Annotated in this window: 50 protein-coding genes, 3 tRNA genes and 1 pseudogene (1 of these 54 running past the window's edge); 20 read left to right on the forward strand and 34 right to left on the reverse strand. The window is 49.1% G+C overall.

What is annotated here, in order from left to right:
• Positions 1–368: 368 nt before the first annotated feature.
• Positions 369–992: a hypothetical protein gene (locus tag X965_RS11570; RefSeq protein WP_036418162.1), complete on the forward strand. Its 624-nt coding sequence runs from the start codon at positions 369–371 to the stop codon at positions 990–992.
• A 454-nt stretch (positions 993–1,446) separates the two neighbouring features.
• Here X965_RS11570 and X965_RS11575 read toward each other — a convergent pair whose 3' ends face one another.
• The 6 genes and pseudogenes from X965_RS11575 to X965_RS11600 all read right to left on the reverse strand — a co-directional run bounded on the left by X965_RS11575 (position 1,447) and on the right by X965_RS11600 (position 8,738).
• The gene (locus tag X965_RS11575) at positions 1,447–3,051 is read right to left on the reverse strand and encodes an Eco57I restriction-modification methylase domain-containing protein (protein WP_036418164.1); all 1,605 of its coding nucleotides are present in this window, start codon (positions 3,049–3,051) and stop codon (positions 1,447–1,449) included.
• A 2-nt stretch (positions 3,052–3,053) separates the two neighbouring features.
• Positions 3,054–3,632 (reverse strand): HNH endonuclease, encoded by a 579-nt coding sequence (locus X965_RS19325; protein ID WP_152902687.1) that lies wholly within the window; start codon positions 3,630–3,632, stop codon positions 3,054–3,056.
• A gap of 1 nt (position 3,633) precedes the next feature.
• Positions 3,634–4,293 carry a hypothetical protein gene (locus X965_RS11585; RefSeq protein ID WP_036418168.1) on the reverse strand — a complete coding sequence of 220 codons (660 nt, stop codon included), beginning with the start codon at positions 4,291–4,293 and terminating at the stop codon, positions 3,634–3,636.
• On the reverse strand, positions 4,290–6,887 hold the full coding sequence (locus X965_RS11590) for an ATP-binding protein (protein WP_036418170.1): 2,598 nt from the start codon (positions 6,885–6,887) through the stop codon (positions 4,290–4,292). The genes X965_RS11585 and X965_RS11590 overlap by 4 nt, the downstream gene beginning before the upstream one ends.
• A 250-nt stretch (positions 6,888–7,137) precedes the next feature.
• Positions 7,138–8,071: pseudogene (locus tag X965_RS11595) on the reverse strand (tyrosine-type recombinase/integrase).
• 585 nt (positions 8,072–8,656) lie between these two features.
• Positions 8,657–8,738, reverse strand: a tRNA-Leu gene (locus tag X965_RS11600).
• 396 nt (positions 8,739–9,134) lie between these two features.
• On the opposite strand from X965_RS11600, the gene ampH reads away from it, so the two are divergent.
• Positions 9,135–10,358 carry a D-alanyl-D-alanine-carboxypeptidase/endopeptidase AmpH gene (gene ampH / locus X965_RS11605; protein ID WP_024474288.1) on the forward strand — a complete coding sequence of 408 codons (1,224 nt, stop codon included), beginning with the start codon at positions 9,135–9,137 and terminating at the stop codon, positions 10,356–10,358.
• Between the two features lie 60 nt (positions 10,359–10,418).
• Here the strand turns inward: ampH and X965_RS11610 are convergent, their stop codons facing one another.
• Complete coding sequence (locus tag X965_RS11610; protein WP_036413148.1) at positions 10,419–11,645, reverse strand: RtcB family protein; 1,227 nt, start codon at positions 11,643–11,645, stop codon at positions 10,419–10,421.
• 195 nt (positions 11,646–11,840) lie between these two features.
• Between X965_RS11610 and rtcR the strand changes: the two genes are divergently transcribed.
• Positions 11,841–13,427 (forward strand): RNA repair transcriptional activator RtcR, encoded by a 1,587-nt coding sequence (rtcR, locus tag X965_RS11615; protein ID WP_036418172.1) that lies wholly within the window; start codon positions 11,841–11,843, stop codon positions 13,425–13,427.
• Positions 13,428–13,485: 58 nt separating this feature from the next.
• Here rtcR and lptG read toward each other — a convergent pair whose 3' ends face one another.
• Complete coding sequence (lptG, locus tag X965_RS11620; protein ID WP_004234617.1) at positions 13,486–14,568, reverse strand: LPS export ABC transporter permease LptG; 1,083 nt, start codon at positions 14,566–14,568, stop codon at positions 13,486–13,488.
• Complete coding sequence (gene lptF / locus X965_RS11625) at positions 14,568–15,671, reverse strand: LPS export ABC transporter permease LptF (protein ID WP_015422306.1); 1,104 nt, start codon at positions 15,669–15,671, stop codon at positions 14,568–14,570. The genes lptG and lptF overlap by 1 nt, the downstream gene beginning before the upstream one ends.
• A gap of 283 nt (positions 15,672–15,954) precedes the next feature.
• Here lptF and pepA point away from each other — a divergent pair, with 283 nt between their 5' ends.
• From pepA to X965_RS11645, 4 genes are all read left to right on the forward strand, one after another.
• The gene (gene pepA / locus X965_RS11630; RefSeq protein ID WP_004234614.1) at positions 15,955–17,466 is read left to right on the forward strand and encodes a leucyl aminopeptidase; all 1,512 of its coding nucleotides are present in this window, start codon (positions 15,955–15,957) and stop codon (positions 17,464–17,466) included.
• A 96-nt stretch (positions 17,467–17,562) separates the two neighbouring features.
• Positions 17,563–18,012: a DNA polymerase III subunit chi gene (locus X965_RS11635; protein ID WP_004234612.1), complete on the forward strand. Its 450-nt coding sequence runs from the start codon at positions 17,563–17,565 to the stop codon at positions 18,010–18,012.
• Positions 18,013–18,070: 58 nt separating this feature from the next.
• Positions 18,071–20,926: a valine--tRNA ligase gene (locus tag X965_RS11640; RefSeq protein WP_151908749.1), complete on the forward strand. Its 2,856-nt coding sequence runs from the start codon at positions 18,071–18,073 to the stop codon at positions 20,924–20,926.
• 190 nt (positions 20,927–21,116) lie between these two features.
• Positions 21,117–21,626, forward strand: a complete 510-nt coding sequence (locus X965_RS11645; RefSeq protein ID WP_032098185.1) for a GNAT family N-acetyltransferase — start codon at positions 21,117–21,119, stop codon at positions 21,624–21,626.
• A gap of 61 nt (positions 21,627–21,687) precedes the next feature.
• On the opposite strand, the gene rraB is transcribed toward X965_RS11645, so the two are convergent.
• Positions 21,688–22,101, reverse strand: a complete 414-nt coding sequence (gene rraB, locus X965_RS11650; protein WP_004234609.1) for a ribonuclease E inhibitor RraB — start codon at positions 22,099–22,101, stop codon at positions 21,688–21,690.
• Between the two features lie 140 nt (positions 22,102–22,241).
• Here rraB and argF point away from each other — a divergent pair, with 140 nt between their 5' ends.
• From argF to ridA, 4 genes are all read left to right on the forward strand, one after another.
• Positions 22,242–23,255 (forward strand): ornithine carbamoyltransferase, encoded by a 1,014-nt coding sequence (gene argF / locus X965_RS11655; protein WP_036418225.1) that lies wholly within the window; start codon positions 22,242–22,244, stop codon positions 23,253–23,255.
• Between the two features lie 266 nt (positions 23,256–23,521).
• Complete coding sequence (pyrB, locus tag X965_RS11660) at positions 23,522–24,457, forward strand: aspartate carbamoyltransferase (RefSeq protein ID WP_004234607.1); 936 nt, start codon at positions 23,522–23,524, stop codon at positions 24,455–24,457.
• A 10-nt stretch (positions 24,458–24,467) separates the two neighbouring features.
• Complete coding sequence (gene pyrI, locus X965_RS11665) at positions 24,468–24,932, forward strand: aspartate carbamoyltransferase regulatory subunit (RefSeq protein ID WP_036418174.1); 465 nt, start codon at positions 24,468–24,470, stop codon at positions 24,930–24,932.
• Between the two features lie 95 nt (positions 24,933–25,027).
• A complete protein-coding gene (gene ridA / locus X965_RS11670; RefSeq protein ID WP_004234600.1) occupies positions 25,028–25,414 on the forward strand; it encodes a 2-iminobutanoate/2-iminopropanoate deaminase in 387 nt (128 codons plus the stop codon).
• Positions 25,415–25,467: 53 nt separating this feature from the next.
• On the opposite strand, the gene X965_RS11675 is transcribed toward ridA, so the two are convergent.
• On the reverse strand, positions 25,468–26,055 hold the full coding sequence (locus X965_RS11675; protein WP_004241409.1) for a TetR/AcrR family transcriptional regulator: 588 nt from the start codon (positions 26,053–26,055) through the stop codon (positions 25,468–25,470).
• Between the two features lie 178 nt (positions 26,056–26,233).
• On the opposite strand from X965_RS11675, the gene X965_RS11680 reads away from it, so the two are divergent.
• The 3 genes from X965_RS11680 to nrdG all read left to right on the forward strand — a co-directional run bounded on the left by X965_RS11680 (position 26,234) and on the right by nrdG (position 30,309).
• Entirely contained in the window at positions 26,234–27,433 is a 1,200-nt protein-coding gene (locus tag X965_RS11680) for an MFS transporter (RefSeq protein WP_036418227.1), read from the forward strand.
• A 217-nt stretch (positions 27,434–27,650) separates the two neighbouring features.
• Positions 27,651–29,837 carry an anaerobic ribonucleoside-triphosphate reductase gene (nrdD, locus tag X965_RS11685; RefSeq protein WP_051997336.1) on the forward strand — a complete coding sequence of 729 codons (2,187 nt, stop codon included), beginning with the start codon at positions 27,651–27,653 and terminating at the stop codon, positions 29,835–29,837.
• A 4-nt stretch (positions 29,838–29,841) separates the two neighbouring features.
• Positions 29,842–30,309: an anaerobic ribonucleoside-triphosphate reductase-activating protein gene (gene nrdG, locus X965_RS11690; RefSeq protein WP_004241407.1), complete on the forward strand. Its 468-nt coding sequence runs from the start codon at positions 29,842–29,844 to the stop codon at positions 30,307–30,309.
• Here nrdG and X965_RS11695 read toward each other — a convergent pair.
• Positions 30,290–30,745 carry a YhbP family protein gene (locus tag X965_RS11695; RefSeq protein WP_036418231.1) on the reverse strand — a complete coding sequence of 152 codons (456 nt, stop codon included), beginning with the start codon at positions 30,743–30,745 and terminating at the stop codon, positions 30,290–30,292. The genes nrdG and X965_RS11695 overlap by 20 nt on opposite strands.
• 103 nt (positions 30,746–30,848) lie before the next feature.
• A complete protein-coding gene (locus tag X965_RS11700) occupies positions 30,849–31,100 on the reverse strand; it encodes a YdgH/BhsA/McbA-like domain containing protein (RefSeq protein ID WP_004241405.1) in 252 nt (83 codons plus the stop codon).
• A 274-nt stretch (positions 31,101–31,374) separates the two neighbouring features.
• On the opposite strand from X965_RS11700, the gene X965_RS11705 reads away from it, so the two are divergent.
• Positions 31,375–31,695, forward strand: a complete 321-nt coding sequence (locus tag X965_RS11705) for a GIY-YIG nuclease family protein (RefSeq protein WP_036418177.1) — start codon at positions 31,375–31,377, stop codon at positions 31,693–31,695.
• Here X965_RS11705 and X965_RS11710 read toward each other — a convergent pair.
• Entirely contained in the window at positions 31,674–32,180 is a 507-nt protein-coding gene (locus X965_RS11710; RefSeq protein ID WP_004241403.1) for a GNAT family N-acetyltransferase, read from the reverse strand. The genes X965_RS11705 and X965_RS11710 overlap by 22 nt on opposite strands.
• Positions 32,174–32,695 (reverse strand): SCP2 domain-containing protein, encoded by a 522-nt coding sequence (locus X965_RS11715; RefSeq protein WP_004241402.1) that lies wholly within the window; start codon positions 32,693–32,695, stop codon positions 32,174–32,176. Before X965_RS11715 ends, X965_RS11710 begins: the two co-directional genes overlap by 7 nt.
• Positions 32,696–32,958: 263 nt before the next feature.
• On the opposite strand from X965_RS11715, the gene X965_RS11720 reads away from it, so the two are divergent.
• The 3 genes from X965_RS11720 to X965_RS11730 are packed head-to-tail and all read left to right on the forward strand — an operon-like array spanning position 32,959 to position 35,321.
• Positions 32,959–33,954: a peptidase U32 family protein gene (locus X965_RS11720; protein ID WP_004234583.1), complete on the forward strand. Its 996-nt coding sequence runs from the start codon at positions 32,959–32,961 to the stop codon at positions 33,952–33,954.
• 14 nt (positions 33,955–33,968) lie between these two features.
• Entirely contained in the window at positions 33,969–34,847 is an 879-nt protein-coding gene (locus X965_RS11725) for a U32 family peptidase (protein ID WP_036418179.1), read from the forward strand.
• Positions 34,848–34,862: 15 nt separating this feature from the next.
• Positions 34,863–35,321: a RidA family protein gene (locus X965_RS11730; protein ID WP_032098189.1), complete on the forward strand. Its 459-nt coding sequence runs from the start codon at positions 34,863–34,865 to the stop codon at positions 35,319–35,321.
• A 113-nt stretch (positions 35,322–35,434) separates the two neighbouring features.
• Here the strand turns inward: X965_RS11730 and X965_RS11735 are convergent, their stop codons facing one another.
• Genes X965_RS11735 through X965_RS11745 form a run of 3 tightly spaced genes read right to left on the reverse strand, consistent with a single transcriptional unit; the run spans position 35,435 to position 38,718 of the window.
• On the reverse strand, positions 35,435–36,598 hold the full coding sequence (locus X965_RS11735; protein WP_036418181.1) for an ABC transporter permease: 1,164 nt from the start codon (positions 36,596–36,598) through the stop codon (positions 35,435–35,437).
• Positions 36,595–37,737, reverse strand: a complete 1,143-nt coding sequence (locus X965_RS11740; RefSeq protein WP_036418183.1) for an ABC transporter permease — start codon at positions 37,735–37,737, stop codon at positions 36,595–36,597. The genes X965_RS11735 and X965_RS11740 overlap by 4 nt, the downstream gene beginning before the upstream one ends.
• A 9-nt stretch (positions 37,738–37,746) precedes the next feature.
• Positions 37,747–38,718 (reverse strand): HlyD family secretion protein, encoded by a 972-nt coding sequence (locus tag X965_RS11745; RefSeq protein ID WP_004234576.1) that lies wholly within the window; start codon positions 38,716–38,718, stop codon positions 37,747–37,749.
• A 262-nt stretch (positions 38,719–38,980) separates the two neighbouring features.
• Between X965_RS11745 and X965_RS11750 the strand changes: the two genes are divergently transcribed.
• Both X965_RS11750 and btsR read left to right on the forward strand, forming a co-directional pair.
• Positions 38,981–40,690 (forward strand): sensor histidine kinase, encoded by a 1,710-nt coding sequence (locus tag X965_RS11750; protein ID WP_004241396.1) that lies wholly within the window; start codon positions 38,981–38,983, stop codon positions 40,688–40,690.
• 18 nt (positions 40,691–40,708) lie between these two features.
• Positions 40,709–41,422 carry a two-component system response regulator BtsR gene (gene btsR / locus X965_RS11755; RefSeq protein ID WP_004234574.1) on the forward strand — a complete coding sequence of 238 codons (714 nt, stop codon included), beginning with the start codon at positions 40,709–40,711 and terminating at the stop codon, positions 41,420–41,422.
• Positions 41,423–41,497: 75 nt separating this feature from the next.
• Here the strand turns inward: btsR and X965_RS11760 are convergent, their stop codons facing one another.
• The 16 genes from X965_RS11760 to ftsH form a co-directional block, all read right to left on the reverse strand.
• Positions 41,498–43,405 carry a DEAD/DEAH family ATP-dependent RNA helicase gene (locus X965_RS11760; protein WP_004234573.1) on the reverse strand — a complete coding sequence of 636 codons (1,908 nt, stop codon included), beginning with the start codon at positions 43,403–43,405 and terminating at the stop codon, positions 41,498–41,500.
• Positions 43,395–43,475, reverse strand: a complete 81-nt coding sequence (gene yrbN / locus X965_RS19930) for a protein YrbN (protein ID WP_107680073.1) — start codon at positions 43,473–43,475, stop codon at positions 43,395–43,397. Before yrbN ends, X965_RS11760 begins: the two co-directional genes overlap by 11 nt.
• A gap of 103 nt (positions 43,476–43,578) precedes the next feature.
• Positions 43,579–44,466 carry a lipoprotein NlpI gene (nlpI, locus tag X965_RS11765; RefSeq protein WP_004234572.1) on the reverse strand — a complete coding sequence of 296 codons (888 nt, stop codon included), beginning with the start codon at positions 44,464–44,466 and terminating at the stop codon, positions 43,579–43,581.
• Positions 44,467–44,587: 121 nt separating this feature from the next.
• A complete protein-coding gene (gene pnp / locus X965_RS11770; protein ID WP_004234571.1) occupies positions 44,588–46,744 on the reverse strand; it encodes a polyribonucleotide nucleotidyltransferase in 2,157 nt (718 codons plus the stop codon).
• Between the two features lie 226 nt (positions 46,745–46,970).
• Entirely contained in the window at positions 46,971–47,240 is a 270-nt protein-coding gene (gene rpsO, locus X965_RS11775; RefSeq protein ID WP_004234569.1) for a 30S ribosomal protein S15, read from the reverse strand.
• A 121-nt stretch (positions 47,241–47,361) separates the two neighbouring features.
• Complete coding sequence (gene truB, locus X965_RS11780; RefSeq protein WP_036418185.1) at positions 47,362–48,306, reverse strand: tRNA pseudouridine(55) synthase TruB; 945 nt, start codon at positions 48,304–48,306, stop codon at positions 47,362–47,364.
• Positions 48,306–48,716 (reverse strand): 30S ribosome-binding factor RbfA, encoded by a 411-nt coding sequence (rbfA, locus tag X965_RS11785; protein WP_036418187.1) that lies wholly within the window; start codon positions 48,714–48,716, stop codon positions 48,306–48,308. Before rbfA ends, truB begins: the two co-directional genes overlap by 1 nt.
• Before the next feature lie 72 nt (positions 48,717–48,788).
• Positions 48,789–51,521, reverse strand: coding sequence for a translation initiation factor IF-2 (gene infB / locus X965_RS11790; protein WP_004234560.1), 2,733 nt, complete (start codon positions 51,519–51,521; stop codon positions 48,789–48,791).
• 21 nt (positions 51,522–51,542) lie between these two features.
• A complete protein-coding gene (nusA, locus tag X965_RS11795; protein WP_004234558.1) occupies positions 51,543–53,054 on the reverse strand; it encodes a transcription termination factor NusA in 1,512 nt (503 codons plus the stop codon).
• A 26-nt stretch (positions 53,055–53,080) separates the two neighbouring features.
• Positions 53,081–53,533, reverse strand: a complete 453-nt coding sequence (rimP, locus tag X965_RS11800; protein WP_004241392.1) for a ribosome maturation factor RimP — start codon at positions 53,531–53,533, stop codon at positions 53,081–53,083.
• A 196-nt stretch (positions 53,534–53,729) separates the two neighbouring features.
• A tRNA-Met gene (locus X965_RS11805) sits at positions 53,730–53,806 on the reverse strand.
• Between the two features lie 57 nt (positions 53,807–53,863).
• Positions 53,864–53,953: transfer RNA gene (locus tag X965_RS11810), tRNA-Leu, on the reverse strand.
• Positions 53,954–54,033: 80 nt separating this feature from the next.
• Positions 54,034–54,372 (reverse strand): preprotein translocase subunit SecG, encoded by a 339-nt coding sequence (gene secG, locus X965_RS11815; protein WP_015422312.1) that lies wholly within the window; start codon positions 54,370–54,372, stop codon positions 54,034–54,036.
• Positions 54,373–54,616: 244 nt separating this feature from the next.
• Entirely contained in the window at positions 54,617–55,951 is a 1,335-nt protein-coding gene (glmM, locus tag X965_RS11820; RefSeq protein WP_004234551.1) for a phosphoglucosamine mutase, read from the reverse strand.
• On the reverse strand, positions 55,944–56,792 hold the full coding sequence (gene folP / locus X965_RS11825; protein WP_004234549.1) for a dihydropteroate synthase: 849 nt from the start codon (positions 56,790–56,792) through the stop codon (positions 55,944–55,946). Before folP ends, glmM begins: the two co-directional genes overlap by 8 nt.
• A gap of 140 nt (positions 56,793–56,932) precedes the next feature.
• Positions 56,933–57,671, reverse strand: the end of a protein-coding gene (ftsH, locus tag X965_RS11830) for an ATP-dependent zinc metalloprotease FtsH (protein ID WP_004234548.1). 1,211 nt of this gene lie beyond the right edge of the window; the window shows 739 of its 1,950 coding nt (coding positions 1,212–1,950); its start codon lies off the right edge, out of view — the gene reads right to left on this strand; the stop codon is at positions 56,933–56,935.

Raw genomic sequence — 57,671 nt, forward strand, 5'->3', positions numbered from 1 at the left:
AAGAGATCAAAAGGTCCGGATCTCTGATTTAACCTGGCGCTGATTTTGGGAAGAGATCATGATGTTCTTATGATGCGAAGTCCGGAATAAAGAAATAAGACTAACAGTATGAAATTTAAATAATATATTTTTAGATTGTTTTTTATACTAAAATATATACCACATTGGAATTTATCTAAAATAAAGCATAAATATTTAATCCACAAGTTATCATCTATGATAAAATATATCTTACTAAGTATACCTTATTACAACTTATGGGTATTATTGCACTAGCCCAAAAACGATGTAATCTTAACATATTCATTAAAATATCATTACTAGTAACATTCTGATATATCAATCCACCAACACTAGGAGTTAAAAAAATGCTATCAGAAAATAAAAAAAATAATGCAGCCGCAAATAATAATTTCTACAAAATTATAAATTGGAATATACATGTTAAGCTCTTTAGGCTTTACTTTAAAAATATCTGTGAGCAAGCTAAAAAAGATGGATTTTTTGAAGCTCTTTATGTTTCACAAGATGATAATAATAGACAAATACAATTATTCTCAGGACAACATCCAATAAGAACACACACAAAAACTCATAATACCCCTAGTCAAAAAATAAACATAGAACATGGGGCTGCTTTAGTTCTATCACAATCAGATCTTGGTGATGTAGCAATTATACTCTATCCTTATACTTCTGAGAATTTAACTCGTATCCAACCAAATATTATTTGGAGTATATATTCAGATCCAACCAAGATTACAGATTCAGTCCTTAAAGCTGCAACTCAAGATTTCTTTCGTTATATTCGAGTATCTAGTGCTATTTTTTCAGAAAGTAAACTAGACCAATATCGTATACAATACTTAGAGCTAAAGAGTAAAAAATACACAGAAAACAAAAGCCTAGCTAAATTCATATATTCTGATTGGTTATGGAAATTGCTTGGCGGAATTAGCTCAATTATAACCATATATGCAATATTTAAGTAATCCTTACCGGTTACATATAAAAAATTACACTTTTTATTTCTAATTAATTTTAAATTTCTGTACATGCGGCTGTTTCAAAATAGTAGCTTCTAACAGATTCAATATGAAATATTGGTCTCAATTACTCGCACCACACAAAATAATCGCACACTTTTTCAGTCATTACCCACAGTGCCTTATTCAATTTGATATCGCCATCAATACCATTCACCGAGCGAATACAATCTCGCTTATATTTTTATCTGATAGTCTGTAAATATACCAATTTTAGCTCCACACATTTTTTATATTCCGTTATTTACAGCCAACAACCGGTATTTTTCTGGCATCAGATTATTCAGAGATACTTACAAAAGCGATATTAATTAATCTAAATTATTAAATATAATCTACACTTGTCACTAAAATTTATAATGTGATAATACATCCTCATCCATCATCAATAAATTGAAAGTCAACCACCTCCCCTTAACCTTCTATTTGACAATTTTTCTCTAATTTCCTTTATCTTACTTAGGTCAGCCTCAGTAATACCTTTAAAATATTTTGAAAATAATCTACGATCATTTTTTTCTAAAATCTCATTAATATCAACTCTATTTATAAATAAATTATTTAATTCATGCAGGTCATCGATACTATAATCTGAATAAGGGATTGGCAATGATTTAAACTCATTTGGAGTTAACTCTAAAACACCTCCACCATAATATCGCCCATATATTTCTGCCATAATCATAGTTATCGAATTATAAAAAGATCCAACTAAATTCGAAACAATAACATTATTATTAGGATAGACATAATAAGCGCTATCAGTTGCAGTTAAATTAGCATCATTCTTGATTAGCTTAGGAAATAAATGAGACCTTTTAAAAAAAAGTATAGGTGCTGGTGATTTTATATTATTAATATTAAACCAGATATCTCTTTTCAACATTTTATATCTAGTATGAAGATTTAAATTTTCTCCTTCAGAGATATACTCACATAGTTTCTTATAACCCTTGACATTAACACCATTTAAATTTAATAAATAACAAGGTGTACCTTCCAAAGAAACTTTGTCAAATAAATCTTTATCTATAATTATTCCTTTTTTAAGAATAGAAGATTTTTGGATTATAGGTAATGTATTATTATCTGGCAATAAAAATCTATCTTTCTCTACTTTATTAATAATAAAAAATTGATTAGCTGCCGTTACAACCCCTGGTTTTGACGTACATAATTCTGATAAAACTGGTAATCTATCAATTAATTTATTTATAAGACTAATTTCATCTTTATTTAATAAGTAACTAGTCCACTTTAGATTTAAATCAGGTTTGTAATTTAAGAATAACTCTTTTTTTATATATGGATTTTTTGAGTCAAGTATATTATAGAAAAAAAGCCCTTTCTCTTTATTTGTTTTCTTTTCCCCCCAAAAAACAATCGTATCTTGCCCTTTACAAGAATCAAAAACTAAATCTTTAAAAGTAAAAATCTCTATCCTATCAAACTCTTTAAGTAAAATATCCCTCAAGTTACTAGCATATTTCACTTGCATTAACTCTGCTGGCAATACAAATAGCATCATACCATCATCATTTAATAATTTAATACCAGATAAAATAAAAGATGGCCATATGTTTTTTGCCGAAACATTATTTATATTAAAACTCGCATTAATTTCAGATATTTTATCTAACTGAGGCTGATTTAATAGAGTTCTTTTTATATATGGAGGATTACCTATAATTAAATCAAATTTTTCATTTGTTACTTCTTGATAATTTAAAAAATCATCATTAATTATATCAATTGAAATATTTTTAAAAACATTAATATCATTTAACTTACATAATTCATTTTTATTAATGTCAACTGCAACTATTTTTTCTATTTTATTTTTAAAATTATCAAATTTAAAAAGTGATTTAATGAATTGACCATCACCAACACTTGGTTCTAGTATTCTTATATTTCTTTTAGTTATTTTTTTTTCTATATAAATACAAAAAAAATCAGAAATTACACCTGGCGTATAGAAAGAACCTGTTTTTTTGGAATTCATACTCAAAGCTCAATTTGTAAATATTTATAATACTTATGGTATAACTTATCTAATTCTGCTATTAATATCAAGATATCTTTGTCCACATGTTCATACCCACCTAAGCTCTCACATAATTCATGTAGTTTTTGCTTTTGATTAAATAATTTTTCTAGAATAAAAATTATTCCATATCTTTTCAAATAGAGAGAAAGTGATGAATATAACATAACTGATTCATTATTTTCAATATTCGGTTTTATATTACCGTAACTATCTCTATAAAAAATAAGATTCCAATCTATTAAACACGGATCAGGAATAATCATCTCTATATTGGATTTTTTTATATTCACATATGAACACACATATGCCAAATTAGTATAATCATTTATTAACTTAGGATACTTACTCTTTGGTTTAATATGATCTATGTGAAAACAACGTTTCCCACCAAAAAAATAATCTGGGCTATCCGTATATGCACATCTATAGTTAAAATCTGAAGCTATTTGAGATTTATATCTTCGATAGTCAGAGTATACAGCGGTGCATGTTCTATGTGGTGAACGCTCTCGAAACAAATATTTTTCATGAGTCACTTTATTTTACCTTACTTAATATTTCATCGGTCTTTTTTATTAAACTCATCAATAGTTCTATATTTTTATCATCCTTTAACATTACTGGTGTTTTACTTTTCATATTAGATGAACTCTCGAGTTTATCATCCAAATAAATAATTCTTTCCTCTTCCATAGCTGTTATTAATTCACCACTGTCTTTTTTATTTATAAGAGCGATAAGCTCATCTTCCCATTCCTTAATTTGGTTCCTGTACTTATTGATTTGTATCTCCATTTTTTTTATGATTGATAGGTCATAACCTTCTGGTTCTGTCATACTCATTGACTTGGGAAATACAATATTTACATCTTTGGTATAATCATCACTAATACCATCTGAAACTAATGCAGTATTAAGATATACCGGAAACTTTGGCTTAACTTTAAGAAATTCTTCAATTAATTTCGCACCTGTATATGGTACAGGATAATTAACATCTTCTTTAATAGCATTTAATTGCCAGTCACAAACTAATATGTCAGGTAAATTTGATAATATTTCATCAATAGTTTCCTCAATGCTATTTTTAGGAAATATGCAGCATACAGAAATTTCTTTTGTTCTTATAAGGTCTTTTAACCTTGATTTAAATTGACGATGTTGCTCTACTTCTTCATCTACATAAATAATGTTCATTGTTGTTTACCACTGTTTGATTTTCTCATTGGAAGTTCGAAACGAATACCAAAACCAGACTCACCTATATTTTTTAAAATGATAGATTTTCCTGCATATTCCTCAACGGTTTTTTTTATGATCCACATACCTAACCCTGTACCAACTATGTTTCCATATTCATCTTTTTTTGTGGTTACTTGTGGCTCAAATATATCATTTTGTTCATCTATTGCAGAAGATATTCCCGGACCTGTATCTTGATATGTTATTTGTAATATAGATGAAAATTCTTCAGCAGAAATAGTTATCCTTCTAACTAAGTTTTGATTTGGTAAGTCAAATGCCTCTATTGTATTTGTAAATAGATTTATAAATATACTATCAAAGTCTACCTCAAACGCTCTTATACTAAGATATTCTGGTATATTTATTATTAATTCAATACCCCTAGCATCAAGTGTAGTTTTCCAGTTTTTATATAATCGATCAAAGTAATCTACAATTGATAATTCCTTTCTCTTTCTTTTATCTTTTTTGATAAACTCTAACGAAAAACCAAGCCATGTAAATATTTTATCATTATCTTTTTTTAATTGCTGAATAGTTATATATGGATTAAAAATATCATCATCAAAATTTTGATTTTCATCAATAAATTCAGAAATATTCTCTTTTATATCATCAGCGTATTCAGCCAACCGCCCTCTTATTTTTTCAACATCATGGCTCAATGCTGCTGATACAATACCGCTACTAGCCATTGCTCTTAGCATTTTTTGCTCATCTTTTAATTGTTCTATTTCTTCTGTCTGATACTCAACTAGATTTGCCAAAATTGTAACATCTTTATTTTCTTCGTCTGACTGAGTCTCTTTAGCTTTTTCACTTTTATTTTTGTTTACTTCTTCTGCTAGCTTCCTAGCTTTTTCTAGATCCCTTTTAGGGCCATTAATTTCATTATCAAAATTTCTAAATTCTGAAGCGATAAAAGCTCTATCTTTTTCTAAAATAGATATTATTTCTATTAATAGATTTTGAAATATCATAAAACTTTCGCTTTCTTGTAACCCTTCCCGGCTAGATTTATCATCAAAATCAGGGTTTGTTAGCCTAGATATTTTAACAATACCTGATATATTATCAGGTTCTATTCTATACCCGCCCCCAGGTTTAGATATCCCCGCAGGACTCGCGGCTTTTCTTCTGCCGAGGCCTAGCCAATCATACGCAGGGCCAGCTATTTCACCATATGGCCTAACTCTAAATCCATCTCGGTAGATCTTTATCCCGCTAAAACTATCTAGCCACTCTTTACGTGCACTACTATTTATTTTTTTATTATAAAAAACATCTTTTAAGTCATTTGATACAGTTTTCTTTAAATAGTATAAAATAAACTCAAAATTCCCTAATTTCTTAATTAATTCATTGTCAACCCGGTCACCTAGCTCTTTTTGAACATCAATAACTTTTGTATATTTCTTTTCTAAAAAAACATTTTTATTATAGTATTTGGAATTCTTCAACTTAGGTCTATTGAAAAATGAATCTGGAATAATTTCAATATCATACTCCTCTCTATAAACTGTAACATTGACTTTTCCAAAATCATCACCCTCTGCAACTATTTTATAATCAAAATCTTCACAATAACTAGTTAAAACCTCACCAAAGTTATTGGTATTCAGTGCAGGTAATATATGAATACTAAAATCATTTATCTCTGCTGGAGGAACTAAAACGGCTAGTTTATTAAATAGTCCTTTTACAAATTTATCATTCCAGTTATCGTGCAAACCAGTTACTTTAATAATAGTACCATTTCTAAGGTAGTCCCTATTATTTATCCAAGCATATTTAGTTGATGTTAACTTTTCAATTTCGCCTAATATTTTATTTATATTTTTCCTAGACGACTGATTCCCATGTAAATAATCCAACCCATCATTTAAATTATCTAAATTTAAACTTTCTAAAGTTGCTTTAATTTGATCTATTGTTGCATTAGGATTTTCAAATTGAGACCAATCAACTGACCAATGCACTGCGCTACCTTTATTTTTTTTATCTATACTTATTAGGTCACATTTTTTACCTAGTTTATCTAATGCAAAACGTCCAATACCTTTAGCTCCTGATTTGACTCTTTTTTTATCCGATGTTATTGCTATATTTTTTTTATTTGCAGTGCCAATGGTCATCCAATTTTCACGAATTGTTTCTGCTGACATACCAGAACCATTATCAATAATATAAAGCGCTGATAAAGGTTTCAGCTCACTAATAAATCTTTGTTCTACTTCTTTCATTGAATTATCATATAAAGGCTTTTCACCTTTATAAATATATCCAGCATCACTATATTTATATAAATTTTCTATAACTTTAAAAAATTCTTGACTACATATTTTTTTTATTGAATTATAATCATCCAATAAGATTATTTCGGGGAGTGTTGTAAACTTGTTATCTATAAGGATAATAGAAAAATCGGAATCAGCATCATAACTATTTTTGACCAATTCTATTATTGCGCCCTCAGAGTTAGCGATGTTTTCCCTTCCAATTAAAATCGCAGCTCGAGCAGAGACATTAAACTGTAAAGCATCCATAACTCCCCCTTATCAAAAATTGATTAAACTTAAATTATATATCTATGTAAATGTATTTCAATGATTTATTTATAGTTTAGTTCAAAATTATTTACCTCATACCTCTTCTGTTTAACTATCTATCAATAATTAACATTTTATGATATGTGCTGTTATGGACACTATACATTAAGCAATTTTTCTTGCCATTTAAAGTTTATCTATTGATCTAACAAGCTAAACTTGTTGGATTTAGTGGCTCTAGATAAAACTAGCTTATTACCGAAAAATCAAAAGGTGAAACTCTCTGTACTCTATTCGCATCCAGATAATCCGCCCACCACTGCACCATCAGTCTCCTTTCCTCAATATGTTCAGCTCTATGAATATAAGCTGCTCTTACTGAATTGCGTTCTTGGTGGCTCATCTGCCTTTCTACTGCATCCTTAGACCACAACCCTGACTCAATCAACGAACTACACGCCATTGTTCTGAAACCATGCCCACACACTTCCGTCTTAGTATCATAGCCCATCACACGTAATGCGTTATTCACTGTGTTTTCACTCATTGGTTTTCTTGGATTATGATCACCAATAAAGATCAGTTCGTGGTTGCCGCTGAATTGATAAATCTGTTTTAAGATCTCAATGGCTTGTCTACTTAAAGGGACTAAATGTGTAGTACGCATTTTTGATCCGCGGTGTGAATATTTAACCCCTTCTATCGCTTCTCGTTCAGCGGGGCGCGTCCACATGGCATTTTCAAAATCGATTTCATCCCAACGAGCAAAATGCAGCTCACTGGAACGAATGAAAACTAACAAGGTGAGTTTGACTCCAAGTTTCCAGATCGCGCCAGCGCCGCCGTCTGAGCATCTGCTGTGACCATTCCCGCGCCATTTTCTCAAAGGTATTCAGCGCGTCCTCTTCGGCTTCCTTTTCCGCGATACGTTTCTGCTTCGGGTGAACACCGTCCAGTATCATCAGACGGGCTTCATCGCGTTTCTCACGGGCGCGTGACAGCGACACCAGCGGATACCCGCCGAAGGCAATCCGGCTCTGTTTGCCGTCAAATACGAAATTAAAATATCAGCGCTTTGTACCGGCCGGATTCACCTGAAGATACAGACCATATTCGTCGGTCAGTTTGTACATCTTTTTACCGGGTTTTGCGTTCCTTGCTGCTATGTCGCTTAATGCCATAAGTCCGGATCACTCCTTTGTCGAATTGGTTTATCGCATCGTGGCTTTTACGTATTTCAGAGACAACAAAGAAGTCTATTTGCGAAATCAAACATTTATTGTGCGGATGACAGAGAGGCGCAGAACAGCGTGGACAACCGAAAACAATGCAGGATAAATAAACCGGCTTCATAGTGGGTTAATACAGCCTGTAAGGTGAAATTTAATGCATTGTTTTTATTTGAAAAAATAAAAGTGATGCTTTTTTACCGGGATATATCGATACCGTTATTTATTCCATGAACGTATTTTCATTATTTATTGATAGTGAATCTATTAATGCGCGCCCTTTTCAGCCCTGAAACTGACCGCTTTTTCCGGGTCAAAATGTAAATCGAAGCGAATTGACCCTGAAATTGACTTTTTTGCCCCGGTAGCGCCCGGACGGCGACGGCGTAACAGGAATGCGTTACATGAACCCGTAATAAAAAATTAAAATGTTATTTTACAGTAAGTTACAAACGAAAAATGCAGAGAAAAACAGCCGGATAGTGAATTTCAGGCACAAAAAAAGCCACCTTACGGTAGCTTGATTTCACTTAAGAATGCCGAAGGCCGGAATCGAACCGGCACGCCCGTGGGCGGTTGATTTTGAATCAACTGCGTCTACCAATTCCGCCACTCCGGCACAGAAGTGTGTTCTGGAAAACGTCGTTATTATACTTGCGGCACTCTGTGGTGCAACAACTATCACTGAGGCGGTTTGCTGAGTGGTTAAAAAGACGGCGTTTCAGCAGGATACGGGGTTTGTGCGGCGGCGGGCGCTTTCTGCTTTATTTCCGCACTGAATAATAATATTTTTTTATTTGCCGCGATTGTGCCCCGGATGAATAGACATCAATACAATTGCTTATATAATCCTCTCCGGTTCCCGATAAATGTGAGGTGGGTATGGGCTTTGCCGGATGGGTTGCGACAGGTATTTTTATTGGTATCGTCATTGGTATCCTGTTACGTATCTTCAAAAAATAACTGACTTACAGTGTCATATCCCTGTGTCTGCATGGAAGGCTGTTGAATTATCATGAGTAAATTACACCGTCATATTGTGCGCCTGATGCCGTTATCGCTGCTGGCTATCGCGCTGTCCGCCTGTTCTTCGCAGCCGGAGAAACACAGTACAGCGTCTGCCGAACGTCCGCCGCTTGACTGGTCTATTGTTGAAAGCAATCCGGAAGCACTGAAGCTGGCACCGCAGCTGGTCGATGAGATCGGTGAGAAGATTTTCTCCGAAACCGATGCCCGCGGTATGTTTATGGTGGTGATTGATAATAATGAAGTTTTTCACCGCAGCTACGGCGAGACCCGTCCCGGAAATGGTATTAAGCCACGGACGGATTCGCTGATCCGCATTGCGTCCGTCAGTAAGCTGATGACCAGCGAGGTGATGGTGAAGATGGCGGATGACGGCCTGGTCAATCTCAATGATCCGCTGCAGAAATACAGTTATAAACAGTCCTCCGTGCCGTCCTATAACGGCAAGCCGATCCGCCTGTTCCACCTGGCAAGTCATACCAGTATCCTGCCGCGTGAGCAGCCCGGCGGGAAATGGGGCCGTCCGGTGTTTACCTGGCCGAGCCGCGATCAGCGCTGGACCTGGCTGAAAACCGCCAAACTGACGGCTCAGCCGGGAACGGAAGCTGCGTATTCCAACCTGGCCTATGATTTACTGGCAGATGCCCTGGAAAAAGCCGGAAATCGTCCGTATACCGAGTTGTTCCGCCACTATGTGACACAACCGGCGGGTATGAAAGATACGACCTATAATCCGTCTGCCGCGCAGTGTAAGCGGCTGATGGTCGGGTTTAAACCGAGTGATTGTTACAGCACGCTGGCGGCTATCGGCAGCGGCGGGGTGTATTCCACCCCGGCGGATATGCAGAAGTGGATGCAGCGCTTCCTCTCTTCCGGCAATACACAGCGCAAAGCGACAGCCACCAAAGAGCAGACCATCTATTTTAAACGTGGTCATCTGAATGAAATTAAAGGGATGGACGTTGCCGGTGAGGCTGACGGTCTGGGTCTCGGCTGGGTGTATCTGGCGCCGGTCGGGGATATTCCGGCGATTTATCAGAAAACCGGCGGCGGCGGCGGATTTAATACCTATATGGCGATGATACCGGAGAAAAATATCGGTGTATTCGTGGTGATGACCCGCAAAGACGGCAGTAAATTCAGTCCGTTACCAAATGGTGTCAATGACCTGGTCCGCTCCCTGGCAGATCTGCATACCCGTAATTACCTGTGATACAAAAGAGCATGCCCGCATCAGGCGCGGGCATGTTCTGTATATGCAGTGACTGTTTCCTTACCCCTTCACACACACCACCTGACGCAGTGTATGCACAATTTCCACCAGTGATGACTGTGCGGTCATCACCGCATCGATATCTTTGTACGCCATCGGGATCTCGTCGATCACATCGCTGTCTTTACGGCACTCCACATGAGCAGTAGCGCGCTGCTGGTCTGCCACTGAGAAGCGTTTTTTCGCTTCGGTACGGCTCATCACACGACCTGCACCATGGCTGCATGAGCAGAAGCTTTCTTCGTTTCCGCGTCCGCGCACAATGTAGCTTTTCGCGCCCATAGAGCCCGGGATGATCCCCATCTGCCCTTTTTGTGCCGATACCGCCCCTTTTCGTGTTACCAGAACTTCCTCACCAAAATGCTGTTCTTTCTGCACATAGTTATGGTGGCAGTTTACGGCTTCCTGTTGTGTGGTGAACGGTTTGGTGATTTCACGGGACAGGGCTTCCAGCACGCGGTGCATCATCACTTCGCGGTTATGACGGGCAAAATCCTGCGCCCAGCCGACCGCTTCCATATAATCGTTAAAATGCACGCTTCCCTCTTCGAAATACGCCAGATCGCGATCCGGCAGATTGGCAATGTGCGTCTGCATATCTTTTTGTGCCAGCGAGATAAACAGGTTGCCGATAGCATTACCGACACCGCGTGACCCGCTGTGCAGCATCACCCAGACAAAATCTGTCTCATCCAGGCACAGTTCGATAAAGTGGTTCCCGGTTCCCAGCGTTCCCAGATGTTTGTAGTTGTTGGTATTACGCAGTTTCGGGTATTTATCGCAGATACGGCGGAACTGCTCATCCAGCTGCATCCAGTGGTTATCAACAATATCCGGGACATTTTTCCAGGTTCCCTTATCCCGTCCGTGACGTTCAGTAGTTCGTCCGTGCGGTACCGCGGCCTCAATGGCAAAGCGGATATTTTGCAGGCTATCCGGCAGGTCGGACGCGGTCAGTGAGGTTTTCACCGCGATCATTCCGCAGCCGATATCCACCCCGACAGCGGCCGGGATAATCGCGCCTTTGGTCGGAATAACACTGCCGATAGTCGATCCCTTACCGACATGCACATCCGGCATTACCGCCAGGTGTTTAAAAATAAAAGGCATTTTTGCCGTATTCTGCAATTGCAGCACCGCTTTCGGATCCACCGGTACACCGTTTGTCCACAATTTTACCGGCGCACTGTTTTCCTGAATCAGTTCATTAAAATCACGATTTATCATTTTTACATTCCTTTCGTTTGGTACCGGTAGTATTGCGATAAGTGTGCCAGTTTTGTTTAATCAGAAAATATTTATTTATCTTTATGATATTTAACGAATAATTTATTGACTCTATTTTGGGGATAACATCCCGCCCTGAAATCCCGTATGCTGACTTTATCTTTTAATATCGTCTTTTATCCGGAAAGATAAATCATGTCATCCGCAAAGAAAAACGTTGTGATTGGTGTTCTCGGCACGGTACTTGACCGGCGCGGCAAGAAAGCCAACCGCTGGCATAAATGGCGGCCGAGTATCGGGCTGTGTCAGCAGCCGGATCTGCATATTGACCGCTTTGAGCTGGTTTATCAGCCGGGTGATATGCAGACCGCAGGCCGGGTAAAAGAGGATATAGAGCAGGCCTCCCCGCAGACTGAAGTGATGCTGCGCGAGGTGGATATTGCCGACCCGTGGGATTTTGAGCAGGTATATACCGCATTGCTGGACTTTGCCACTCACTACCCGTTTGATACTGAAAATGAAGAGTATCTGGTGCATATCACTACCGGCACCCATGTGGTACAGATTTGCTGGTTCCTGCTGACCGAAGCCAGCTATCTGCCCGCGCGCCTTATCCAGACTGCACCGCGCCATGACGCACGGGATAAAGATCCTGCCGGGGTGTATACCATTATTGACCTCGATCTCAGCCGCTATACACAGATCACCGGACGCTTTCAGAAAGAGCAGCAGGCACAGGTCGCGTTTCTGAAGTCCGGTATTGCCACGCGCAATGCCGGGTTTAATACCATGATCGATAAAATCGAGCGTGTTGCTCTGCGCTCCGCCGCCCCTGTTCTGCTGACCGGGCCGACAGGTGCCGGAAAATCATTCCTGGCACGGCGGATTTATGAACTGCGCCGCAGCCGCCATCAGGTAAAAGGGCGTTTTGTGGAGGTGAACTGCGCCACACTGCGCGGCGATAATGCCATGTCCGCCCTGTTCGGCCATGAGAAAGGGGCATTCACCGGAGCAATTCAGGCGCGCGGCGGACTGCTGAAAGAGGCAGACGGCGGGATCCTGTTTCTGGATGAGATTGCCGAGCTGGGCGCCGACGAACAGGCAATGCTGCTGAAAGCCATTGAGGAAAAACGATTTTTCCCTTACGGCTCGGATCATAAAACAGAGAGTGATTTTTCCCTGATCGCCGGCACACACCGCAATCTGGCACAGCGGGTCAGCGAAGGGCTGTTCCGTGAGGATTTATACGCCCGCATCAATATGTGGACCTTTGCACTGCCGGGACTGGCACAGCGGCGCGAGGATATTGAGCCGAACGTAGATTATGAGCTGGCGAAATACAGCCGCGATCAGCAGACCCGTGTCCGGTTTGATACCGACGCCAGGCAGCACTACCTCGCCTTTGCCTGCTCACCACCGGCTTTGTGGCGCGGTAACTTCCGTGAACTGAGTGCCTCTGTCACGCGGATGGCAACCTTTGCAGAGAATGGGCGGATCACCACCGCACTGGTGGAGGAAGAAACCGAACGGCTGAAAAATCAGTGGCACAGCACGGAAACAGCGGTGACGTTGCCTGCCGGGGTGGGTGAAATTGATTTATTTGATCGTCAGCAGCTGGAAACTGTAATTGCCGTCTGCCGCCGTTCACAGACACTTTCTGATGCCGGACGCACACTGTTTGCCGTTTCCCGTCAGCAGAAGAAACAACCCAATGATGCTGACCGGCTGCGGAAGTATCTGGCCCGTTTTAATCTCAGTTGGGAACAGATTACCGGCCGCTGAAATGACAGAGCCGGTCAGTATGCACTGACCGGCTCCGGATACCGGTATCCGTAACGGCTTACTTACGTTTGATCAGCATATATAAACTGATTGCCAGGAACAGCAGGCTCGGCAGCAGTGCACCCAGCAACGGCGGGAACTTGTAGGTCAGGCTGAGAGAGCCGAAAATCTCATTGGAAACGTAGAACACGAATCCGCAGGCAATCCCCGTCACAACCCGCACACCCATCGCTACCGAACGCAGCGGCCCGAAAATAAACGACAGCGCCATCAGCATCATAACTGCCACAGAAAGCGGTGCGAACACCTTTTTCCACAGGTTCAGCTGATAACGTCCCGCGTCCTGTCCGCTCTGCTGTAAATAATCAACATACTGATACAGGCCGCTGATCGACAATGCTTCCGGGTCCAGTGCAGCCACACTCAGTTTTTCCGGGGTCATCTGCGTCTGCCAGGTCATCGACAGTTTCTGCTCACCGGCAATCACATAGGTATCCTGCAGAATGGACTCCTGCACCTGACTCAGTGTCCAGGTATCGGAATCAGAATTGTAGTCCGCCGCCGCCGCACTGAGGATAGATTTCAGCTTGTGGTCGTCGTTCATCCGGTACAGCGTGATGCCCTTAAGCTGGGTTTCGCTGTCAACGCGCTGGATATAGATAAAGTCACTGCCGTCTTTGGCCCACATCCCGCGGTTGGTTGCCAGCAGAGACGCGCCGCTTGTTTTCTGTGCACGGTAGTTACGTGCCCACTGCTCACCGGACGGCGCGAGCCATTCACCGACAATCATGGTCAGGATCACCAGCGGGATAGCGGTTTTCATCACCGAACCCGCCACCTGGAGGCGGCTGTAACCGGAAGCCTGCATCACCACCAGCTCACTGCGGGTCGCCAGTGCGCCCAGTCCCATCAGTGCCCCGAGCAGTGCTGCCATCGGGAAGAAAATCTGAATATCCTTCGGGATACTCATGATGGTATACAGCCCGGCATCCCAGGTGGAGTATTCCCCCTGGCCGACTCTGCGCAGCTGATCGACAAATTTGATAATCCCGGATAATGACACCAGCATAAACAGGGTCATCATGATGGATTGCAGAATCGTCCGCCCGATGTAGCGGTCAAGAACAAGTACTTTAAACATCAGGCAACCCCCTGAACACGGGCAGAGCCAAAGCGCAGACGGCGGACGGCTGTGGTATTCCACAGATTCAGCACCACCGCGAGAGCCAGATAACTGAGATTAACCACCCACGGCCAGACCATCGGATCCAGCTTGCCCTTCTCGCCGCTTGAACGCAGCGAGCTTTGCAGCAGGAAGAAAATCAGATACAGCAGCATCGCCGGCAGCATACTCAGTACGCGCCCCTGACGCGGGTTTACCTCGGAGAGCGGTACTACCATCAGCGCCATCACCACCACGGAGAAAATCAGCGTCAGACGCCAGTGGAATTCCGCACGGGCTGCTTTGTCTGTCTCTTTCCATAGTTCAGACAAGGTCATCTGCTGGTAGTTACTGTCACCGGTTTTTGCATCACGGTGATCAACAATCGCCTGATAATCGGTAAAATCTGTGATCCGGAAATCACGCAGATACGCGGTTCCCTCATAACGGGTGCCTTTATCCAGCACCACCACCTGATTACCGTTCTCTTTTTCGGTCATATGACCGCCGTCCGCCACCACAATGGACGGACGCTGTTCGTTTCTCGCCCAGAGCTGGGCAATAAAGACATTAGTGAACTTATTACCGTCAACATCCCCGAGATAGAGCACCATACTGCCGTCATCAGAGACTTTAAACTGCCCGCCGACCATCGCGGTCACACCAGGGTTAGCTCTGACTTCCTCCAGTACCTTTTCCTGATACTGGGATGACCACGGCATCAGCCAGACTACATTGACAGCCGCCACGATGGCGGTAAAGAACGCCAGGATCATAGCGGCTTTCACCAGCACATTATTACCCAGACCACAGGCATGCATCACGGTGATTTCGCTTTCGGTATAGAGTTTGCTGTAGGTCATCAGCAGCCCGAGGAAGAGGCTCAGCGGCAGTATGAGCTGCGCCATCTCCGGGATACCCAGCCCCAGCAGTGACACGACGAGTCCGGCCGGGATGCTGCCTTCAACGGCGGCACCCAGGACTTCAACCAGTTTTTGACAAAAGAAGATAAGCAACAGGATAAACAGAATCGCAATCTGTGCTTTTAATGTTTCTCTTACCAGATATCTAATAATGATCACGCTTAATACGCCTGTGAAAACTTGTGTTTTTGCATGAAAATAGCTAACTTCGTTCTGTGTTGACTATTTGTGTGCATTATTTTGCCGGCCTGAGGATGATTCCGGTATCAGACTACGCTTTTTCCTTCCTGTCAGGAAAGAAACGGAATTTTCATGAGATTCAGGACTCATAAAGTGCGCACACAGCTTATCATAAACTGTTTATAATCGATGGTGCAGATTAGTGCGAACGCTACATTTTAGCGGCAGCAGTTGTCTTTGTCTTTAAGATTCAGGAGAGCGCATGGAGTTTAGTGTAAAAAGCGGCAGCCCGGAAAAGCAGCGCAGTGCTTGTATTGTGGTCGGGGTTTTCGAACCGCGTCGTCTGTCTCCTGTGGTGGAGCAGCTCGATAAAATCAGCGACGGCTACATCAGTGCTCTGCTGCGCCGCGGCGAGCTGGAGGGCAAGGTCGGGCAGTCACTGCTTCTGCACCATGTCCCGAATGTCCTGTCCGAGCGTATCCTGTTAATCGGCTGCGGGAAAGAACGTGAACTGGATGAACGCCAGTACAAACAGATTATCCGGACGACCATCAATACCCTGAATGAAACCGGATCAATGGAAGCCGTCTGTTTTCTGACCGAGTTACATGTCAAAGGCCGCAATAACTACTGGAAAGTCCGGCAGGCGGTTGAAACAGCCAAAGAATCTCTCTATGTCTTTGATCAGCTGAAAAGTAACAAAACCGAATTACGCCGTCCGCTGCGCAAGCTGGTCTTCAATGTACCGACCCGCCGCGAACTGCCGACCGGTGAGAAAGCGATCAGCCACGGTCTGGCGATTGCCGCCGGTATCAAAGCCGCGAAAGATCTGGCCAATATGCCGCCGAACATCTGTAATGCCGCTTATCTGGCATCTCAGGCACGTCAGCTGGCAGACAGCAACTCTCCGGTGCTCAGTACCCGTGTCATCGGCGAAGAGCAGATGAAAGAGCTGGGCATGCTGGCGTATCTGGCCGTCGGCCAGGGATCACGTAATGAATCCCTGATGTCGGTGATTGAATATAAAGGTAATCCGGATCCGGAAGCGCGTCCGATCGTGTTAGTCGGCAAAGGCCTGACCTTTGACTCCGGCGGTATTTCCATCAAACCGGCTGACAGCATGGATGAGATGAAATACGACATGTGCGGCGCGGCAACCGTTTACGGCGTGATGCGCGTGGTGGCGGAGCTGGGTTTACCGCTCAATGTGATCGGGATTCTCGCGGGCTGTGAAAACATGCCGGGCGGCAATGCCTATCGTCCGGGGGATATCCTCACCACCATGTCCGGCCAGACGGTGGAAGTGCTCAATACCGATGCGGAAGGCCGCCTGGTACTGTGTGACACCCTGACCTACGCCGAACGTTTTGATCCGGAAACGGTGATTGATATCGCCACACTGACCGGCGCCTGCATGGTTGCACTCGGTAACCACTTCAGCGGCCTGATGGCAAACCACAATCCGCTGGCGCACGAGTTACTGAATGCCTCTGAACAGGCGGGTGACCGTGCATGGCGTCTGCCGCTGGCAGAAGAGTTCTACGAGCAGATCGAGTCCAATTTTGCGGATCTGGCAAACACCGGCGGCCGTCTCGGCGGCGCTATCACCGCGGGCTGCTTCCTGTCCCGTTTTGCCACCCGTTATAACTGGGCGCATCTGGATATCGCCGGAACCGCATGGCGCTCCGGAAAAAACAAAGGTGCGACAGGTCGTCCGGTTGCACTGCTGTCACAATTCCTGTTAAATCGTGCGGGTATCAGCACCGACGACTGACCGGAATTGCCGGGCCTTTGCGGCCCGGAAAAAGCATAAAGGTAACGGGGGATTGTGCTATCCTGAGCAATCCCCTTTTCTGCTATCAGAGATATTATGAAAAACGCCACCTTCTACCTGATGGAACAGCCATCCCCTTTTGATGACCTTGAGGCCCACGAGTGGCTGACCTGTCATCTGGCGGGTGAAGCCTGGCGCAGCGGGAAACGGGTGCTTATCGCCTGTGAGTCACAACAGCAGGCGGAGAAACTGGACGAAGCCCTCTGGGCGCGGGAGCCCGATGCCTTTGTTCCGCATAATCTGGCCGGAGAAGGCCCGCGTTACGGCGCACCGGTTGAACTGTGCTGGCCGCAGAAACGCGGAAATTCCCCGCGTGATTTGCTGATAGCCCTGCTGCCGCAGTTCACAGATTTTGCGACAACCTTCCGTGAAGTGATAGACTTTGTGCCTATCGATGAACACTTAAAACAGTTGGCGCGCGAGCGATATAAAATCTATCGCAGCGTCGGCTTTACGATGACCATGGCCACGCCGCCAGCTTACTGATAAACAAAGATTAAAAATGGAAAAGACAACCGACAACCAACAGGCCTGCGAGCCGTCCCTGGATAAAACCTATAATCCAACGGAAATCGAAGGTCCTCTTTATACCCACTGGGAAAAAAGCGGCTATTTCAAACCGAACGGCAGAACAGACAAAGAAAGCTTCTGTATCGTGATCCCGCCGCCGAACGTCACCGGTAACCTGCATATGGGCCATGCTTTCCAGCAGACCATTATGGATACCATGATCCGCTACCAGCGCATGCAGGGCAAAAACACCCTGTGGCAGTCAGGGACTGACCACGCCGGTATCGCGACACAGATGGTTGTTGAGCGCAAAATCGCCGCAGAAGAAGGCAAAACCCGCCACGATTACGGCCGCGAAGGCTTTATCGATAAAATCTGGGAATGGAAAGCGGAATCCGGCGGTAATATCTCCAACCAGATGCGCCGTCTGGGTAACTCCGTGGACTGGGAGCGCGAGCGCTTCACCATGGACGACGGCCTGTCAGCTGCGGTAAAAGAGGCGTTTGTCCGCCTGTATAAAGATAACCTGATTTACCGTGGTAAACGTCTGGTGAACTGGGATCCGAAACTGCACACCGCAATTTCTGACCTGGAAGTGGAAAACCGTGATGTCAAAGGTTTCATGTGGCATATCCGTTATCCGCTGGCGGACGGCGCGAAAACCGCAGACGGTAAAGATTACCTGGTGGTCGCCACCACGCGTCCGGAAACCATGCTCGGTGATACCGGCGTGGCCGTTAACCCGGAAGATCCGCGTTACAAAGATCTGATCGGCAAAGAAATCATTCTGCCGATCGTCAACCGCCGCATTCCGATCCTCGGTGATGAACACGCTGATATGGAAAAAGGCACCGGTTGTGTGAAAATCACCCCGGCACATGACTTCAATGACTATGAAGTCGGTAAACGCCACCAGCTGACCATGATTAACATCATGGACTTCGACGGCAACATCCGTACCGAAGCCGAAGTGTTTGATACCAACGGCGAAGTGACTGACGCCTGCAGCAGTGAAATCCCGGCCGCATACCGTGGCATGGAGCGTTTCGCTGCCCGTAAAGCGATCGTCAAAGAGTTCGAAGAGCTCGGCCTGCTGGAAGAGATCAAACCGCACGACCTGACCGTACCTTACGGCGATCGCGGCGGCGTGGTTATCGAACCGATGCTGACCGACCAGTGGTATGTGCGCACTGCCCCGCTGGCAAAAGAAGCCATCAAAGCGGTGGAAGACGGCGATATTCAGTTCGTACCGAAGCAGTACGAAAACATGTACTTCTCCTGGATGCGTGATATTCAGGACTGGTGTATCTCCCGTCAGCTGTGGTGGGGTCACCGTATCCCGGCCTGGTATGACAATCAGGGTAACGTGTATGTCGGCCGCGACGAAGACGAAGTCCGCCGTGAAAACAATATCCCGGCGATGGTTGAACTGCGCCAGGACGAAGACGTGCTGGATACCTGGTTCTCCTCCGGTCTGTGGACATTCTCCACCCTGGGCTGGCCGGAAAACACCCCGGAACTGAAAGCATTCCACCCGACCAGCGTGCTGGTCAGCGGCTTCGACATCATTTTCTTCTGGATCGCCCGCATGATCATGATGACCATGCATTTCATCAAAGATGAAAACGGTAAATCGCAGATCCCGTTCAAAACCATCTACATGACGGGTCTGATCCGTGATGAGGAAGGTCAGAAGATGTCGAAATCCAAAGGGAACGTCATTGACCCGCTGGATATGATCGACGGTATCTCTCTGCCTGAACTGCTGGAAAAACGCACCGGTAACATGATGCAGCCGCAGATGGCGGAAAAAATCGCCAAACGGACTGAAAAACAGTTCCCGGAAGGGATTGAAGCCCACGGTACCGATGCCCTGCGCTTTACCCTGGCGGCGCTGGCCTCTACCGGCCGTGACATCAACTGGGATATGAAACGTCTGTCCGGTTACCGCAACTTCTGTAACAAGCTGTGGAATGCCAGCCGTTTCGTGCTGATGAATACCGAAGAGAAAGACTGCGGTCAGAACGGCGGTGAGATGGAATTCTCCCTAGCCGACCGCTGGATACTCGCGGAATACAACAATACCGTGAAAGCATACCGCGAAGCGCTGGATACCTACCGCTTTGATATTGCGTCTAATATTCTGTATGAATTCACCTGGAACCAGTTCTGTGACTGGTATCTTGAGCTGTCCAAACCGGCCGTTCATAAAGGTACCGATGCACAGAAACGTGCAGCGCGTCATACCCTGATCACCGTACTGGAATCCCTGCTGCGTCTCGCACACCCGATTATTCCGTTTATCACGGAAACTATCTGGCAGCGCGTGAAAGTCGTCACCGGCGCGGAAGGCGATACCATCATGCTGCAGCCGTTCCCGGAATATGATGCCTCTCTGAACGACGAGCAGGCACTGCGTGACCTGGAGTGGATCAAAGAGACAATCGTTGCGGTACGTAATATTCGTGCTGAAATGAATATCGCACCAAGCAAGCCGCTGGAAGTGATGCTGCGCGGGGCAAGTGCTGATGCACAGCGCCGTGTCGCGGAAAACAGCAACTTCCTGAAAGCGATGGCGCGTCTGGAATCCGTCCGTGTGATGGCTGAAGGCGAAACTGCACCGGTTTGCGTGACCAAGCTGGTGGAAGGCGCAGAAATCCTGATCCCGATGGCTGATCTTATCAATAAAGACGACGAACTGGCGCGTCTGGATAAAGAGCTGGAAAAAACGGAGAAAGAGATCGCGGCTATCGAAGGCAAACTGGCGAATGACGGCTTTGTCAGCCGTGCGCCGGAAGCTGTTGTAGCCAAAGAGCGCGAGCGTCTTGCGGCAAACCGTGAAGCGAAAGAAAAACTGATTGCTCAGAAAGCCACGATCGCAGCACTGTGATCCTGACGGAATGAGTAGCAAAACCAGCCTCCGGGCTGGTTTTTTTTATCCCCCATTCTGCGTATTTACTTTGCGTGATAATTATTTATTATCTTATTTATCGTTTCATACGATATCCACAGTAATCGCCCCTCAGGTTTATTCCCCCGGCTTTACTTTTCACAATAAAAATAATGAGATAATGATATCCATGACAAGCAGCACAACAGAAAACTACACCCTCCGTCTGATCCGTCCGGAAGATAACCCCGGCATCGCACAGGTTATCCGTGAGGTCTCTGCCGAACACGGCCTGACCGCAGACAAAGGTTTTGCGGTCGCTGACCCGATTCTTGATTCATTATATGAGGTTTACAGCCAGCCGCGTGCCGCATACTGGGTCATTGAGATGGATGGGGAAATCCTCGGCGGTGGCGGCGTTTCCGGCCTTGCCGGTGGTGACGGGAAAACCGCTGAATTACAGAAAATGTATATCTCCTCCCGCCTGCGCGGCAAAGGTCTGGCGAAAAAAATCGCCCTCCAGGCATTGGAATTTGCCGAAGCGGAAGGTTACAGCCAGTGCTACCTGGAAACCACCGCTGACCTGCAGGCCGCCATTAAGCTGTATGAAAAACTCGGGTTTATCTTCCTTGATGCCCCGATGGGTGACACCGGCCACAGCGACTGTGAAGTCCGGATGCTGAAAGTCTTTACTGCCTGATCCCCTGACATACAGACACAAAAAAACCTGCCGCGGCAGGTTTTTCAGTCATGGCAGATGATTAGTGTAACGGCGCCTCATCAGCATCGTCATCATCTTCATCTTCGGCATCCGGGTCTTCGAAATAGGTGCCCCAGCCGTCGTAATCCACATCCATTTTTTCTGCCAGACGCGCCAGCTGCTCTACCTGAGCATCGATATGTTCCGCCGTCAGCCCGCATTCACTGATGATATCGCAACATAACACCACCTGGCCGCCTTCCACTTCCAGCTCCTCGGCATCTGTCACTTCATAACCCAGTTTGAAAGCTTCAACTGCCGCTTTTTCCAGCTTGTCGTAATTCTCACTCGAAAAATGGTGTTCAATGGTGTATTGCGCATCAGGATCGCTGCCGTCTTCCAGCAGTTCTGCAATAATCGCACGGGTTTCTTCGCGCTGTTCTTCTAAAAACGCATCTAATTCTGACATGGCCATGTCCTCTGATAAGTGATACCCGCGCATTCTCCCACAGCCGCGCCAATTGAGCCACCCATAATAAAAAAGAATTTCCCGCCGGTGTTGCAATTGAATTTTTATTGATTTATGTTGAATATAAATTCATCGGAGATACGGATATGAACCCATTTTATCAACAGTCATTTTTGCGGTTGCTTGACTATAAACCTGCCGACATCGAAGAACTGCTCAATCTTTCTGCTTATCTGAAACATGCCAAAAAAACCGGCTCGGAAAAGCCGCTGATGAAAGGCAAAAATATTGCGCTGATTTTTGAAAAAGACTCCACCCGGACCCGCTGTGCCTTTGAAGTGGGTGCTTACGATCAGGGCGCACAGGTGACATACCTGGGCTCATCCGGCAGCCAGATAGGCCATAAAGAGTCGATCAAGGATACCGCCAGAGTACTGGGCCGGATGTATGACGGCATACAGTTTCGCGGCTATTCCCAGAAATCCGCCGAAGCGCTGGCGCAATATTCCGGTGTTCCGGTCTGGAACGGGCTGACTGATGAGTTTCATCCGACACAGCTGATTGCGGATTTACTGACCATTCAGGAACATGTGAAAAAACCGCTGTCCGAAGTGAAATTTGCATATTTAGGCGATGCCCGTAATAACATGGGCAATACCATCGCTGAAATGGCTGCCGTAACCGGGATGGATGTCCGCCTGGTCGCGCCGGCCGGGTGTCAGCCATCAGAAGCCCTTATCGCGCAGTGCCGCAAAGCCGCTGAACTTACCGGCGGTAAAATCACCCTGACCGCCGATGTGGCAGAGGGCGTGAAAGATGCGGATGTGCTGTACACCGATGTGTGGGTCTCCATGGGCGAAGCGAAAGAAGTCTGGGCAGAGCGGATTAAACTGCTGACGCCGTATCAGGTGAATCAGGATGTGGTGGATAAAACGGGCAATCCGGATGTTATCTTTATGCACTGCCTGCCGGCGTTTCACGATACGGAAACCACCATGGGGCAATCCCTCGCGGAAGAGTATGGTTTTACCAATGGTATTGAAGTCACCAATGATGTGTTTGAATCAAAACACAGTGTGGTATTTGACCAGGCAGAAAACCGGCTGCATTCCATCAAAGCAGTGATGGTTGCATCTCTTTCAAAAAACATACAATTTTAGATTCACCGGCAGCGTTGCATAAATTTCACGCAAAAAAGTGATACCAAACGCTTGCGTCCGCTTGCAGGTTACGTATAATGCCCCGCAATTTTGTCGGGAGGAAACAATGGTCATTGTGATTATCAGCACCGTAAAACCGGTGCCGGACAATGTGACATATCACGGACAGCCGCAGCGCGGCAATGTCTGCCATTCCCCCGTATTTATTTCAGAACCCCTCATTTGAGGGGTTTTTTTTTGCCTGGCCGAAACATGAGGAGACCCCAATGGCAAATCCGTTATACCTGCGCGATATCATCTCGATTAACGATCTCAGTCGTGATGAGCTGGAACTGGTATTAAACACTGCCGCGGCGCTGAAACAACGCCCTCAGCCTGAATTACTGAAGCAAAAGGTGATCGCCAGCTGCTTCTTCGAGGCCTCAACCCGCACGCGGCTCTCTTTTGAAACCGCCATTCAGCGCCTGGGCGCGTCTGTTGTCGGTTTTTCAGACAGCAGCAACACCTCGCTGGGCAAAAAAGGCGAAACCCTGGCGGACACCATGAGCGTGATCAGTCAGTACGCGGATGCCATCGTGATGCGCCACCCGCAGGAAGGGGCAGCGCGACTGGTGTCTGAGTTTTCCGGTAAGGTGCCGGTGATCAACGCCGGTGACGGTGCGAACCAGCATCCGACACAAACCCTGCTCGACCTGTTTACCATTCAGGAAACCCAGGGTCGCCTGGAAAACCTGCATATCGCCATGGTCGGTGACCTGAAATACGGCCGCACTGTACATTCACTGTCACAGGCACTGTCAAAATTCAGCGGCAACCACCTGCATTTTATTGCCCCGCAGGCACTGGCAATGCCGAATCACATTCTGCATATGCTGGATGAAAACGGCGTGGCGTACAGCGAACATCATTCTATTGATGAGGTACTTCCGCAGCTGGATGTGCTGTATATGACCCGCGTGCAGAAAGAGCGCCTCGACCCGTCGGAATACGCCAATGTCAAAGCTCAGTTTGTGCTGCGTGCGGCTGATCTGGCCAATGTGAAGACGAACCTGAAAGTGCTGCATCCGCTGCCGCGCATCGATGAGATAACCCCGGATGTGGATAAAACGCCTTACGCGTACTACTTCCAGCAGGCCGGTAACGGGATCTTTGCCCGTCAGGCACTGTTATCTCTGGTGTTAAACGAAACTTTCCCGGCTTAAGGAGCACATCATGACTCAGGATCATAAATTACTGGTTGAAGCCATCAAATGCGGCACCGTTATCGACCATATCCCGGCAAATGTGGGATTTAAACTGCTCTCCTTTTTCCGCCTGACTGAGACGGACAGCCGTATTACTATCGGGCTGAACCTGCCTTCCAACAATATGGGCCGTAAAGATTTGATTAAACTGGAAGATACCTTCCTGACACCGGAGCAGGCCAACCAGCTCGGTTTTTATGCTCCTAAAGCCACAATTAATATTATCGAAGATTATCAGGTGGTTAAAAAACTGCCGATTAACCTGCCGGAACGCATTGAAGGGGTGATTGTCTGCCCGAACGGCAACTGCATCAGTCACAATGAGCCGGTGGAAAGCAGCTTTACTGTTAAGTCCATTGCACAGGAAATTGTGTTAATCTGTAAGTACTGTGAGAAAGAATTTGATCACTACGCAATCATTAATAACCAATAAGATAGATCCAGGTCAGTTGTCCGGGAAAATCAGACGATTATAATGATGGCGTTTTTAAAAGCTTAACAGCAATAATCATCCTACAGGAGTCCGTAATGACTAAAGTAATCGCAACAGAAAACGCACCAGCAGCAATCGGCCCATACGTACAGGCAGTAGACCTGGGTAACATGGTAATGACTTCAGGTCAGATCCCTGTTGATCCGAAAACCGGTGCAGTTGCTGACGATGTTAAAGCTCAGGCACGCCAGTCACTGAACAACATCAAAGCTATCATCGAACAGGCTGGTCTGAAAGTTACGGATATCGTGAAAACAACTGTTTTCGTTAAAGATCTGAACGACTTTGCTACTGTGAACGCAGAATACGCTGCTTTCTTTGATGAGCACAAAGCAGTATACCCTGCACGTTCTTGCGTTGAAGTTGCGCGTCTGCCAAAAGACGTTAAATTAGAAATCGAAGCAATCGCAGTCCGTAAATAATCACTGCGCTTTCTGAGAACGATAATGAAAACCCTGCCAGGTGCGGGGTTTTTTTATACCCGTAAATTTTCCAGAAGCTGATCAAAAGAGACTCTGACCTTTTCATAAGTGGCCTGCGGATCATCACTGTGCACAATCCACATCGCACATTCATACAGCCCGCCATTAATAAACAGTGCCAGCACATCCGGTGCCACCTGTTTTATCCATCCGGTTTCCATCAGGTGTGTCAGACGCCGGGTGATCCCCTGCACACAGGCCAGTTCGTGAGATTTGAGAATGGAAAAATCCAGTACCGAGGCCGCATCACGGAACATAATCCGCTGAACTTCCGGCTCCAGACTCATTGCCAGATAGCCCTGGCAGCGGAATTTAAAAGCGGACCACTCATCAGCTTCATCTTTTTCTGCGGTATCCAGGCGCACATCGAGTTCACGATCCAGATCCTGCAGCACCGCCAGAAACAGCCCTTTTTTATCACCAAAGTGATGATACAGCGCCCCCCGGGTGAGGCCCGCCTGAGCCGTCAGATCATCCATCACCGTCGCGGCGTACCCGGCCTTACCAAACTGCTGGCGTGCAGCACGGATAAGCTTGGTCCGCGTTTCTTCTATCATCTCTGCACGTGGCTTGTGGCTCATTTCATTACTCCTGCGGTCAGCTCTTTCAGCCGGGGATTATAGCACTTTTTTATTGACATACATCGCGTATGTCAATAGATTCACATACGCAATGTATGTTAATTGCATTACAGCCGGCTATCTCCGGCAGTTAAAAATTATATCCGCCTGTAATATAACGGATATCTGTGAGGTTGTTATGTTCAGCTCTTATCGCGTCATCTTTCAGCATCCCGGCACCAAAGCCTTTTCAGGGGCGGGATTTATCGCGCGGATGACCGTCTCCATGATGGGGATTGGGATCATTACCATGATTGCCCAATTGCGTGATTCTTTCTTTATGGCCGGGGTAACTGCGGCTGTTTATACCTTTTCGGCGGCATTCTGCGCCCCGCTGATCGCCCGGCTGGTGGATCGCTACGGACAGAGCCGGATCCTGCCGAAAACGCTGGTGATCAGTGCTCCCGCGACTGCCGCCCTGCTGTTATGTACGGTTTATGATGCTCCTGACTGGGCAATCTGGCTGTCTGCTGTTTTTGTCGGGGCGATCCCGAGCATGCCTGCCATGATCCGCTCCCGCTGGACACATATCTATAAAGGTGACCCGCGTTTACAGACCGCTTACTCCTTTGAGTCGGTGCTGGATGAAATCAGCTTTATTATCGGGCCGCCGCTGTCAGTCACGCTCTGTATCGCCCTGTTCCCGCAGGCCGGTCCGCTGGCGGCAATTATTTTTCTGATAATCGGTACCGCGCTGGTGGTCTGTCAGAAACGGACTGAACCGCCGGTGCATAAACGCGACGGGCTGGCAAAAGGCACCGTGCTGCGCCTGCCTGCGATTCAGCTGCTGATGGTGGTTCTGCTTGCGCTCGGGGTGATTGTCGGAACAGTGGATGTGCTGGCTGTCGCTTTCGCCAATGCACAGGGATATCCGGAGGGTGCCAGCTACGTTCTGTCCGTGTATGCCGCCGGTTCCTGTATCGCCGGGTTTATCTTCGGTGCTGTCCGGCTGCCGTTCAGCTACACAAAACAGTTCGTCTTTACCGCCGCCGCCACACTGCTGACCACTCTGCCGCTGCTGCTGGTCACCAACCTGACCGGGCTGGGGCTGACCATGTTTGTCGCCGGTTTCTTCTTCTCGCCGACCATGATCCTTGCTATCGGCTTTGTCGAGCGTGAAGCACCACCTAATATGCTGACAGAAGGCTTTACCTGGCTCATCACCGGGCTGGCGGTCGGTGTGGCACTCGGCTCTGCCGGAGTCGGTATGATCATTGATACTTACGGCATTGATGCCGGGTTCCTGCTGGCTATCGCTGCGGGGATCTGCGTACTGCTCACCGCCTGTATCGGTTATGTTTTCGTCTTCAAAGATGATAAAAACAGCGCTGATAAGTGACAGAAATAACTTTTAATATAATTTTCAGCAATCAAACCGCACATTTTTACACTTAACCGGAGTGTGCGGTTTGCCTGATGTCGCCAGAATTCTTTGACTTAAATCAATTTCAATCGCCTTATTCCGGAGGAAATCTATATCTAGTGCTATATAATACAAAGGACACTAGATATAGTATTTATTCACAGTGTTATCCACAACGCCATGAAGCCGCATTATGACAGGTTTTGCCCTGTGGATAACCAAACTGCCGGAGAGAAGCAAAGTGCACACTATCGTGATTAAGCGTGATGGATGTCAGGTTAATTTTGATGAATCACGCATCCGGGATGCCATTAAAAGAGCCGCCAAAGCCGCACGTGTTAATGATGATGACTACTGCTCTCAGGTTGCCTCCCGGGTAGCCTCCCTGCTGGGTGACCGGAAAAAGGTCGATATCGGTGAGATCCAGGACGCCGTTGAAAACCAGTTAATGTCCGGAGATTACAAAGAGTTAGCCAGAACCTACATCGAATACCGTCATGACCGTGACGTGGCGCGTGAATTACGCGGCCGCCTGAATAACGAGATCCGCGGGCTGGTTGAACAGAGTGATATGTCCATTCTCAACGAGAATGCCAATAAAGACAGCAAGGTGATCCCGACACAGCGTGACCTGCTGGCGGGTATCGTTGCCAAACACTACGCAAAACAGCATATTTTACCGCGTGATGTTGTAATTTCGCACGAACGCGGCGAAATTCACTATCACGATCTGGACTACGCGCCGTTCTTCCCGATGTTTAACTGTATGCTGATCGATTTAAAAGGCATGCTGACTCATGGCTTTAAAATGGGTAACGCTGAGATAGAACAGCCTAAGTCCATCTCTACCGCGACGGCGGTAACAGCACAGATTATTGCCCAGGTGGCCAGCCATATTTACGGCGGCACCACCATTAACCGTATCGACGAAATTCTCGCACCGTTTGTCACGGCCAGCTATAACAAACATCTGAAAACTGCAAAAGAGTGGCAGATCCCGGATGCGGAAGGTTATGCCAACGCCCGCACAGAAAAAGAGTGTTACGACGCCTTCCAATCGCTGGAATATGAAGTCAATACACTGCACACCGCCAACGGGCAGACGCCGTTTGTCACCTTCGGCTTCGGGCTGGGCACCTCAAAAGAATCCCGCATGATCCAGCAGGCAATTTTACGTAACCGCATCGCCGGTCTGGGTAAAAACCACAAAACAGCGGTATTCCCGAAACTGGTTTTCGCCATTAAAAAAGGCCTGAACCACCAGTACGGCGATCCGAACTATGACATCAAACAGTTAGCGTTAGAATGCGCCAGCAAGCGGATGTATCCGGATATCCTGAACTACGATCAGGTGGTGAAAGTAACCGGCTCCTTTAAAACCCCGATGGGCTGCCGCAGCTTCCTCGGTGTCTATGAAGAGAACGGTGAAATGATCCACGACGGGCGTAACAACCTCGGGGTTATCAGTCTGAACCTGCCACGCATTGCCATTGAATCACAGGGCAGTGAAGCGGATTTCTGGTCACTGCTGGATGAGCGTCTGGTGCTTGCCAAAAAAGCCCTGATGACCCGTATCGCACGGCTGGAAAATGTCAAAGCCCGTGTCGCGCCGATCCTGTATATGGAAGGTGCCTGCGGCGTGCGTCTGAAAGCGGATGATTCCGTCACCGAAATCTTTAAAAACGGCCGCGCCTCGATTTCACTGGGTTACATCGGCATCCATGAAACTATCAATGCCCTGACCGGCACTGAAACGCACATGTATGACGACGAACAGCGCCGCGCCCTCGGTGTCGCCATCGTGGAACGTCTGCGTCGTGCAACAGACGAGTGGAAAAATGAAACCGGCTACGGTTTCAGCCTCTACAGCACCCCGAGTGAAAACCTGTGTGACCGTTTCTGCCGCCTGGATACCGCCGAATTCGGGATTATCCCGGGTGTGACTGACAAAGGTTACTACACCAACAGCTTCCACCTGGATGTGGAGAAGAAGGTCAATCCGTACGATAAACTGGATTTCGAAGCACCGTATCCGCCACTGGCGAACGGCGGTTTTATCTGCTACGGCGAATACCCGAACCTCCAACACAACCTGAAAGCACTGGAAGATGTCTGGGATTACAGCTACGACCGAGTTCCGTACTACGGAACCAACACGCCGATTGATGAGTGTTATGAATGCGGGTTTGCCGGTGAATTTAACTGTACCAGCAAAGGCTTTGTCTGCCCGAAATGCGGCAACCACGATGCTTCCCGCGTCTCTGTTATCCGCCGTGTATGCGGTTACCTCGGCAGCCCGGATGCCCGTCCGTTTAACGCCGGTAAGCAGGAAGAAGTGAAGCGCCGCGTTAAACACCTGAATAACGGCCAACTGGGGTAATGCAGTGAATTATCATCAGTACTATCCCGTTGACGTGGTCAACGGGCCGGGTACACGCTGCACCCTGTTTGTCTCCGGTTGTGTGCATCAGTGCCGCGGCTGCTATAACCAGAGCACCTGGCGCACTGATTCCGGTGTGCCGTACACCCGGGAACTGGAAGATATGATTATCGCCGACCTCTGTGATACCCGCGTAAAACGTCAGGGGATCACACTGTCCGGTGGTGATCCGCTGCATCCGCACAATGTGCCGGAGATTCTGGCACTGGTGCAGCGCATCCGCCGCGAGTGCCCGCCGGAAAAAGATATCTGGATGTGGACAGGTTATAAACTGGATGAACTGAATGATGCCCAGCGGGAAGTCATTGAGCATATCAATGTGTTAGTCGACGGGAAATTTGTACAGGATCTGCATGACCCGATGCTGATCTGGCGCGGCAGCAGTAACCAGGTCATTCACTATCTGCGCTGACACCCGCGCTGAACCGCGACCAGTGCAGTTTCTTTCCGAACCCCAGCGTATTATTCACCATCTTTATCTCATCCAGCCGCAACCCCCGCAACGGGGTTTTGGCAGCAATAGCTACCGGAAAGCGTCGGCAGTAAACGGCTCTCGCCTGCTTTTCCTCTTCCGCTGACAATGTCGTAATCTCTCCTCTGAACTGGATCCCGCGGATTTTTGCCACGGTCACCGTCTGTGCGGAAATGGTTCCCGCCACCAGCGGATTCTGCTGCATCAGCGTACCGTGCCGGGTATGCGGTTCAGTGAGGAAATAAAGCATCATTGCGCCGGTGTCCGCGACATAAAAGCAGGAAGCGCACCACAGGTCATCTCCGGCGGTGGCACACAGCGTAAAGACATGATTTTTCTTCAGATAAGACAGGATTGAATCGTGCGGTAATTCCATACAGTACCCCCAATAAAACCACACCGGCTGACAGAGTATATCATCCGGTGCTGGTTCAGACAGTCCCGTCAGACGGGCTGTATTGTATGACAAATCTCAGGGATTATTTATAGAGTTCTGCTGTACCGCCCATCAGGTTTTCACCACCTGCAGAGGTGATACGGAAAGAAGTTGCACCAGCTTCATCAGCTTTTTTGGATAAGGCAGCGGTCACATCAGCCAGGGTATCAACATCGCTGACAGAGACAACACCGACCGGAGCCTGAGTGCTGTGCTGAACTTCAGTTGCAGCAAAAGAACCAAATGAAACAGCACTTAACGCTAAAACAGCAGGGATGATTGCAGAAATTTTCATAATTTTATTCCTCAGAATATCGTTAGTATCATGAGACATTTTTGTCTCTCTTTGTGATGTGAGTCATACTATGCGCTTTCCGGCGGAAAGAAAATTAGCTATTTTTGCCATACTTATTCAATTATTTTGATGATAAAAATTTTAATTAATCACCGGGAAGAACTATCATGTGAAATACTACTGATTAATTAGTTACTTGCGTGACTATTACCCGACTAAAATCAACAAAATATTCGCCTTTCATACAAACATAAAAAGGCACGATTAAGCAAAAATGACGATAGCATCAGACAAAAATACGTGGTTCCTTTACATAATCAGGACAGAATCCGGATATCTTTACACAGGGATCACCCGTGATGTCGCACTGCGCGTTGCGACACATCAGTCCGGAAAGGGTGCGAAATATCTGCGGGGGAAAACAGGGTTGCAAGTGGTATATCAGGCCGCTCTGGCGGATCGTTCAATCGCGTCAAAAGAAGAATACCGGGTCAAGCAACTGACAAAACAGAAAAAAGAAAGGCTGGTCAGTGACCAGCCCTCCGATTTGACGACATACCTTAACGGTGGTGATTATTCACAGCTGTCAAAATGATGTGAGAAATTAACCAGCCCGTGATAACGGTCTGCGGCATCATTTTCCAGCGGATAGATCAGGAAATACGGTGCGGTATCCGGCCATTTGCAGTGCAGATCAAACTCTGCTGCCGGTTTAAATCCCCACTTACCGTAGATCTCAGGATCGCCCAGCACCACAACCGCGCCGTAACCGAACTCATTGAGGCTGTCCAGCCCCTCATAAACCATCTGCTTCGCAATGCCCTGACCACGGTAAGCCTCTGCCACCGCAAGCGGTGCCAGTCCGACCCACTGACAATCCTCGCCTTCCACATCCACGGGCGTGAAACCGGCGTAACCGACCACCTGACCTTCATCATCAGTGGCAACCACACCCAGGGTCAGCAGACCGTCTTCCCGCAGTGCATGCAGAAGATCGGCTTCGTTGTCACGCCCGAATGCGCTGCGCAGCAGTGCATCGATACCGGCGGCATCAACCGGAATTTCTGTGCGGATCAGCATGAGGTCACCACTGCCTGCGATTTATCCCCGTCTTCCGCCAGCCCGGCCTGAATAAACTCAGCCAGCTGCATTAATGCGCTGCGCAGCAGCGGCGGCATACCGTCGAGGTCAATCGAGTCCATCAGGTTTTTGACATACAGACCCAGCTCGGTATCCCCTTCAATACGCAGACGGCGCTGGAAGAACAGGGTATCCGGGTCCTCTTTGCGGGCCGCGATCAGCACCAGATCATTAGCATTACCGCTGAAGCTGACATCCTCCTGTTCATCCGCACTGACCACCAGACGGCCGTCACGGTTACTGATATACCAGTGAAGCGCCAGGTCACGGACTTCCACCTTCAGCCATTTATTTTCCAGAAAATCGAGATCGCCTTCTGTCAGCGCCTCTTCAAACTGACGCGCCAGAACCTGCTGAAGAACCTGTTTTTGCAGGGTAAACGGCGTTAATTTCAGCGGGAACCGCAATAACGCCGGCCCGTTGTGTACGAGCGAGGAACGAATTTTGGCAAACACCGTACTGACTCCTTAATCTGAATTACTGCGCCATTGTGCCAGAATCTGCAGAAATAACTCAGGATTCCGGTCAATTTTTCGTGTCATTGTTTCTATTATATACCCGATTTTCTTCCTGCCGCAGAGAACATCCCGCTTTTATATCCGCAAACCGGGTGATTTTTTGCGGTAAATGTTCACTAACCTGCCTCAGGTCAATACCTTTTTTAGCCTGCCATTTACAATTTCCGATCATTTTTATTATTCAGTCTGAGAGTCTCACCATGGAACTATTGTGTCCTGCCGGTAATTTACCCGCACTGAAAGCCGCCATTGATAATGGCGCAGATGCGGTTTATATCGGCCTGAAAGATGATACTAATGCCCGTCACTTCGCCGGTCTGAATTTTACTGAAAAGAAACTCGCCGAGGCGGTGGATTATGTTCACAGCCACCGGCGTCACCTGCATATCGCGATTAATACCTTTGCCCATCCGGATGGTTTCAGCCGCTGGCAGCGGGCGGTGGATATGGCCGCACAACTGGGGGCGGATGCCCTGATCCTCGCGGATATCGCCATGCTGGAATATGCTGCGGAGCGTTATCCGCACATTGAGCGTCATGTCTCTGTGCAGGCATCCGCCACCAATACCGAAGCTATCCGTTTCTATCAGCGCAACTTTGATGTGCACCGTATCGTACTGCCCCGTGTACTCTCTATCCATCAGGTAAAACAGCTGGCACGCACCAGCCCGGTGCCGCTGGAAGTCTTTGCTTTCGGCAGCCTGTGCATCATGGCGGAAGGCCGCTGCTACCTCTCCTCCTACCTGACCGGGGAATCCCCGAATACCGTCGGTGCCTGCTCTCCGGCACGGTTTGTCCGCTGGCAGGAGACCCCGCAGGGGCTGGAATCACGCCTGAATGATGTGCTGATTGACCGCTACGGCGCAGATGAGAACGCCGGTTACCCGACACTCTGCAAAGGCCGTTACTGCGTGGACAGCAAGCCTTACCATGCCCTGGAAGAGCCGACCAGCCTTAATACCCTGGAACTGCTGCCGGAACTGATGGCGGCGAATATCGCCTCAGTGAAAATTGAAGGCCGCCAGCGCAGCCCGGCCTATGTGACTGATGTGGCGAAAGTATGGCGTCAGGCCATCGACCGCTGCAAAGCCGATCCGGACAACTATGCGCCGGATGCCGCGTGGATGCAGACCCTCGGCGGCATGTCAGAAGGACGCCAGACCACACTCGGTGCCTATCACCGCAAATGGCAGTAACGGAGAGAAAAACGATGCAATTTTCATTAGGTTCAGTCCTCTATTACTGGCCGAAAGCAACACTGGAACAGTTTTATCAGCAGGCAATGCAAAGCAGTGCGGATATTATCTATCTCGGCGAAACCGTGTGCAGCAAACGCCGGGAAATGAAACCGGATGACTGGATAAATCTCGCTAAAACAGTTGCCGGAAGCGGCAAGCAGGTGGTTATCTCCACGCTGGCACTGTTACAGGCCCCGTCCGAGCTGAAAGAGATCGCCAAACTGGTGGATAACGGCGAATTTATGATCGAAGCTCATGATTTCGGCGTGATTAATATGCTGCACGAGCGCGGGCTGCCGTTTGTCGCCGGACACGGCCTGAACTGTTATAACGCCCCGGCGCTGAAAATTCTGCAAAAACAGGGGATGACACGCTGGTGCATGCCGGTGGAGCTGTCCCGTGACTGGCTGGTGAACCTGCTGAAGCAATGTGAAGAGCTGGGGATCCGCGACAAATTTGAAGTGGAAGTGATGAGCTACGGCCATCTGCCGCTGGCCTACTCCGCCCGCTGCTTCACCGCCCGTTCGGAAAACCGCGCCAAAGATGACTGCGAAACCTGCTGCATCAACTATCCGCAGGGGCGCAAAGTACTCTCGCAGGAAAATCAGCAGGTCTTTGTCCTTAACGGGATCCAGACACAGAGCGGTTACTGCTATAACCTCGGCAATGATCTGTGTTCCATGCAGGGACTGGTGGATATCGTGCGGATCTCCCCGGATGCACCGGACGATCTGGCGGTCATCGACCATTTCCGTCAGAATGAAACCGGCGCACAGCCGCTCGATCTGGCACAGGCACAAAACTGCAATGGCTACTGGCGTAAAGTGGCGGGCCTGGAACTGGTGGAATAACGGAAGGAAATAACCATGACTGATGTTTATGCCCGTTTAAAAGCACTGAATATTGAACTGCCGCCGGTCGTTGTACCGGATGCAAAATTTCAGCCGTATGTGATTTTTGATAACACCATTACCCTCTCCGGCCATTTATCCAAAACCGGAGAGCAGTTAAATACCGGTAAGTTCGGGGCGGATCTGACCATTGAACAGGGTGAGAAAATTGCCCGTCAGCTGGCTGTTAATCTGCTCGGTACACTGCAGGGCGCGGTTGGTGATCTGAATAAGATTAAAAAGATCATCAACCTGAACTGCATGATTAACGGTACACAGGATTTTACCGATCCTCACGTGGTAGCGAATGCCTGCTCACAGGTTTTCCATGATGTTTTTGGTGAGAAAGGCTATCACAGCCGCAATGCACTCACTGTGGCACAACTGCCGTTCGGCGCCTGTATGGAAATATCGCTGATCGCGGGTATTGAGTAACAGAACAGTACGGGCGCGATATCTGCGCGCCCGCTTTTACCGGCGTTATGCCTCACGTTGCGTACCCTGATCCTCTTTTCCCACAAAAACCGTGAGAACGGGATTTCCTTTATTTAACGGGCTCTTTTTTTCCGCCGGAATAACCGTCGCAGGGAATGCGTAATACGCCGTAATTCCCCGTCACGCAACATACCGATAAAGACCCCGAGAAGCGTATAAATAATCCCGAGCACCAGCATCATAATAATATCGTTCTGCACGCTGCTGAACGGTAAATCCATCTGGTTGATCCCGGCAATCGCTTTGGTCGCCCAGGTCGACGGCAATGCGGAAGCAATAAATCGTACCCAGTCCGGCATAGCCTGTAACGGCCAGATAGTACCTGACATATAAAAGACCGGAGTGGTGACAAAAGCCAGTGTCAGGTAAATCATCTCCACACTGCGCAGACATTCGGTAACAAGTTTGCCCAGTCCCAGTACTCCCAGCAGGAACGGGAATGTCAGCAGCCATAGTTCATACATCGGCGCTTCCTGGCGGTATCCCAGCACCCACGGCCACAGGGCAAAGAAGACCGTCGAGAGAAACAGCCAGATAGGCAGCAGTGCACTCAGCGCCCCCAGATACACCGCCAGCGGCGGTTTACCTTTCGGCGTGCTGCGCACCGCGATACTGACACGGACACAGGCTATCAGCAGGGAGTGCTGTAATAACATGACCAGCAGACCAGGGAATACAATCGCCGCAAAGCTGACACCCGGGTTATACATGGCCACCGTTTCTGACTGTATCGGTGAAATAATCAGTGACGCCTGTTCCGGTGTATAGCCCGCATCCTGCAAAATACGGGTGTTATAGCCCCCCAGCAACTCCTGGTATGCCTTACTCAGTTCCTGCTGGATCTGCCCGCTGGCAAGACGGTTCGTCGCATCCCCGAATACCGGGACAGTGATATTTTTCCCCTGGAGAATATTTCGCTCAAAATCAGTCGGAATAATAATGATGGCGAATAACTCGCGCATAATCATATCGCGCCGTGCCGTCTCCAGGTTGTCATAACCGTGCAGCTCCACTTTGGCGGTTGCATCCAGCTGCCGGATCAGTGAGCGGCTGGCTGCGGAGTGATCCTGGTCAATCACGGCGACAGGCAGATCCCACAAGACCGGCCGGACATACACCAGGCTCATCACACACAGTGAAACCACCAGCAGCATCCACATCGGTTTTGCCAGCATTCCCAGCAGGACTTTCAGGAACGTCTGGAAATAGAGTTTCATACCGCACCTCCCTGCAATGCCAGCCGCTTCGGTAACCGGTTACGGACAAAAAAGGCATTAGCCACCGGATAAATCAGCAATAATGCGCAGACATACAGAATATGCAGCAGCGACACTTCACGCAGGAAGATATCAAACATCGCATTGAGTGCGTGAGTCAGCGGCTCAAGGTTAGAGATAATCCTGGCTGGCAGGATCATCGACAGCTCCGGCACCGCCATGCCGGAAAACGCCATGGCGATACTGACCAGCATACCAATCATACTGTAAGCCATCAGCGCATTGCTGGTGAATGTGTAAAGCAGCAGGCCGATACTCTGTGCCGCCATGACATAAAAGAAGCCGATAAACAGCATATACAGCGGGTTACCTGCCACCTTGGCGCCGGAAAACGTCACCAGGGCAGCCAGTTCCACCATCAGCAGAGCGGTAAAAAACAGGGTATACGGTGCCAGTTTCCCCAGAACACCACTGAACAGCGGTTTAAGCGTCAGCAGCATGGTACCGCGCGACATACTGTAAATAGTCAGCGTGACAACAAATAACTGAAGCATATGGATGGTGGCGGCAAACTGCTGATAATAAATATAACTGCCGCTGGCATTGAACAGGCTGTCGTATGACATCGTCACCTGTGCCAGTTTCGGCAGCGTCTTGCCCGTTTCTGACGCGAGGACAGTGCGGTACTGTGCATTCAGTTCTGCTATCAGCCCGCTGAAATCCTGAATCGCATAGCTGCCGGAGGCATAAAATAACCCGTTGTAATACATCCGGACTGTCGGCTGCTTTCCGGCCAGCACATCACTTTCAAAACGTTTCGGGATCATCAGGATCGCGTAATCTTCCGCACTGCCCATCTGCTCCAGTGCTGCCGAAGGATCATCCCGCGGCGTGATACTGGCGTGTGAAGCAGCGTTCAGATTGCGCACCAGCGTCCGCGAGAGCGGACTGTGGTCATAATCCACCGCAGAGACCGGCAGATTCAGCAGTGTTCCCTCTGAAAAGTTCGCGCTGATCAGTGTGAATAAGATCAGCGGAAATAACCAGCTCAGCCAGTGGAACACCGGGCTGCGGATAGCCATCCGGGTTTCCTGTGTGAAGGCGTGGCGAAAGCTGTACCAGATAACCGGTATTCTCATCGTGACACCTTACTTATCCCGGCGCCACAGTGCACTCATGCCGGGTCTTAACCCGTCCACAGGTTGTGCCGGATAGAGACGCACCTCAAAGGTTTTCAGATCAAAATCCCCGGTGGCACGGGTGGCGCGTTTGGTGGCGTAATCCCCCATCGGGGCGATATAGCGGACTTCTGCCTCAATTTCCTGATTTTTCAGTGCCGGTACCGTCAGGGTGATTTTGTCGCCTTTTTTCACATCCGCGAGAATATCCTCACGCAGGTTATAGACAAAATACGCTTCCGGCAGGCGGATAATCGTCACCAGCGGGCTGCCTGCATTAAACAGTTCCCCGATTTCAGCCGGAACCGGCCCGATCTCCCCGGTCACCGGCGCGGTAACTGTCAGTTCATCCTGCTGGACTTTTAATTCCGCCAGTTTCTGTTCTGCCTGGCGAAGTGCCGCTTCGTAACGCTGACGCTGCTCGGTGCGGTCGCCGTTTTTCGCCTGGTCGAGCTGAGCTTTGGCGGCCAGTACACCCTGCTGCGCCACATCACGGGCACGGCGGGACTGATCAAGCTCGGTTTTTGACACATAACCTCTACCGGCCATGCTGCTCATGCGCTGAAAATCACGCTGTGCATTCGCCAGCTCAGCCTGAGACTTCGCCAGCTGTGCAGCATAGTTGCGCACGCTCTCTTCCCGCGTGCCGTTCAGGGACTCGGTTAACTGCGCCTGAGCCTGATCGCGGGCAGCCACCAACGAGGCGACCTGTGCTTCCAGCTCCGGGCTGGTCAGGCGAATCAGCGCCTGTCCCTGTTTAACGTCGTCACCGCGCTCAATCAGACGCTCAACAACACGTCCTTTGGCTTTCGAGGAGACAATAACCTCCGGTGCATCGACTTCACCCTGTAATAAAAGATACTGGTTGTGGGCACGAAAAAGTGCAGCCATCGCAATTAAGACCAGCATCAGCAGGATCAGATAGATTGTTCTTTTTTTCATTCTTGATTTCGGCCTTAACTATCACTTGTGAAACTATTCGAAATGGAATCATCCCGAATGAAATTGTTCTGGATAAAACGATGAAGAAAGGGGAAGGTTTCAGTATCACTGATTTCAGCTGAAACCGTTAAGATATTTGTGCGCCAGATCACAGCATAATACCTTCAATCTTAGCCTCACACACCTGTTACACAACTATTTTTAATATAAAATCTCAGATAGTTACAAATAATTCTCCTCCGGCAAGTGATCCGACAGAAAAATGTATGACTACAACCTGATTTTCCTGCTGCTTCAGCAGATGTGTGTGTACCTGGTTATCGCCTGGGTGCTCAGCAAAACGCCGCTGGTGCTGCCGGTTTTACAGGTGACTGTCCGCCTGCCGCACAAGCTGATGTGCTATCTGATTTTCTCCGTTTTCTGTGTCATGGGCACCTATTTCGGACTGAATATCAATGATTCCATCGCCAACACACGGGCTATCGGCTCCGTACTCGGCGGGTTGCTCGGCGGACCGTCTGTCGGGCTGCTGGTCGGTTTTACCGGCGGGCTGCACCGCTATTCTCTCGGCGGGATGACGGCGTTCAGTTGTATGGTGTCCACTATTGTCGAGGGGCTTATCGGCGGCCTGGTTCACCGCTACTATATGAAGCGCGGGCAGATCAACAAACTGTTTAATCCCTGGACAGCGGCCGGTGTGACCTTTGTTGCCGAACTGGCGCAGATGGCGATTATTCTGTTACTGGCACGGCCGTTTAATGAAGCGCTGAATCTGGTGAAAGATATTGCCGCACCGATGATTATCGCCAATACCATCGGTGCCGCTATGTTTATCCGTATCCTGCTGGACAGACGCGCTATCTTTGAAAAATACACCAGTGCCTTTTCCGCCCAGGCATTGAAACTGGCGATCAGTACAGACGGCGTGCTGCGCCAGGGATTTAACGAGACCAACAGCCGCCAGGTGGCACAGGTGCTGTATGATGAGCTGAATGTCGCCGCCGTGGCTATCACGGATACGGAAAAACTGCTGGCGTTTATCGGTGTCGGGGCGGATCACCATCTGCCGGGCACGCCGATTGCCTCGCGTTACTCCCGGCAGGCCATTGCCCATAATGAAGTGGTCTATGCCGACGGCAACGAAACACCGTACTGCTGTTCGATCAATCCGCACTGTAAACTCGGCTCTACGCTGGTTATCCCGCTGACCGGGGAGAATAAGCAGGTGGTCGGTACCATCAAGCTGTATGAGGTGAAGAACCGCCTGTTCAGCTCCATTAACCGCACGCTGGGAGAAGGGATTGCCAGCCTGTTGTCAGCTCAGATTCTGGCCGGGCAGTTTGAGCGAAGTAAGCAGTCACTACTGGAAACAGAGGTAAAATTGCTGCATGCCCAGGTGAATCCGCATTTCCTGTTTAATGCCCTCAATACCTTACAGGCCGTGATCCGCCGCGATGCGGAACAGGCGCGGCATCTGGTGCAGAATCTCTCCACCTTTTTCCGCAAAAACTTAAAACGGCCGGGGGAGATAGCCACTCTCGCGGCCGAAATTGAGCATGTGAATGCTTACTTACAGATTGAGAAAGCCCGCTTCCGTGAGCAGCTCAGTGTGGATATCGCCATTCCGGATGCGCTGAAACAAGCCAGTCTGCCGGTCTTTTCGTTACAGCCCATTGTGGAAAATGCGATAAAACATGGTACATCACAGATATTTGAGCAGGGAAAAATTACCATAAGCGCACGGGCGGAGGGCAATACGCTTGTCATCCTGATCACCGATAACGCCGGGCTGTATCAGCCGACCGGGATGAGTGACGGGCTCGGCATGGGGCTGGTCGATAAACGCATCAAAGTCCGCTATGGTAAACAATACGGCCTCAGTGTTCACTGCGAGCCGGAAGTAAAAACAACCATTATTCTGACCTTACCCTTCGACTCACCGGCAGGTGCGGCAGCACCGCCTGATAACTAAAAAAATGATAATGACACAATGAATGTTTTAATTGTTGATGATGAGCCACTGGCCCGGGAAAACCTGCGATTACTGCTTGATGCGTATCCTGACATCCATATCCTGGGTGAATGCACCAACGCCATTGATGCCATCGGAAAAATTCACCGCCTGAAGCCGGACGTGGTGTTTCTGGATATTCAGATGCCCCGTGTCACCGGGCTGGAAATGGTTGGTATGCTCGATCCCGGCCACCGGCCTGCGATTGTCTTTCTCACCGCCTTTGAAGAGTACGCCTTACAGGCTTTTGAGGAGGATGCGTTTGATTATCTGCTCAAACCGGTGGAAAAAGAGCGCCTGGACAAAACCCTGAACCGGCTGCGCCAGGGGCAGATCCGCCCGGCGGAGACCCCGGAACAGACAGAGCAACTGCGCTATATCCCGTGCAGCGGGCACAACCGTATCTGGCTGATGCCGGTTGAGGATGTGGTGTATGTCAATTCCCGCATCAGCGGCGTGTTTGTGATGAGCGCACACGGCCAGGAAGGATTTACCGAGCTGACACTCCGTACTCTGGAAACCCGTACCCCGCTGCTGCGCTGCCACCGGCAGTATCTGGTCAATCTGACCCGTCTGCGGGAAATCCTGCTGGGCGATAACGGCCAGGCCGAGCTGATCCTGAGTAACGATGAAACCATTCCGGTCAGCCGCCGCTACCTCAGACCCCTGAAGGAAGCGCTGGGGCTGATTTAATACCAAAATCCGGACGCATAAAAAAAGCCCGGCAGGGATATCCCCGGCCGGGCTTTTTATGATTCAGAGAATCAATTATGCATCATTATTGCTACGACGACGTGGTGCGGAGTTTCCGCCTTCTTCGCGGCGGAAGCTGCGGCGCTCGCCCTGCGGACGGCGATCGCTGTTGCCACGGTCAGAACGCTCACCGTCACGGCGGTTACCACCACCGAAACTGCGGCCACCGTTACCACCACGGTCATTACCACCGCTGCGGCGTTCACGGTTGAACGGCTTCGCATCACCGACTAATGTCATGTTCATTGGTTTGTTCATCACACGGGTACGGGTGAAGTGCTGTAACAGGTCAGTCGGCATACCTTTCGGTAATTCGATAGTTGAGTGAGTATCAAACAGTTTGATGTTACCGATGTAACGGCTGTTGATATCACCTTCGTTAGCAATCGCGCCCACAATGTGACGGACTTCAACACCATCGGTACGGCCCACTTCAATGCGGTACAGTTCCATATCACCCACGTCACGGCGTTCACGGCGCGGACGATCACCACGCTCAGGGCGATCACCGAAACGGTCGTTGCGATCATTGCGGCGGCGATCATCACGATCATTGAACTCACGGCGCGGACGGCGTGGTGCATCCGGTGGCAGGATCAGTTTGCGCTCACCTTCTGCCATTTTCAGCAGAACAGCAGCCAGAGTTTCCATATCGATATCTGCGTCAGACTCATCGCTGTCTGCCGGAACCAGTTTTTTCAGCAGTGCACGGTACTGATCCAGGTTGCTGCTTTCCATTTCTGCATGGATAGTGGCAGCGAATTTTTCCTGGCGGCGCTGGCTGATCATCTCTGCATCCGGTAATTCTACCTCAGGGATGGTCAGTTTCATGGTGCGTTCAATGTTGCGCAGCAGGCGGCGTTCGCGGTTTTCAACGAACAGCAGAGCGCGGCCGGCGCGGCCCGCACGACCGGTACGGCCGATACGGTGAACATAAGATTCCGCATCCATCGGGATATCGTAGTTAACAACCAGGCTGATACGCTCAACATCCAGACCACGGGCTGCAACGTCTGTTGCAATCAGGATATCCAGACGACCATCTTTCAGGCGCTCCAGCGTCTGCTCACGCAGTGCCTGGTTCATGTCACCGTTCAGTGCAGCGCTGTTGTAGCCGTTACGCTCCAGGGTTTCTGCCACTTCCAGGGTCGCGTTTTTGGTACGGACGAAGATAATCGCCGCATCAAAATCTTCCGCTTCCAGGAAACGGACCAGTGCTTCGCTCTTACGTGCGCCGTAAGCAGTCCAGTAGCTCTGGCTGATGTCCGGACGGGTGGTTACGCTGGTCTGAATGCGCACTTCCTGCGGATCTTTCATGAAACGACGGGTAATGCGGCGGATAGCTTCCGGCATAGTTGCAGAGAACAGTGCTGTCTGGTGCTCTGCCGGGATCTGACTCATGATGGTTTCAACGTCTTCGATGAAGCCCATACGCAGCATTTCATCTGCTTCGTCCAGTACCAGACCTTTCAGGTTGGATAAATCCAGGGTGCCGCGTTTTAAGTGATCCAGCAGACGGCCCGGAGTCCCGACAACCACCTGTGGCCCCTGACGCAGAGCACGTAACTGGACGTCATAACGCTGACCGCCGTACAGGGCGACCACATTCACGTTACGCATATGTTTGGAGAAATCAGTACAGGCTTCCGCAACCTGGACCGCTAATTCGCGGGTCGGTGCCAGCACCAGAATCTGTGGTGCTCTCAGGTTCGGATCAATATTGTTCAGTAACGGCAGGCCGAATGCCGCCGTTTTACCACTACCTGTCTGTGCCATACCCAGGACATCACGTCCGGCAAGCAGGTGCGGAATACATTGTTGCTGGATCGGGGACGGCTTTTCGTAGCCCAGGTCGTCCAGTGCAGTCAAAATATCAGCTGATAAACCAATGTCAGCAAAAGAGATTTCAGTCTCAGTGGTCATGTAAAGGTGCCTCATACAAAATGGCGGCCAGTCTACACAACCCATCGGAAAGCATGTCGGTTGTTTTCATTTAAAAGTGTGAACTGGCTCAAATAAAATTATAAAACGAACAAAACATCCCCCCATCACTTTCGCGATGGTGAAAAATTAACGGGTTGAAGTGTGTTCGTCAGCTATTGTGGATCTGAATCCGTCAGGTCCTGTTCTTCATCACCTAACAGAGCTAATTCCAACAATGCGTAGCGGTGCTCAACGAAATTGTGTGCGTTGTTGGCAACCGTCAGCTTGAACAGCGTTTCAGCGCTGTCCGTATCCCCCAGACTCAGGTAGTATTTACCTAAATAGAAGTAGGTTTCACTGAGATGTTCAGCGAGCGAAGTGTTATCCGTTGAGAATTCCTTCAGCCGATCAAGCAGTGTCTTTTCACTGATGTCGCCGAGATAGAATTCAGCAATATTCCAGCCCCATTGTCCGCCTTTCGCCTGCTGATAGCGCTGACGTAAATCGGTCAGTGCTTTCTTCGGATCTATCTCTTTATCGACGAGATAAAGCCACAGCGAGCGGAACGGATCGTTTGGATCATCCTGATAAAACGCCAGCAAATCATCCCGCGCCACCGGATACCGGCCCCCGTAATACAGGGCAATACCGCGGTTCATACGCGCGTAGTTATAAGTTGGATCAAGCTCTAATACAGAATCATACGCTTCATAGGCAGCATCAAAGTTGCCTGCCTGCGTAAAATAAATGCCCAGGTAATTAAATATCTCCGGAATATCCGGACGCATTGATAACGCAACAGTAAAATCGTTACGTGCCAATGCACGCAATCCGAGGCTGTCGTACAACACACCACGCTGATAAAGCAGCTGGGCGTACTCGTCCTCAGTTAATGACCGGCTTGCCAGTATTTGTTCCATTCGGGCGAGGATCACTTCCTGCTGTAATGATGGTTGCAGGGGTACTGCAAGTAAATCCCCGGAGTGCCAGTTTTTACCGCTGCTGCATCCTGCGATAAAAATTATAGCTGCAATGCTCCACCAACGCAGAAAAAAATTCATTTCCTACTCCCGAAGTCAGATCCCTGAAAGGATAATCCTCTGACTGACAATAACCGAGTGCATTTTGCTTTTTTTGCCGAATGGCGCCCTTTTTACAGGACGCCACGACTTACGTCAAATTTTATTCAGCGTTATTTGCATCAGGGGTTGCATCCGAAGCCGGAGCTGCATCCTGACTGACTGCTTCTTTCATGCTCAGGCGGATACGACCCTGACGGTCGATTTCCAGTACCTTGACCGGTACTTCCTGACCCATTTCCAGATAATCTGATACTTTTTCAACGCGTTTGTCAGCGATCTGAGAAATATGCACCAGACCTTCTTTACCGCCGCCGATAGCCACGAAAGCACCGAAGTCAACGATACGGACAACTTTACCGTTATAGATACGGCCGACTTCCACTTCTGCGGTGATTTCTTCGATACGGCGGATAGCCATCTTCGCTTTATCGCCGTCAGTTGCAGCAATCTTCACAGTACCGTCATCTTCGATTTCGATAGTGGTGCCGGTTTCTTCGGTCAGGGCACGGATCACAGAACCGCCTTTACCGATAACGTCTTTGATTTTGTCCGGGTTGATGCGGATGGTGTGAATGCGCGGTGCAAATTCAGAGATATCAGCACGTGGTGAGTTGATAGCCTGTTCCATCACGCCCAGGATGTGCAGACGCGCACCTTTGGCCTGGTTCAGAGCCACCTGCATGATTTCGCTGGTGATACCTTCGATTTTGATATCCATCTGCAGGGCGCTGATACCGTCACGGCTGCCCGCAACTTTAAAGTCCATGTCGCCGAGGTGGTCTTCATCACCGAGGATATCAGACAGAACCACAAATTTGTCGTCTTCTTTCACCAGACCCATCGCGATACCGGCAACCGCTGATTTCACAGGAACACCTGCATCCATCAGTGCCAGAGATGCACCACAGACTGACGCCATAGAAGAAGAACCATTGGATTCAGTGATTTCTGAAACCACACGCACGGTGTACGGGAATTCTTCCTGGGATGGCATCACTGCCAGCACACCACGTTTCGCCAGACGGCCGTGGCCGATTTCACGACGTTTCGGTGAACCGACCATACCGGTTTCACCCACGCAGTACGGAGGGAAGTTGTAGTGGAACAGGAAGGTGTCAGTGATTTCACCCATTACCTGATCCAGAGTCTGTGCATCACGGGCAGTACCCAGAGTTGCTGTTACCAGCGCCTGAGTTTCACCACGGGTGAACAGAGAAGAACCGTGAGTACGCGGCAGAACACCGGTGCGGACATCCAGTGCGCGGACCATGTCTTTTTCACGGCCGTCGATACGCGGCTCGCCGTTCAGAACACGGGTACGGACAACAGATTTCTCAACCGCAGCCAGGATGTCGCTGATTTCATGTTTCAGTTCGCCGGTCAGCTCTTCGCCGCGTGCGGCAAATTCAGCTTCCAGTGCACTGATGGTTGCATCTTTAATGATATCAACCTGTGCGTAACGATCCTGTTTCTCAGTGATACGGTAAGCATCACCCAGCGCTTTTTCAGACAGTTCAGCAACGCGGTCACGCAGAGTCTGGTTAACAGGCTCAGGCTGCCAGTCCCACTTCGGCTTACCGGCTTCAGCGGCCAGTGCGTTGATGTTTTCGATAACAATCTGCTGCTGCTCGTGACCGAACACGACCGCACCCAGCATTTGTTCTTCGGTCAGCAGCTGTGCTTCTGATTCAACCATCAGAACCGCACCTTTGGTACCGGCAACAACCAGATCCAGTTTGCTTACCGCTAATTCGTCAGTGGTCGGGTTCAGAACATACTGGTCATTGATGAAACCAACACGTGCCGCACCAATCGGGCCGTTGAACGGAATACCTGACAGTGCCAGCGCCGCTGAGGCACCAATCATTGCCACGATATCAGGGTTAACCTGCGGGTTCACAGACACCACGGTTGCGATAATCTGAACTTCGTTCAGGAAACCTTCCGGGAACAGCGGACGTAACGGACGGTCAATCAGACGTGCGATCAGGGTTTCGCCTTCGCCCGGACGGCCTTCACGGCGGAAGAAGCTCCCCGGAATACGGCCGGCTGCGTAAGTACGCTCCTGATAGTTTACGGTCAGCGGGAAGAAGTCCTGGCCCGGTTTCATTTTTTTCTGGCCGACAACGGTAACGAATACCGCGGTGTCGTCCATGTTAACCATTACAGCTGCTGTCGCCTGACGGGCCATCATGCCGGTTTCGATAGTGACAGTGTGCTGACCATACTGGAATTTACGGATTGTCGGATTTAACAAAATAATATCCTTCTGGGTCTCTCACCCCGGCAGGGGTAAGTAGTGAAATGGTTCCTTCAGATACATCCTCGCGACTAATGACAACCTTTTCCTGCTGCCGGAAAGTGCTCTCATTAGCCGCGCGAATAGCTGTACCGAAGAATCGTTATTATTGCGGCAACAGCTCAGTGTGCCGCATTCAGAAGAAAAGGGGCCGTCGGCCCCTTTCCACTGAAACTTGTCTGAATTAGCGACGCAGGCCCAGACGCTCAAGAATTGAGGTATAGCTTGCTAAGTCTTTGCCTTTCAGATAGTTCAGGAGCTTACGACGCTGAGCAACCATACGCAGCAGACCACGACGGCTGTGGTGATCTTTTTTGTGCTCTGCAAAGTGACCCTGCAGGTGGTTGATCTGTGCAGTCAGCAGCGCGATCTGAACTTCGCTTGAACCGGTGTCGTTTTCGCCACGACCGAAATCAGCGACAATTTTCGCTTTCGCTTCAGTGCTTAGAGACATAATAGAACTCCAAATATACTTTGATTAATAAAAATGAGTGCCGATCTCTAATTCAGCATCTCAGGGAAATTGCCGCGTTATTCTACGCCGCCTGCGCCCTGAACGCAAGATGCGGCAATGCTTATTCCGTGTATTCCACAACAAGACGGCGCGGTGCCACCAGCCCGTCCTCACTGATCACCGCAAGGCCGATAAACTGCGCGTCATCACCCTGCGTTACGCGGGTTAATGTCTCCGGTGCCAGGTCATGCGGAGCCCGTACCGGCTGCCCCAGCTTAAAATACCCGGCAGTCACGTCCGTCAGATTGACCTGCGGGAAATGTGACACGGCGGTATCCATCGGCAGCAGCAGCGGATCCAGTGCGGTTTCGAGCGGAGTTTCAGACTCATCCGCCACACGGCGCATTTCCTGAAGCTGTTCCAGTGTCACCATCCGTTCTGCCGGATACGTGGCCACCTGTAACCGGCGCAGCATGGTTACATGAGCACCGCAACCGAGTTTCTCACCGAGATCATCAATGATAGTGCGGATATAGGTGCCTTTCGAGCAGTGAATTTCCAGCTCCAGCTCATCCCCTTCATGGCGGATAAACAGCAGTTCATACACCGTGATCGGGCGGGCTTCCCGCTCTATGGTGATGCCTTTGCGGGCATACTCATACAGCGGACGTCCCTGATGCTTGAGCGCGGAATACATGGACGGTACCTGTAAGGTATCGCCCCTGAATGACTCCAGGGCAGCCGCAAGCTGTTCCGCCGTGAATGACAGCGGGCGCTCACTGATCACCTCACCCTGTGAGTCTGAGGTGTCCGTACGCTGCCCCAGGCGGGCAATCACGCGGTAACGTTTGTCGGAATCCAGCAGGAACTGTGAAAACTTGGTTGCTTCACCGAGGCAGACCGGCAGCATACCGGTCGCCAGCGGATCCAGCGCGCCGGTGTGACCGGCCTTGGCGGCATTAAACAGACGGCGGACCTTCTGTAATGCATCATTGGATGAAATGTCCTGCGGTTTATCCAGCAGGACAATGCCGTTAATATTACGGCCACGACGACGGCGTGCCATCAGTTACCCTCTTTGTCGTCCGCAGATTTACGCATATCCAGGTCGTGTTTGATCACATCAGACACCAGGTTAGACATACGCATCCCTTCGACCAGAGAGCTGTCATATTCAAATTTAAGTTCCGGAATAATGCGCAGGCGCATCTCTTTCCCCAGCAGGGAACGAATGTAGCCGGAAATATCATTTAAGACTTTGATACCTGTTTTCACCTGCTCTGAATTATGGTCTTCATCCATAAAGTTCAGAAAGGTAACAAATACCGTGGCATAGGCCATATCGCGGGATAAATCCACGCCGGATACCGTTGCCATCCCCACACGGGGATCTTTAATTTCACGCTGCAGGATAATCGCAATTTCTTTCTGAATTTCCTGTGAAACGCGCTGAGTACGGCTGAATTCTCTCGCCATAGTTTCTCTCCTGAAAATTCGGGGGGCCATAAGCCCCCCAATTATATCATGTTATGTCATACCGTCAGGTGATCAGATAGTTCGCTGAACTTCAATCACCTGGAAGACTTCAATCATGTCTCCCGGGCGGACATCATTGTAGTTCTTGACACCGATACCACATTCCATCCCGTTACGGACTTCAGCAACGTCATCTTTGAAGCGGCGCAGAGATTCCAGCTCACCTTCATAGATAACCACGTTGTCACGCAGAACGCGGATAGGGTTATTACGTTTGATAGTTCCTTCCGTCACCATACAACCGGCGATGGCACCGAATTTCGGTGAACGGAACACATCACGGACTTCTGCCAGACCCATGATTTCCTGTTTGAATTCCGGCGCCAGCATCCCGCTCATTGCCTGTTTGATTTCATCAATCAGGCTGTAGATTACGGAATAGTAACGCAGGTCAACGCTTTCGCTTTCAATCAGGCGGCGCGCTGATGCATCCGCACGGACGTTAAAGCCGAGGATAATCGCGTTGGATGCCGCAGCCAGCGTGGCGTCAGTTTCAGTGATACCACCCACACCGGAACCGATGATTTTCACTTTGACTTCATCAGTTGACAGTTTCATCAGTGAATCGGTGATAGCTTCACAGGTACCCTGCACATCAGTCTTCAGAACGATGTTCAGTTCAGAAACCTTACCGCTTTCCATGTTAGCAAACATGTTTTCCAGTTTGGCTTTCTGCTGGCGTGCCAGTTTCACATCACGGAATTTACCCTGACGATAGAGTGCCACTTCACGGGCTTTCTTCTCGTCACGGACAACTGTCGCTTCATCACCGGCAGACGGTACGTTGGACAGACCCAGGATTTCCACCGGAATGGACGGACCCGCTTCGGTGATATCCTGACCCAGTTCGTTACGCATCGCACGGATACGGCCGTATTCAAAGCCGCACAGCACGATATCGCCTTTGTTCAGTGTACCGCTCTGTACCAGGATAGTGGCGACCGGACCACGGCCTTTATCGAGGTAAGATTCGATAACCACACCGCTCGCCATACCGGCACGCACTGCTTTCAGTTCAAGAACTTCAGCCTGCAGCAGGATAGCATCGAGCAGATCGTCGATACCGATACCTTTCTTCGCGGAAACGCTGATGAACTGAGTCTCACCGCCCCACTCTTCAGAGAGGATGCCGTACTGAGACAGTTCGTTACGTACGCGATCCGGATCGGCTTCCGGTTTATCAATTTTGTTCACCGCAACCACAACCGGCACACCCGCTGCTTTCGCATGCTGGATAGCTTCGATAGTCTGCGGCATCACGCCATCGTCCGCTGCGACAACCAGAACAACGATATCCGTTGCCTGCGCACCACGGGCACGCATGGAGGTAAACGCGGCGTGTCCCGGAGTATCCAGGAACGTGATAGCGCCTTTATCGGTGGTCACATGGTAAGCACCGATGTGCTGGGTAATACCGCCCGCTTCGCCGGAGGCGACTTTGGTGGAACGGATATAGTCCAGTAAAGAGGTTTTACCGTGGTCAACGTGACCCATGATGGTCACAACCGGCGCACGTGGTTCAGCCTGTGCTTCACCCATGTCACGGTCGTTCAGGATCGCTTCTTCCAGCTCGTTCTCACGGCGCAGGATAACTTTGTGACCCATTTCCTCGGCAACCAGCTGTGCGGTTTCCTGGTCAATCACCTGGTTGATAGTCGCCATAGCGCCCATCTTCATCATGGTTTTAATGACCTGAGAACCTTTTACCGCCATCTTGTTGGCTAATTCACCAACAGTGATGGTTTCACCGATAACCACATCACGGGTAACCGCTGCAACCGGCTTGTTAAAGCTCTGCTGCAGTGAGCTGCCTTTACGCTGTTTCTTACCGCGAGGCAGTTGCGCACGGGCTTCTTCGCGATCGGCTTTCTCAGAGTGACGGTTGTTTTTCTTCTGGCGGACGTTTTTCGCGCCACGGCCGCGGCCGCGGTTATCACCTTCAACTTTCGCATCACTTTCATCTTCCGCTTCACGGGCGTGAGCAGAGGTGGTGGTGTGATAGTCCGCGCTTTCTGTTTCTTCACTGACAGGAGCAGACCATTTCTCGCCGTTTTCTTCGGCCAGACGGCGCGCTTCTTCAGCTGCACGTTTCACTTCAGCTTCAAGTTTGCGCTGCTGTTCTTCTTCAGCTTTGCGTTTGATTTCAGCGGCTTCGGCTTCGCGGCGCACTTTTTCGCTGTTTTCCCGGGTATCAGCCGGGGCTGATTTCGCTTTATTTTCTTTCACGTTATTCTTTTCCGCTGCTTCACGCTTAGCCGGTTCTGCCGCTTGTTCAGTTACTTTCGCTGCTGCCGCTTCGCGTTTTGCCTTTTCTTCAGCCTCACGTTTGGCTTGCGCCTCTTGTCTGGCTTTTTCTTCGGCTTCACGACGGGCCTGCTCTTCAGCTTCGCGTCTTGCCTGCTCTTCCGCTTCACGCTGTGCCTGCTCTTCCGCGGCTTTTGCCTGTTCAGCGGCATCGCGGTTTACATATGTGCGTTTTTTGCGGACTTCAATATTAACCGATTTGCTCTTGCCACCGGTTACCGGAACACTCAGCGTACTGCGAGTTTTGCGCTGAAGTGTTAATTTACCCGGCTGACTTGCCCCGCCCTGTTCGCGGTTCAGATGGGCCAGCAGGGCCTCTTTTTCTTGCTGGGAAACGTTATCAGACGCCGTTTTTTTGATGCCGGCATCAGCAAACTGCTGTACCAGGCGCTCTACGGAAGTCTGAATTTCGTCTGCCAGTGATTTTACCGATTCTGTCATGCTGCTCCTTCCCGCTACAAATTAAGATGCATCGTCGCCAAACCAACAGATATTACGCGCTGCCATGATGAGTTCACCTGCTTTCTCATCATTCAGACCTTCGATATCCGTGAGGTCATCGATACCCTGCTCTGCGAGATCTTCAAGGGTACAAATACCACGGGAAGCCAGGGTGAATGCCAGTGTGCGGTCCATGCCTTCAAGGTTTAACAAATCATCCGCCGGTGTGGTACCTGACTGGCTCTCTTTCTGTGCCAGTTCGAGCGTTGTTAAAGCGGCTTTTGCACGTTCGCGCAGGACTTCAACGGTTTCCTCTTCGAGGCCGTCGATTTCCAGAAGTTCGCTGACCGGCACATACGCCAGTTCTTCCAGTGTGGAGAAACCTTCTTCCACTAATAAGGTTGCGAAATCTTCATCGATGTCGAGATGCTTAACAAAAGTTTCAATGGAAGCGTGTGCTTCCGCCTGGTGTTTCGCGTTAAGTTCCTCCGCGGTCATGACGTTCAGTTCCCATTTGTCATCACCACGATGTTTTTTCAGCAGTTGTGCAGCGAGACGCACATTCTGGCCGTTACGGCCAATAGCCTGTGCAAGGTTGCTGCTTTCCACAGCAACGTCCATTGTGCATTTGTCTTCATCGACAACAATGGATGCAACATCTGCCGGAGCCATTGCATTAATCACGAATTGCGCCGGGTTGTCATCCCACAACACGATATCAATCCGCTCGCCGCCCAGCTCACCGGAAACGGCCTGAACGCGGGCGCCGCGCATTCCCACACATGCCCCGACAGGGTCGATGCGTTTGTCATTGGTCTTCACCGCGATTTTCGCACGGGAACCGGGATCACGGGCAGCCGCTTTAATTTCAATAATCTCTTCGCCGATTTCCGGCACTTCGATTTTAAATAATTCGACCAGCATTTCCGGACGGGAACGGGTCACAAATAATTGTGCCCCACGGGCTTCCGGACGAACATCATACAGAACTCCGCGGATACGGTCACCCGGACGGAAATTCTCACGCGGCAGCATATCTTCGCGCATAATGACTGCTTCCGCATTATTCCCCAGATCGAGGGTAATGTTTTCGCGGTTCACTTTTTTCACCACACCGGTGATGATTTCGCCCTGCTGCTCGCGGAACTGATCAACCACCATCGCACGCTCAGCTTCGCGTACTTTCTGTACGATAACCTGTTTTGCGGTCTGAGTGGTGATACGGTCGAAGGTGACAGATTCAATCTGATCTTCGATATATTCGCCTAACTGAATGCCCGGCGTTTCATAATCAGCCGCTTCCAGTGTGATTTCACGGGTCGGCTGAGTGACTTCTTCTACCACCATCCAGCGGCGGAAGGTATCAAAATCACCGGATTTACGGTCGATTTCCACACGAACATCAATTTCCTGTTCGTATTTTTTCTTAGTGGCGGTTGCCAGCGCAGTTTCCAGAGCCTCAAAAATTTTCTCACGAGGAAGCGATTTTTCGTTAGAAACTGCCTCAACAACAGCCAGAATTTCTTTATTCATCCTAGTTGCCTCTTTTGAACTTTATATTAAAAGTGGGGTACCAGGTTAGCTTTCTGGATGTTGCCAAGTGCGAACACTTCGTCTTTGCCATCCACTGTAACCGTGATCATTTCACCGTCGACGGCTTTGATAATACCCTGCCATCTGCGACGGTTCTGCATTGCGATTCGTAAAGTCAGTGAGACTTCCTCACCGGTAAACCGCTGATAATGTTCAGCCGTAAATAACGGACGCTCCATACCCGGAGACGAAACCTCAAGGTTATAAACGGTTGTAATAGGATCTTCAACATCAAGAACGGCACTGACCTGGTGGCTCACGTCCGCGCAATCATCAACAGTGATACCCTCTTCACTATCAATAAAAATACGCAGTGTTGACACGCGGCCGCGGATAAACTCCACGCCGACAAGCTCAAAACCGAGTGCTTCGACAGGTGCAGTGACCATCTCTGTTAATTTCTGCTCTAATGTGGACAAGACCACCCCCGGGACATAAAAAAAGGGCATAACGCCCAGTATCTCTGTTGACTGATAACAAAAAACCCCGAAATTTCGGGGCTTTATGCAACTGGACCCTGTGTACATCACACTTCTTAATCTTTTTTCCAAATCAGGGATAACGTAAGAGTTGTTGATACAATCAACATTGGAAAAAACGATTTGTTATAAGAAGTGGTTGCGGGAGCCGGATTTGAACCGACGACCTTCGGGTTATGAGCCCGACGAGCTACCATGCTGCTCCATCCCGCGTTCGAAACGTGAAAAATTCTACGCTGATCACCTGCAAAACGCAAGTGTGAAACTAAATGGTGCCGAGGACGGGACTTGAACCCGTACGCCCGTTTTGTAGGCACTACCACCTCAAGGTAGCGTGTATACCAATTTCACCACCTCGGCACTGAACTGCTCTTTTTTACGGAACTGACTGATGGTGTGTATCAATCCCGTTTAAAACTTTTACTTCAGACTTGCAACAATCAGCGCGGAATATCGCTGTTAGGAGCTGCTGGTGCTGCGGGAACATCTGTTTTCTGTTCTGTCTGCACCGGCTGAGCGAGATTATCAAACTTGCTGCCTGTACCGGTTTTATTGCTGGTCATGTTGCCCAGAACCAAACTCAGTACAAAAAACAGTGTTGCTAAAATGCCTGTGGTACGGGTCATGAAGTTACCTGAACCCGAAGAACCAAACAGTGTTGCAGACGCGCCTGCACCGAACGAAGCACCCATGTCCGCACCTTTCCCCTGCTGCATTAAGATCATGCCTACTAAGGCAATCGCAACAAGTAAGAAAACGACTAAGAGAGCTGTATACATAAACGTGTACCTATTCCTCGTACGGTATACCGACTGATTCGGTATCAATCTGCACACTCACAGATAAACCTAATTACCTTGCTGAGCGGGTCAGAATACTAACCAAACAAACGCGCACGCGCAAGTCTATTTTAAGCCAGGCGCACCGGTTGCGGAAAAAAACAACAATAAGGGGCGGATTCTGACAGAGCCGGGGGGAAACCGCAATAATTTTTTCCGGCTCTGTCATTCACATCATAAATAATTATACGCGTTTCACCGCGTCTGCAATGCGGTTTGCCATTGCAGTGACCTGCGCTTCATCTTCCCCTTCCACCATCACACGGATCAGCGGTTCGGTACCGGATTTACGCAGCAGCACACGGCCTTTGCCGTTCAGCTCTTTTTCCACTTCCTGTGCCACGCGGGTGACTTCCTCGCTTGTCAGCGGGTCGTGCTGACCGGCAAAGCGGACATTCACCAGCACCTGCGGCAGCAGTTTCATGCCGCTGCACAGGTCGTGCAGGCTCATGTTGTTGCGCACCATCGCACTCAGCACCTGAAGACCCGCCACAATGCCGTCACCGGTGGTTGTTTTGTCCAGCAGGATGATGTGACCGGAGTTTTCCGCACCCAGACGCCAGCCTTTTTCCTGGAGTTTTTCGAGCACGTAACGGTCGCCGACTTTCGCGCGCTCAAACGGAATACCCAGCTGTTTCAGTGCCAGCTCCAGCCCCATGTTACTCATCAGTGTGCCGACAGCACCACCGCGCAGTTGTCCCTGGCGCAGTGCTTCGCGGGCAATGATAAACAGGATCTGGTCACCGTCCACTTTTTCACCCAGGTGATCCACCATGATCAGGCGGTCGCCGTCACCGTCAAATGCCAGGCCGACATCTGCGCCTTCAGCCAGAACACGTTCCTGTAACTGACGGACATCCGTTGCACCGCATTTTTCGTTAATGTTGATACCGTTCGGATCACAGCCGATAGCAATCACTTCCGCACCCAGTTCACTTAATACGTTCGGTGCGATGTGATAGGTTGCGCCGTGTGCGCAGTCGATCACCATTTTCAGCCCGTTCAGGCTCTGCTCGTTCGGGAATGTCCCTTTACAGAATTCGATGTAACGGCCGGCAGCATCCACAATACGGTTTGCACGGCCCAGTTCGGCGGATTCCACACAGGTCAGTGGTTTTTCCATCTCGGCTTCAATCGCTTCTTCCACGTGATCAGGCAGCTTGGTGCCGTCGATGGAGAAGAATTTGATGCCATTGTCATAATACGGGTTATGAGAGGCGGAAATAACAATACCGGCCTCAGCACGGAAAGTACGGGTCAGATAAGCGACCGCCGGTGTCGGCATCGGGCCGGTAAATGAGGCGGATAACCCTGCGGCGGCAAGACCGGCTTCCAGTGCGGATTCCAGCATATAGCCGGAAATACGGGTATCTTTACCGATAATAATTTTACGTGAGCCGTGACGTGCCAGCACTTTCCCGGCTGCCCAGCCCAGTTTGAGCACAAAATCAGGGGTAATCGGGCTGTCACCCACTTTTCCGCGGATGCCATCAGTACCAAAGTATTTGCGATCACTCATTGTCGTTTGTTTCCTTCGCTAAACGGGTTGCTTCCACCACTTTCATGGCCTGGACAGTTTCTTTCACATCATGAACACGGATAATCTGCGCACCTTTCATCGCGGCAATCACTGCACAGGCCACGCTGCCGGCAACCCGTTCATCCGGGGGAATATCCATCAGCTGGCCAATCATAGATTTTCGTGACATTCCGGCGAGAACCGGTAATCCCAGGTTATGAAACAGGTCTAATTTATCCAATAACTGATAATTATGCGCCAGTGTTTTTCCGAAACCGAAGCCCGGATCGAGAATTATGTGATTTTTTTCAATTCCGGCCGCCACACAACGTGCCACCTGCGCTTCAAGATACGTATACACCTCGCGTACCACATTCTGATAGTGCGGTGCCTGCTGCATGGTACGCGGTTCTCCCTGCATATGCATCACACAAACCGGCAGGCCGCTCTGTGCCGCTGCCTGTAATGCCCCCGGCTCACTGAATGAGCGGATATCATTGAGAATATGAGCCCCTGCATTTGCGGCTTCGCGGATCACCAGCGCTTTTGAGGTATCCACTGAAATCCAGACATCCGACTCACGGGCAATCGCTGCCACAACCGGGATAACCCGCTCCGCTTCCTGCTCAGGGCTGACTTCTGCTGCTCCGGGACGGGTGGATTCACCGCCGATATCAATAATCGTCGCGCCTTCCGCAATCATTTTCCGGGCATGTTCCAGTGCTTTGGCGGGGGTGTTGTGTGTACCGCCGTCTGAGAATGAATCCGGGGTCACATTGAGGATCCCCATCACCTGCGGCGTTGCCAGCGAAAGTGTCTGACCGCGTGCGGTAAGTTTCATAATCCGGCCTTCTTACTGTTTATTATTTCAATCGTGAGGTGATTGTAATGCCTGACTCCTGCGGGATAAAGATATAAAAAAACCCGGCAGATTTTCCGCCGGGTTTTTCATATTACTGCTTCATACAACTGAATGATGAATTATGACTGCTTGTTGTCGTCTTCAGACGGCGCAGCATTGTTGTCATCTGATGATTCAGGTGCTTCCTGAACCGGAACCTGGTTACTGCTTTCCGGCGGACGGGTATCCGCTTTCGGCTTGTCACCTTCCCAGCCCGCAGGTTCACGGACCGGCACACGGTTCATCAGATCATCAATCTGTGGTGCATCAATGGTTTCATATTTCATTAATGCATCTTTCATGGTGTGCAGGATATCCAGGTTATCCATCAGGATCTGACGCGCACGTTTGTAGTTGCGCTCAATAATCCCGCGGATTTCCTCATCGATAGTCCGGGCAGTTTCATCAGACATGTGCTGTGCTTTTGACACAGAACGGCCTAAGAACACTTCACCGTCTTCATCCGCATACAGTAACGGCCCCAGTTTTTCAGAGAAGCCCCACTGCGTCACCATGTTACGGGCAATGTTAGTTGCCACTTTGATGTCGTTGGATGCGCCTGTGGACACATTTTCCGGCCCGTAGATAATCTCTTCCGCCAGACGGCCGCCATACAGGGTGGAGATCTGACTTTCAAGTTTCTGACGGCTGGCGCTGATCTGATCCCCTTCCGGTAAGAAGAAGGTCACACCCAGTGCACGTCCGCGCGGAATAATGGTCACTTTGTGTACCGGGTCATGCTCCGGCACCAGACGACCGATGATAGCGTGACCGGCTTCATGGTAGGCAGTCGAGGCTTTCTGCTCTTCTGTCATCACC

It is taken from the genome of Morganella sp. EGD-HP17 (assembly GCF_000512315.2).
Lineage (GTDB): Bacteria > Pseudomonadota > Gammaproteobacteria > Enterobacterales > Enterobacteriaceae > Morganella > Morganella morganii.

Coding starts and splice junctions, on each gene's coding strand:
- X965_RS11680 (WP_036418227.1), top strand. CDS start 26,234: ATGTTCAGCTCTTATCGCGTCATCTTTCAGCATCCCGGCACCAAAGCC.
- rraB (WP_004234609.1), bottom strand. CDS start 22,101: ATGGCCATGTCAGAATTAGATGCGTTTTTAGAAGAACAGCGCGAAGAA.
- X965_RS11610 (WP_036413148.1), bottom strand. CDS start 11,645: ATGATAAATCGTGATTTTAATGAACTGATTCAGGAAAACAGTGCGCCG.
- X965_RS11710 (WP_004241403.1), bottom strand. CDS start 32,180: ATGCTGATCCGCACAGAAATTCCGGTTGATGCCGCCGGTATCGATGCA.
- X965_RS11735 (WP_036418181.1), bottom strand. CDS start 36,598: ATGAAACTCTATTTCCAGACGTTCCTGAAAGTCCTGCTGGGAATGCTG.
- glmM (WP_004234551.1), bottom strand. CDS start 55,951: ATGAGTGATCGCAAATACTTTGGTACTGATGGCATCCGCGGAAAAGTG.
- nrdD (WP_051997336.1), top strand. CDS start 27,651: ATGACAGGTTTTGCCCTGTGGATAACCAAACTGCCGGAGAGAAGCAAA.
- btsR (WP_004234574.1), top strand. CDS start 40,709: ATGAATGTTTTAATTGTTGATGATGAGCCACTGGCCCGGGAAAACCTG.
- X965_RS11700 (WP_004241405.1), bottom strand. CDS start 31,100: ATGAAAATTTCTGCAATCATCCCTGCTGTTTTAGCGTTAAGTGCTGTT.
- yrbN (WP_107680073.1), bottom strand. CDS start 43,475: ATGAAAACAACCGACATGCTTTCCGATGGGTTGTGTAGACTGGCCGCC.
- folP (WP_004234549.1), bottom strand. CDS start 56,792: ATGAAACTTACCGCACGCGGTCAGACACTTTCGCTGGCAACGCCGCAG.
- X965_RS11750 (WP_004241396.1), top strand. CDS start 38,981: ATGTATGACTACAACCTGATTTTCCTGCTGCTTCAGCAGATGTGTGTG.
- X965_RS11695 (WP_036418231.1), bottom strand. CDS start 30,745: ATGGAATTACCGCACGATTCAATCCTGTCTTATCTGAAGAAAAATCAT.
- argF (WP_036418225.1), top strand. CDS start 22,242: ATGAACCCATTTTATCAACAGTCATTTTTGCGGTTGCTTGACTATAAA.
- X965_RS11590 (WP_036418170.1), bottom strand. CDS start 6,887: ATGGATGCTTTACAGTTTAATGTCTCTGCTCGAGCTGCGATTTTAATT.
- ampH (WP_024474288.1), top strand. CDS start 9,135: ATGAGTAAATTACACCGTCATATTGTGCGCCTGATGCCGTTATCGCTG.
- X965_RS11745 (WP_004234576.1), bottom strand. CDS start 38,718: ATGAAAAAAAGAACAATCTATCTGATCCTGCTGATGCTGGTCTTAATT.
- lptG (WP_004234617.1), bottom strand. CDS start 14,568: ATGTTTAAAGTACTTGTTCTTGACCGCTACATCGGGCGGACGATTCTG.
- X965_RS11645 (WP_032098185.1), top strand. CDS start 21,117: ATGACAAGCAGCACAACAGAAAACTACACCCTCCGTCTGATCCGTCCG.
- rpsO (WP_004234569.1), bottom strand. CDS start 47,240: ATGTCTCTAAGCACTGAAGCGAAAGCGAAAATTGTCGCTGATTTCGGT.
- X965_RS11740 (WP_036418183.1), bottom strand. CDS start 37,737: ATGAGAATACCGGTTATCTGGTACAGCTTTCGCCACGCCTTCACACAG.
- X965_RS11570 (WP_036418162.1), top strand. CDS start 369: ATGCTATCAGAAAATAAAAAAAATAATGCAGCCGCAAATAATAATTTC.
- nusA (WP_004234558.1), bottom strand. CDS start 53,054: ATGAATAAAGAAATTCTGGCTGTTGTTGAGGCAGTTTCTAACGAAAAA.
- truB (WP_036418185.1), bottom strand. CDS start 48,306: ATGGCACGCCGTCGTCGTGGCCGTAATATTAACGGCATTGTCCTGCTG.
- rbfA (WP_036418187.1), bottom strand. CDS start 48,716: ATGGCGAGAGAATTCAGCCGTACTCAGCGCGTTTCACAGGAAATTCAG.
- X965_RS11720 (WP_004234583.1), top strand. CDS start 32,959: ATGGAACTATTGTGTCCTGCCGGTAATTTACCCGCACTGAAAGCCGCC.
- ridA (WP_004234600.1), top strand. CDS start 25,028: ATGACTAAAGTAATCGCAACAGAAAACGCACCAGCAGCAATCGGCCCA.
- X965_RS11760 (WP_004234573.1), bottom strand. CDS start 43,405: ATGACCACTGAGACTGAAATCTCTTTTGCTGACATTGGTTTATCAGCT.
- nlpI (WP_004234572.1), bottom strand. CDS start 44,466: ATGAATTTTTTTCTGCGTTGGTGGAGCATTGCAGCTATAATTTTTATC.
- X965_RS11705 (WP_036418177.1), top strand. CDS start 31,375: ATGACGATAGCATCAGACAAAAATACGTGGTTCCTTTACATAATCAGG.
- secG (WP_015422312.1), bottom strand. CDS start 54,372: ATGTATACAGCTCTCTTAGTCGTTTTCTTACTTGTTGCGATTGCCTTA.
- pyrI (WP_036418174.1), top strand. CDS start 24,468: ATGACTCAGGATCATAAATTACTGGTTGAAGCCATCAAATGCGGCACC.
- X965_RS11635 (WP_004234612.1), top strand. CDS start 17,563: ATGAAAAACGCCACCTTCTACCTGATGGAACAGCCATCCCCTTTTGAT.
- X965_RS11725 (WP_036418179.1), top strand. CDS start 33,969: ATGCAATTTTCATTAGGTTCAGTCCTCTATTACTGGCCGAAAGCAACA.
- X965_RS11730 (WP_032098189.1), top strand. CDS start 34,863: ATGACTGATGTTTATGCCCGTTTAAAAGCACTGAATATTGAACTGCCG.
- X965_RS11575 (WP_036418164.1), bottom strand. CDS start 3,051: ATGAATTCCAAAAAAACAGGTTCTTTCTATACGCCAGGTGTAATTTCT.
- X965_RS11585 (WP_036418168.1), bottom strand. CDS start 4,293: ATGAACATTATTTATGTAGATGAAGAAGTAGAGCAACATCGTCAATTT.
- pyrB (WP_004234607.1), top strand. CDS start 23,522: ATGGCAAATCCGTTATACCTGCGCGATATCATCTCGATTAACGATCTC.
- infB (WP_004234560.1), bottom strand. CDS start 51,521: ATGACAGAATCGGTAAAATCACTGGCAGACGAAATTCAGACTTCCGTA.
- rtcR (WP_036418172.1), top strand. CDS start 11,841: ATGTCATCCGCAAAGAAAAACGTTGTGATTGGTGTTCTCGGCACGGTA.
- pepA (WP_004234614.1), top strand. CDS start 15,955: ATGGAGTTTAGTGTAAAAAGCGGCAGCCCGGAAAAGCAGCGCAGTGCT.
- X965_RS11675 (WP_004241409.1), bottom strand. CDS start 26,055: ATGAGCCACAAGCCACGTGCAGAGATGATAGAAGAAACGCGGACCAAG.